Origin of the sequence: Microbacterium sp. MMO-113 (assembly GCF_037148555.1) — a bacterium.
Lineage (GTDB): Bacteria > Actinomycetota > Actinomycetes > Actinomycetales > Microbacteriaceae > Microbacterium.
In genome coordinates, this window is record NZ_JBBCTD010000002.1 from 337,009 (window position 1) to 393,457 (window position 56,449).

Here is a 56,449-nt window from a genome sequence, read left to right on the forward strand (position 1 = left end):
GTCTCCCGCTCCGAGGCGGGGGCCGTGCTGCATGACCCCACCGCGGTGGCCGAGCGGATGGTGCGCCTGGCCGCGGACGGCGTGATCCGGGCGATCGACGGCACCGATGTGGCCGTGTCCGCGCAGTCGATCTGCGTTCACGGTGACAGCCCGGGCTCGGTGGCGATGGCCGCGGAGACGAAGCGCCTGCTGCAGGCGGAGGGCATCACGATCGCCCCGTTCGCCGGAGCCTGACATGGCCGTGCTCGCGACTCCCGCCCAGCTCGTCGACGCCCGCGCCGCCCGTGCGGCGCACCGCGCCGGCCACTCCGCCCCGACCAGCGGCGTCGCCCCGGGGCTGACCCAGGCGAACCTCATCGCGGTGCCAGCGGACTGGGCCTTCGAGACCCTCCTCTACGCGCAGCGCAACCCGAAGCCCTGCCCCGTCCTCGAGGTGATCGAGCAGGGGGAGGTGGAGTCGCGGCTCGCGCCGGGCAGCGACATCCGCACCGACATCGGGCGGTACCGCATCTGGCGGGACGGCGAGCTCGTGGAGGAGGTGTCCGACGCGACGGCGGCGTGGGACGAGCATCCCGACCTCGTCGCCTTCCTCATCGGCTGCAGCTTCACGTTCGAGACGGGGCTCGTCGAGGCCGGGATCCCGATCCGTCATCAGGAGCTCGGACGCAACGTGCCGATGTACCGCACGGCGGTGGACTGCACCCCGGCCGGACGGCTGCGCGGCGAGATGGTGGTCTCGATGCGTCCGATCGCCGCGGACCGCGTGGCCGATGCCGTGCAGATCTCCGGGCGCACCCCGGCGGTGCACGGTGCGCCGGTGCACATCGGCGACCCGGCGTCGCTCGGCATCGCCGATGTGATGGCGCCGGACTTCGGCGACGCCCCCGAGATCCGCCCCGGCGAGGTCCCCGTGTTCTGGGCGTGCGGCGTGACCCCGCAGGCGGCGATCATGGCGTCGAAGCCGCCGTTCGCCGTCACCCACGCCCCGGGGTACATGTTCGTCACCGATGTGCCGGATGCGGAGTACCGGGTCTGATGCGCATCCTCACGGCCTCCGACAGCGCGCTGCTCGTCGAGGCGGACGACCTCGAGCAGGCCATGCGGCTGAACCTCGCATGGAGCGACGTGCCCGGTGTCCTGGAGCGCATCCCCGGTGCCCGCACCGTGCTCGTGCGCTTCGACCCGCACCGCACCTCCGCCGCCGCGCTGGCCGAGACGCTCGCCGCGACCGAGGTCGATGCCGCGGCGCTGCCCGATGCGGGCGAGGTCACCATCCCGGTCCGCTACGACGGGGAGGATCTGGATGAGGTGGCCGCGCTCCTCGACGTCTCGGCGGAGGAGCTGGTGGCCCGTCACCTCGCCGCCGACTGGCGGGTCGCCTTCTCCGGCTTCGCTCCCGGCTTCGGCTATGCCGTGAGCGGCGATCCCCTCTTCGACGTGCCGCGGCGGTCGTCGCCCCGCACCCGGGTGCCCGCCGGCTCCGTCGCGCTCGCCGGAGCGTTCAGCGGTGTGTATCCGCGGGAGAGTCCGGGCGGCTGGCAGCTCATCGGACGGACCGCCCTGGAGATGTGGGACATCGACCGCGACCCGCCGGCTCTGCTCGCCCCGGGTCGCCGCGTGCGCTTCGTGCGTGCGGAGCGGGAGTCGGTCGCAGCGTCGCCGGCAGCGGCCGACGCGACGCGGGTCGCCCGTCGCGGGGACGGTCCGGCGGTCGAGGTCGTGCGACCGTCGCTGCAGCTCCTCGTGCAGGACGCGGGACGCCCCGGTTTCGCGGCGCTGGGCGTCTCGGCCTCCGGCGTCGCCGACCGCGTCGCGATGCGCGCGGCGAACCGGGCCGTGGGCAACACGCCGGCCGCGGCTGTGCTGGAGAGCGTCGGTGGGGCCGTGCTGCGCTTCCACGGCGCAGGCGTCGCCGCCGTCACCGGGGCCACGGGCTCGCTCACGCTCACCGACATCGACGGCATCGAGCGCACGCTCCTCCCCGGGGTGCCGTTCGCGACCGTCGACGGCGACGAGCTCACGCTGGGCCATCCCGAGCGCGGTCTCCGGTCCGTGATCGCCGTCCGCGGCGGCTTCGCTCCGGCGGCGGCGCTCGACAGCCGCGCGACCGACACGCTCGCCGGGCTGGGTCCCGCGCCGCTGACCGCGGGTGATCTCATTCCGATCGGGGCTGCCGCCGTGTCGGCCGTCGAGCCGGACCCGGTGCCGCGCGCGCTTCCCGCATCCGGGGAGCTGGCCTCGCTGGAGATCACGCTCGGCCCGCGCGACGACTGGTTCACGGCCGCCGGCGTCGAGGCGCTCACCGCGCAGGAGTGGACGGTCACGCCGCGCTCGGATCGGGTGGGCATCCGCCTGCACGGCGACGTGCCCCTGGAACGCGCGGTCGGCGGCGAGCTGCCGAGCGAAGGTGCCGTGACCGGGGCCATCCAGGTGCCGCCGGACGGTCAGCCCGTGCTCTTCCTCCCCGATCATCCGCTCACCGGCGGCTATCCCATCATCGGTGCCCTCACCGATCGCAGCCTCGATCTCGCCGCCCAGCTTCCGCCAGGTGTGCGGGTGCGCTTCACCGTCAAGGAGACCTCATGACCTCTGTGCTGATCGCCAACCGCGGCGAGATCGCGGTCCGCGTGATCCGCGCGTGCGCGGAGGCCGGCTACACGTCGGTCGCCGTCTACGCCGATCAGGACGCGGATGCCCTGCACGTGCGGCTCGCGGACGAGGCGATCGGCCTCGGCGGCGACACCGCGGCGACGACGTATCTGTCGGTCGAGGCGCTGATCGACGCGGCCCGCCGCAGCGGCGCGGACGCCGTGCACCCGGGCTACGGCTTCCTCTCCGAGAGCGCCGCGTTCGCGCGAGCCGTCGAGGACGCCGGACTCGTCTGGATCGGACCCTCGCCGGAGAGCATCGACGCGCTGGGCGACAAGATGACCGCGCGCCGGATCGCGCAGCGCGTGGGGGCTCCGCTCGCCGCGGGCACGGATCAGCCGCTGTCCGGGCCGCAGGAGGCGGTGGCGTTCGCCGAGGAGCACGGCCTGCCCATCGCGATCAAGGCCGCGTTCGGCGGGGGAGGTCGCGGGCTCAAGGTCGTCCGCGAGCTGGCGGAGGTCGCCGACGCGTTCGACGCGGCCACCCGCGAGGCGACCGCCGCGTTCGGTCGCGGGGAGTGCTTCGTGGAGCGCTTCCTGGAGAGCCCGCGGCACATCGAGGTCCAGGTGCTCGGCGACGGGCGCGGCGGCGTGGTCGTCGTGGGCGACCGCGACTGCTCGATGCAGCGCCGCAACCAGAAGCTCATCGAGGAGGCTCCTGCGCCCGGTCTCACGGAGGCGCAGCGGACGGCGTTCCACGACGCGGCACGGGCGATCTGCGCCGAGGTGCAGTACCGCGGCGCCGGCACGGTCGAGTTCCTCCTCGCCGCGGACGGCACGATCTCGTTCCTCGAGGTGAACACCCGGCTGCAGGTCGAGCACCCCGTGACCGAGGAGGTCACCGGGACCGACCTCGTCCGCGAGCAGTTCCGCATCGCGTTCGGCGAGGGGCCGTCGTTCACCGAGACCCCGGCGCCGACCGGGCATGCGTTCGAGTTCCGCATCAACGCCGAAGACCCCGGCCGTGGATTCCTGCCCAGCCCCGGACGGGTGGACGGCCTGCGGATCCCCGGTGGACCCGGCGTGCGGTGGGACAGCGGCATCGAGGCCGGAGACACCGTGCAGCCCGCGTTCGACTCGATGATCGCGAAGCTCATCGTGCACGCGGACACCCGGGACGCGGCCCTCGTGCGGGCGCGTCGGGCGCTGCGTGAGCTCGCCGTCGAGGGTCCGGCGACCGTGATCCCGTTCGACCTCCGCGCCATCGACGACCCCGCGTTCGCGACCGCGACCTTCGCCGTGCACACCCAGTGGATCGAGACCGTGCTGCTCCCGGTACTGGAGGCGCAGCCCCGCCCCGCGGTCGCCCCGGTCTCCGGGCTGCAGCGGTTCCCGGTGGAGATCGACGGCCGCCGCGTGATGCTCGGTCTGCCCGCGGAGCTGCTGTCCGGCATCGGTCGTTCGGCGGGTGAGGTCGCGGCCCCCGTGCCGTCAGCGGATCCCTCCGAGCTGCGGGCTCCCGCGCCGGGCACGCTCGTCCGCTGGCTCGTCGATGACGGGGCCGTGGTGGCCGAGGGAGACCCGGTGGCCGTGCTCGACGCGATGAAGATGGAGACCACGGTCACCGCGCACCGCGCCGGCACGCTCACCCCGCGCGCGGACACCGGCGCGACCCTCTCCGCCGACGCCCTCCTCGCCACGATCGCCTGACCCCGCCCCCGGCCCACCCCGTCCCGTCCCGCCCCTCCGCGTGCGGAGTGCAAAAACACCCCTCCCACACCCCTCAGACGCCCCTTTCCGATCCCGCACCCGCTGACACCGGCGGCGCCTCCCGCGTGAGAGTGCGAATACGGTCCTCCCGCCCGCCGGGCACGCCCGTTCTCGATCCCGCCCCCTCCGACCCGGGAACATCCCGCGTGCGAGTGCGATGATGTTCCTGTCTGGAGAGTGCAAAACCGGCCCTCCCGCAGCCCGGGAGAGCCCCCTTGTGATCCCGCACGCGACTCGACCAACCAAGGCCGTGCGAGCGCGAAAACGCCCCCTCCTCGTGAGAGGAGGGGGCGTTTTCCATCCGGACCGTGAACGCCCCGGGTTCGCTCACGCCTCCGACACCTGGTGGGAGTGCGAAAACGGGCCTCCGCGGGGTGCGGAAGGGGCGAAAGCCGTCCCGCACGCTTCAGGGGACGGGACGCAACCTACGCGGGGTCGCCGCCGAGGGGGCCGACGGGCTCGAGGGGCTTCGGGTCGTCGGCGCCCGTCTTGCGCGCGCGGGCGATGAGGTTGCCCAGGTGGTAGATGAGCAGCGCCGCGACCGTCCCGAGCACGATCCCGCCGAAGGCGAAGTCGCCGAGCTGCATCGTGAACCCGGCGATGCCGATCACAAGGGACACCGCTGCGGTGTACTGGTTGACCGGACGCGAGAAGTCGACGCGGCTGTCCACCCAGATCTTGATGCCGATGATTCCGATGAGGCCGTAGAGCGCCGTCGTCGCCCCGCCGAGCACGCCCGCGGGGATCGAGTTGAACACCTCGCCGACCTTGGGCGAGAACGCCAGGAGGATCGCGAACAGACCCGCCACCCAGTACACGGCGGTGGAGTACACGCGGGTCGCGGCCATGACGCCGATGTTCTCGCCGTAGGTCGTGGTGCCCGAGCCGCCGAAGCCACCGGCGATGGTCGTGGCGACACCGTCGGCGATGAGGGCGCGACCGGTGTGACGGTTGATCGCGGGGTCTTCGGTCATGGTCGCGACCCCGCGCACGTGACCGACGTTCTCCGCGATGAGCACGAGCACGACGGGCAGGAACATCGCGATGGTCGACCAGGTGCCGGGCTCGACGAAGTCCGGGAACTGGAAGTGCGGGAGGCCGATCCAGGGGGCGTCTGCGATGAGCTCGGCGGGGGTCTTGTCGCCGCGGAGCGGGTTGGGCACCTCGAACGAGCCGTTGAACGCGGCCCAGATGAAGCCGACGGCGACGCCGAGGAAGATCGAGATCCGGCCGAGGAAGCCCCGGAAGAGCACGGCGAAGAGGATGATCGCGACGAGGGTGATCGTAGCCGTCACGGGGTCGAGCGCGAAGTTGCTCCAGGCGGTGGGGGCGAGGTTGAAGCCGATGAGCGCGACGATGGCACCGGCGACGACCGGGGGCATCAGGGCATCGACCCAGCGCAGGCCGACGAACTGCACGACGAGACCGACGACCGCCAGGAGCACGCCCACCGCGACCACGCCCGCGAGAGCCGAGCCGGTGCCGCCCGCCGCGACGGCCGCGGTGATGGGGGCGATGAAGGCGAACGAGGAGCCGAGGTAGCTCGGCAGCTGGTTCTTCGTGATGAGGAGGAAGAGCAGCGTGCCGATGCCGCTGAAGAGCAGCGTGGTCGACACGGGGAAGCCGGTGAGCGTCGGCACGAGGAACGTGGCGCCGAACATGGCGACCACGTGCTGGGCGCCGATGGCGATGGTCGCGGGCCAGGACAGACGTTCCGCGGGGGTGACGACGGCGCCGGGCTCGACGGTGCGGCCGTTTCCGTGCAGCTTCCACAAAGCCATGCGGGCTCCTCAGGGTTCGGGATCGGGGGCGGAGTGCTGGAGCAACACTACCGATTCCTGAGTGTTCCCTGTGCGTCCCGCGGCCGCGAGGAGCGCGGCGTCAGGCACCGAGGCAGTCGATGAGCTCGCGGTACCGGGCGGCCGTCCGCGCCACGACCTCCTCGGGCAGCACGGGGGGCTCGCCCTGCTTGTCCCAGTTCGCCGCGAGCCAGTCGCGCACGATCTGCTTGTCGAAGCTCGCCATCCGCTCGGCCGGGGTCGATCCCGTGCGCCAGGCCTCGGCGTCCCAGTACCGGGAGGAATCGCTCGTGAGCACCTCGTCGGCGAGGCGGAGGGTGCCGTCGGCGTCGGTCCCGAACTCGAACTTCGTGTCGGCGAGGATGAGGCCCTTCTCCTCGGCGATGGCCGCGGCCCGACGGTAGATCGCGAGCGAGGCGTCGCGGAGCTCGGCCGCCCGGTCCGCCCCGACGAGCTCGACGACGCGGTCGAACGTGATGTTCTCGTCGTGTTCGCCCATCGGTGCCTTGTAAGCCGGGGTGAACAGCGGCTCAGGGAGACGGTCGCCGTTCTGCAGGCCTGCCGGCAGGGCGATGCCGCACACGGTGCCGTGCTCCTGGTACTCGGCCCAGCCGGAGCCGGTGATGTACCCGCGCACGACGCACTCGATCGGCAGCATCTCGAGCGACTGGGCGAGCATGGCGCGATCGGCCACCTCCTCCGGCAGGTCGCCGTCCGTGAGATGGTTCGGAACGTCGAGCTGGGCGAACCACCAGCGGCTGAGGCGGGTCAGCAGAGCACCCTTGTCGGTGATGCCGGGGGAGAGCACGATGTCGAAAGCGCTCACCCGGTCGGACGCGACGACGAGGATGCGGGTGTCTGCCGGGTCCTCCGAGGCATAGAGGTCGCGGACCTTTCCGGAGTAGAGGTGTCGCCACCCGGGGATGGCCTGCGCGTTTCCTGCGGACGGTGTGCTCACCCGCCCATTATCCCGGTGATGCGTGCTCTTCCGCGCCGAGACCCCGCGTTCGCGTCGAGACCCCGGGGTGTGCGCGTCGCGACCCCGGGGTCTCGCCGGAAATACGGGGTCTCGGCGGAGGAAGGGCGGGTGTATAGTCCATGTGGACTATTTAGCGGGGGCGACAGCAGATCGGGGAGAGGCGTGGGGAAGAGCAGGGATGTGGTGGCGGGACTCACGCCCCTCGGGGTGATGGTGCTCGCGCTGCTTCGCGAGAGCGACATGCATCCGTACGAGATGGTGCGGCTGCTTCGCGCGCGTCACGACGACCGGCTCATCACCGTCACCAACGGCACGCTGTACCACACGGTCGCGCGGCTCCAGCGGGCGGGTCTGCTCGACGAGGTCGGCACGGATCGCGAGGGCAACCGACCGGAGCGGACGACCTACACCCTCACCGACGCCGGTCGGGAGGCGGTGGTCGCGTGGGTGCGTCGTGCCCTCCCCCGCATCGACCGCGAGACCGACGCCCGCGTCGCGCTCGCCGAGTCGCACAACCTCGACCGCGACGACGCCGTCGCGCTGCTGCAGGAGCGACGGGAGGCGCTCGTCGCCTCGTACGCGCTGCACCACGACGGCCTCGCCGCCGCCCGCACCAAGGGCGTCCCGCCGCAGGTCCTCGTCGAGATCGAACGGCAGGAGGCGCTGCTCGACGCCGAGCTCCGCTGGCTCGACACCCTCCTCACCCGCCTCGACGGCGACGAGCTCCGCTGGGGCCCCGACGCCTTCGACGACACCGACCGCTACCGCGCTCAGCGAAAGGCTGCACAGCAATGACCGATTCCCGCCAGACCTCGGGGCCCGAGACGGGGCCCTTCGCCGCCGGTCACGCGCCGAAGAGTCCGTGGCCGGCGCTCTGGGCCCTCGTCATCGGGTTCTTCATGATCCTCGTCGACACCACGATCGTGTCCGTCGCGAACCCGGCGATCAAGGCCGCCCTCGACCCCGACACGAACAACCTCGACAACGTCGTGTGGGTCACCAGCGCCTACCTGCTCGCCTACGCCGTGCCGCTGCTCATCACCGGACGACTCGGCGACCGCTTCGGCCCGAAGAACATCTACCTCATCGGGCTCGCGGTCTTCACCCTCGCCTCGCTCTGGTGCGGACTGTCGACGACGCTCGAGGGCCTGATCGCGGCCCGCGCGGTGCAGGGGCTCGGCGCCGCGTTCATGACCCCGCAGACCATGGCCGTCATCACCCGCACGTTCCCGCCGAACCGGCGCGGCGCGGCGATGGGCCTCTGGGGTGCCACGGCCGGCGTCGCCACGCTCGTCGGCCCCCTCGCGGGTGGCCTGCTCGTCGACGGCTTCGGGTGGGAGTGGATCTTCTTCGTCAACCTCCCCGTCGGCGTGGTCGCCTTCGTGCTCGCCTGGATCCTCGTGCCGAAGCTGAAGACGCACCCGCACCGGTTCGACCTCGTCGGCGTCGTCCTCAGCGCGCTCGCGCTGTTCCTCATCGTCTTCGGGCTGCAGGAGGGCGAGAAGTACGACTGGGGAACCATCGCGGGACCGATCTCGGTCTGGGGCCTCATCATCGCCGGCGTCGTGGTGCTCGCGCTCTTCATCGTGCAGCAGGCGCGCACCCGGAGCGAGCCCCTCGTGCCGCTCGCCCTCTTCCGCGACCGCAACTTCTCCGGCGCCAACGTGGCGATCGCGGCGGTCGGCTTCACGGTCACGAGCATGTCGCTGCCGATGATGTTCTTCCTGCAGACCGCGCGCGGCCTCACCCCCACCGAGGCCGCGATGCTGCTCATCCCGATGGCCGTGCTGTCGGGCGTGCTCGCGCCGGTCGCCGGGAAGATCCTGGATCGTGTCGACCCGCGCATCATCCTCGTCCCCGGTCTGCTCTGCGTCGCGGGTGCCTTGGTCTGGTACTCCGCACTGACCACGATGGACACCCCGATCCTGATGTTCCTGCTGCCGTCCGCGCTGATGGGCATCGGCAACGCGGGCATGTGGGGGCCGCTGGCGACCACGGCCACGCGCAAGCTGCCGCCGCGACAGGCCGGTGCCGGCGCGGGCATCTACAACACCACCCGCACCATCGGCTCGGTCATCGGCTCCGCCTCGATCGCCGCGTTCATGCAGTCGCGGCTGGAGGCGAACCTCCCCGGTCTGGCCGACGCTCCGGCCGGTACGGGCAGCGGCGCGCTGCCGCCGCAAGTCGCCGAGGGCTTCGCGGCCGGCATGTCCCAGACCCTGCTGCTGCCCGCCGGCGTCATCCTCATCGCGCTGGTCGCCTCGCTGTTCCTCCGCGGGCAGGATCGGACGGACGAGGCCGTCACCGCGACCCCTCCGGCGTGACCGCGATGACCCCGACACGCCGGTATCCACGCGGGTTCCGGCGGCGTTCGGGGTCGCGCCGAGATTCCGGCGCGCGAGAGGCGCGGGGTTAGGGTGGATGGTCGGCGGCCGCCGGGTCGCCCTTCCGAACCCCGAGGAGCACTCGACGTGAGCCGCCATCCATCCTCTCCGCCGAGCCGTCTGCGGCGGTTCGGCCGCACCGCCGGCGCGACCGCTCTCGCCGCGCTCGTCGCCGCCGGAGCACTACTCGCCGGAGCCGTGCCCGCCACCGCGGCCGACGACGGCGAGACCTACGTCATCGGCACCGACACGACCTTCGCGCCGTTCGAGTTCACGGACGAGTCCGGCGACCTCGTCGGCATCGACATGGACCTCCTGCGCGCGATCGCGGAGGACCAGGGCTTCGACGTGGAGATCCGCCAGCTCGGCTTCGACGCCGCGGTGCAGGCGCTGCAGTCGAACCAGGTCGACGCCGTCATGGCCGGGATGTCGATCACCGAGGAGCGCCAGCAGACCTTCGACTTCAGCGACCCGTACTTCACCAGCGGCGTGCAGCTCGGGGTGCTCGAGTCCAGCGACATCCAGTCCCTCGACGACCTGAACGGCAAGACCGTCGCGGTCAAGACCGGCACCCAGGGGCAGACCTTCGCCGAGGAGAACGCCGACGAGTACGGCTTCCGGATCACGCCCTACCAGGACACGACCGACATGGTCGATGCGGTCAAGGCAGGTCAGGCCGTCGGCTACTTCGAGGACTTCCCCGTGCTCGCCTACGGCATCCAGCAGGGGTCGGGCTTCCGCCTGGTCGGCGAGCCCGCGCTCGGCGGCGAGTACGGCTTCGCAGTCAACAAGGGCGAGAACGCCGAGCTCCTGGAGATGTTCAACGCCGGGCTCGCCAACCTGCAGGAATCCGGCGCGTACGACGAGATCGTGGACACCTACCTCGCGACGGGTGACGACGCGCAGGAGGCGCAGCCCACCGACATTATCTCGGTCGCGGTGAAGTACTGGCCGGCCCTGATGCAGGGTCTGTGGCTCACCATCCTCGCCACGATCGTCGCGGTGATCGCGGCGTTCATCCTCGGGATCATCTTCGGCTTCGGGCGCCTGTCGAAGTTCGCGCCGTTCCGCTGGATCGCGACGGCCTACGTCTACGTCTTCCGCGGGACCCCGATCCTGATCCAGGCGTTCTTCGTGTTCTTCGCCATCCCGCAGCTGATCCCCGACCTGAAGTTCGACCCGTTCGTGGCCGGTGCGATCACCCTGTCGCTGAACACCGGTGCGTACATGACGGAGATCATCCGCGGCGGCATCCAGGCCGTCGACCCCGGTCAGGCGGAGGCGTCGCGTTCGCTCGGCCTCAGCCACTGGAAGACGATGCGCAAGGTCGTGCTGCCGCAGGCGTTCCGGATCATGATCCCGTCGTTCGTGAACCAGGGCATCATCACGCTGAAGGACACCTCGCTCATCAGCGTCATCGGTCTCGCCGAGCTGACGTTCGTCTCGCGCCAGATCATCGCCTCGACGTATCTTTCGGCGCAGGTGCTGACGATCGTCGCCATCATCTACTTCGTCGTGATCACGCTGCTGACGCTGCTCGCGAACCGCCTGGAGAGGAAGGCCAACGCATGAGCAAGATCGAGGTCAGGGACCTGCACAAGTCCTTCGGCGACAACGAGGTGCTCAAGGGCATCGATCTCACGGTCGAGGACGGCGAGGTCATCGCCGTGATCGGCCCCTCCGGCTCGGGCAAGTCGACGCTGCTGCGCTGCCTCAACAAGCTCGAGGAGCCGACGTCGGGGCACGTGATCATCGACGGGGTCGACCTCACCGACAAGAGCGTGAAGCTGGATGAGGTGCGCCAGCGCATCGGCATGGTGTTCCAGCACTTCAACCTGTTCCCGCACATGACCGTGCTGGAGAACATCACGCTCGCCCCGGTCGAGCTCGGCCGCATGACGAAGGCCGAGGCCCGCGACCGCGCTCGGTCGCTGCTCGAGCGCGTCGGCCTGTCGGAGAAGGCGGACGCGAAGCCCGCGTCGCTCTCCGGCGGTCAGAAGCAGCGCGTGGCCATCGCCCGTGCGCTCGCGATGGACCCGGAGATCATGCTGTTCGACGAGGCCACCAGCGCCCTCGACCCGGAGATGGTCGGCGAGGTGCTGCAGGTCATCCGCGACCTCGCCGAGGGCGGCATGACCATGGTGCTCGTGACCCACGAGATGGGCTTCGCGCGCGAGGTGTCCGACCGCACGGTGTTCATGGACGGCGGCGTCGTGGTCGAGGAGGGCACTCCCGCCGACCTGTTCGGCGCCCCCAAGAACGAGCGCCTCCAGGACTTCCTGTCGAAGGTTCTCTGACCCCGTTCGAGTCGCTCAAATGGCTGCATTCCCGGCTGGGATGCAGCCATTTGCGCTACTTCAACGCGGTCAGCGAGCGACGCGGGCAGCGATGTCGGTGCGGTGGTGGGACCCCTCGAGGCGGATGCGGCCGAGGGCGTCGTAGGCGCGGTCGCGGGCGGTGCGGAAGTCCGCGGCCACGGCGACGACGTTCAGCACACGGCCACCCGTCGCGATGAGCGAACCCCCCGGTGCGTCGGGACTCGCGGTCGCGGCGTGCACCAGGCGGACCCCCTCTACGGCGGCCGCATCGTCCAGACCCTCGATCGGACGCCCGGTCTGCGGCGCCTCCGGATACCCCTCGCTCGCCAGGACCACGGTGATCGCGACCTCATCGCGGAACACCGGCTCCGGCTGGTCCTCGAGGGTGCCGGAGGCGGCGGCGAAGAGGAGCTGCGACAGCGGGGTCTCCAGTCGCGGCAGCACGACCTGGGTCTCCGGGTCGCCGAAGCGCGCGTTGAACTCGATCACCCGCACGCCCTGCGGGGTGAGGATGAGACCGGCGTAGAGGAGGCCGATGAACGGGGTGCCCTCGGCGTCGAGCTGGCGGACGACCGGAAGGGCGACGTCGCGGGTGACCTCTTCCACGAATGCCTGCTCGCTGCCGAACTGCTCCGCGAGCCAGGGCAGGGGGGAGTACGCCCCCATACCGCCGGTGTTGGGGCCGGCGTCGCCGTCGAGGGCCCGCTTGAAGTCCTGTGCTGGGCTGAGCGCGCGCACGGTGTCGCCGTCGCTGAGGAAGAACAGCGAGACCTCGGGGCCGGACAGGAACTCCTCGACGAGGACGGGGCCGGCCGGGAGGTACTGCTCCGCGTGAGCCAGGGCCTCGGCGCGGTCGGAGGTGACGATGACGCCCTTGCCCGCGGCGAGCCCATCGGCTTTGACGACGTAGGGGGCGCCGAGGTCGTCGAACGCGGCCTCGACCTCGCCGACCGTGGCGGCCCGGACCGCGCGGCCCGTCGGCACGCCGGCGGCGTCCATGACCCGCTTGGCGAAGGCCTTGGAGCCCTCGAGCTGCGCGGCGGCCTTGCCCGGCCCGAACACGGGGATACCCCGTCCGCGGAGCTCGTCCGCGACGCCCGCCACCAGAGGGGCCTCCGGGCCGATGACGACGAGGTCGATCGCGTGCTCGTTCGCGAAGGCCGTCACCGCGGCGCCGTCCAGCGGGTCGAGGGCGACGGGTGTCGCGTCCTGCGCGATGCCGGCGTTGCCGGGGGCGACGAGGATCTCGTGCGCGGGGGACTCGGCGCGCAGCGCCAGGATGATCGCGTGCTCACGGGCACCGGAACCGAGGACGAGGATCTTCACCCGTCCAGCCTATCGAGGCGCGTGCGCGGGGTTCCGGTGGGTCCCGGTCAGAGCTCGATGGGACGCTCGTCCGCCGTGTCCCAGGGCACGGTCCAGCCGGTGGCATCGAACAGGGCGTCGAGCACCATGGCGGTGAAACCCCACACGATCGTGCCGTCGACGTCGAACGCGGGTCCGCGGAACGTGCGCCCGGCGCGGGACAGGGTCGAGGTGAAACGGGTCGCGGGGTCGAGGAGCTGGGCGACGGGGACGCGGAACACCTCGACGGTCTCCGCGTGGTCGACCGCGACGACGCGGGACGGCGACTGCCACCAGGCGAGCACAGGGGTGACGAGGTGGTTGCTCGCGGCGAGGGGGATCACGGGAAGCGTGGCGAGCACCTCGACTCCCGCGGGATCGAGGCCGGTCTCCTCCTCGGCCTCCCGGAGCGCGGTGGCGACCGCGTCGGCATCGGCCGCTTCGGCGCGTCCGCCGGGGAAGGAGACCTGCCCCGGGTGCGAGGAGAGGGTGGGCGCGCGGCGTTGCAGCAGCACGTCGAGGTCGCGGGCGACGGCCGCATCGACGGTCGGTGCGGGGATGCGGTCGAGGACGCCGAAGAGGATGAGCACCGAGGCGTCATGGGCGCGGCCCGGATCCGCGAGCGGAGGGATCGGCACGCTCCAGGAGTGGTCGGCCGCGGCGGCGAGCAGCTCGGCGCGGGCGCCCTGGGGATGCATGCTCATGCCATCGAGCTTATGACCGGGGCCGCCGCGGCGGATCTAGGGTGGGGGGATGGCCAGGAAGATCGACATCGTCGACGGACGCGCGGCGCTCGGTGCCGTGCGCGACGCGGAGGCCGCCGGGACGAAGCCGACGCGGCCGGAGCTCGCCACCGCGGTGCGCTACCTGCTTCAGCTGCTCGATGAGAAGGCGCCGGGCAACAGCGTCGAGGTGCGCGTCCCGCCGTTCGGAGCCGTGCAGGTGATCCAGGGGCCGCGGCACACGCGGGGGACTCCGCCGAACGTCGTGGAGATGGACGCCGCCACCTGGATCGCGGTCGCGACCGGCGCGGAGGCGTGGACGGATGCCGCCACGGCCGGACGCATCCACGCCTCGGGCACGCGCGCGGATCTCACCGGAGTCCTCCCGCTGCGCCCCTAGCGCCGGGCGACGACGAGCGGCACTCCGGTGTGCGGGTGCGGGAAGACGTCGACGGGCTGCCCGTAGACCTCCTCGATCCGTGCGGCCGTGAGGACCTCGGCCGGCGTGCCGGTGGCGGCGACCCGACCGCCCGCCAGCAGAGTGACGCGGTCGGCATGCGCGAGAGCGGCGTTGAGGTCGTGCAACACGACCGCGACCGCGACCCCGGCCTCCGCCCGTCTGCGGATCACCCGCATGACGTCTTCGTGATGCTTGAGGTCCAGGGCTGCCGTCGGCTCGTCGAGCAGCAGGATCCCGGTGTCCTGGGCGAGTACACGGGCCAGCGCCACCCGCGCGCGCTCACCGCCGGAGAGCGAGGGGACGGAGCGCTCCCGCAGCGCCGTGACCTCGGTCGTCGCCATCGCCGTCGCCACGACGCTGTCATCCTCTTCGGCGACCGGGCTCCGCGCCCACGGCGTGCGTCCCATCCGCACGACCTGCTCGACCGTGAAGGGGAAGGTGACGGCGTTCTCCTGCAGCAGCACGGCGCGTCGCCGGGCGAGATCGCGGGCGCGCGTCCCCGCGACGGGGCTGCCGTCGAGGAGGACGGTGCCGGACACCGGAGCGACGTCCCCCGCGAGCACGCCGAACAGGGTCGACTTGCCCGCGCCGTTCGGCCCGACGAGGGCGTGCACCTCGCCGGCGTGGATGTCGATGGCCGTGTCGTCGAGGATGGCGCGTCCGTCGCCGACGCGCACCGTGAGCCCCTGGCCCCGCAGGCGCGGGCTCACGCCCATCCTCCCGACTGCCGCCGCGTCCGCACGAGAAGCCAGAGGAAGAACGGGCCGCCCACGAGGGACGTGATCATGCCGATGGGGAGGTCCGCGAGCGGTACGGCCGTGCGCGCCACGAGGTCGGCGGCCGCGATGAGGAGGGCGCCGCCGAGGGCGGAGGCGATCACGAGCGGGAGGTGTGCGGGGCCGATCAGCATGCGCATGAGGTGGGGCACCACGAGACCCGCGAACCCGATGATCCCTGCGAAGGCCACCGCGGCGCAGACGAGCAGCGCCACCGTGACGATGACGACCATCCGCAGCAGCTCGACCGGCACGCCCAGATGTCGGGCGGTGCGCTCGCCGAGGGCGAAGAGATCCAGACCCGGCGCCACGATCAGGGCGACGACGACCCCGATCGCCACGAGCGGCGCGACGAGCTGGATGTTCGACCAGAGGGCGCCGTTCAGCGAGCCGAGCTGCCAGAACACGATCTGCTCGCGCGTCGAGGTCGTGCCGAGGAACGTGAGGAAGGCCATACCGGCGCCGGCGATGGCGTTGATCGCGATGCCGGTGAGCAGCAGCGTGACCACTTCGGTGCGACCGCCGGAGCGGCTCAGGAGGTAGACGGAGAAGACAGCCGCGAGACCGCCGAGGAAGGCGAAGGCGGGCGTCGTCCACATGCCGAAGGTGGCCAGGCCGAACGTGATGCTGGCCGCCGCCCCGAGCGCCGCGCCGGAGGAGACGCCGACGACGCCGGCGTCCGCGAGGGGGTTGCCGAAGATGGCCTGCATGAGCACGCCGGAGACCGCGAGCGCGGCGCCGACGAGCAGGCCGAGGACCAGGCGGGGGAGGCGGAGGTTGTAGATCACGCCGTCGTCGGTCGCCGCGGCGGGAGTCCCGGCGGTGTCGATGCCGAGGCCGCGCAGGAGGACGTCCAGGAGCGCGGTCGGGGACAGGTCGTACTGCCCGCTGGTGATCGACGCGACGCTCGTGACGAGAAGGCCGATGACGAGGGCGACGACGACCGTCGCGAAGCGTAGTCCCCGATGCCGGGTCGGCGTCGGGGTGACGACCTCGCCGGTCACGAGGCGGGTTCCGGCGCGTACAGGGCCCGCGCGAGGGCGCTGATCACATCGGCCGATCGGGGGCCGAAGCTGAGGATCTCGGCGTCCGCCATGTCGATCACGCGGCGATGTGCTCCTGCGGGGGTCTCGGCGATGGCGGGGATGCGTTCGAGGAGCCCGTCGACGCCGCCCACCGATTCCAACCCGTCCGTCATCATCACGAGCACGTCGGGCTGCGCGGCGACGAGTGCTTCCGCGGTCATCGGCTTCATGCCCTCCCAGCCGATCTCCTCCGCGACGTCGACACCGCCGACCGCATCGATGAGGGAGTCCGCCCCGGAGTCCTCGCCGAAGATGTAGTACACGTTGGCGCTCCCGCGCACGTACAGGAAGAGCATGCGGGCGCGGTCTGACTCGGCGGGCGGGGTGACGTCGGCGATCTCCGCGATGGCGGCGTCGAGCTCGGCGTCGAGGCGGGCGATGAGCGCCGCGCCGCGCGTCGGGACGCCGAGGGCCGTGGCGATCTCCGTCACGAGCGCGGCGGTGGTGTCGATCCGTCGGTCGCTGGAGATGACGACGACCGCGATGCCCGCATCCCGCAGCTGCTGGCGGACCTCTTTCGGGCCGATCGTGGAGTCGGTGAGGACGACGGTCGGGGCCAGCTCGAGGATCGCCTCCGGGTTGAGCGTGTGCCCGGTCTTGGTGACGACCGGAAGGTCCTCGGTACCGGGGAACTGCGTGGACGCGTCGCGTCCGACGACCTGATCGCCGAGCCCGAGCGCGAACACCGTGGCGGCGATCGTGCCGGCGATGTCGATCGGGAGGATGCGATCGACATCCGTGATCTCGACCTCGCGGCCTTCGCTGTCGGTCACGGTGACCGGGAGCGCCGGGGCGGTGTCGTCATCGACGGGCGCGACCGCGTGACTCCCGAGGCACGCGGTCGAGGGGCCCGTCGCTGCGCGCACGTCGGCGACCAGGTCCAGATCGGCGAGAGGAGTCGAGGCCTGCGGGCAGGCGTCGTCGACGACAGGGGTCTGCGCGGGACCGGAGTCCGACCCGGCGCAGGAGGCCAGTCCGAGAGCCAGCGCGGCGGCGAGAAGCAGGGCAGGAGCGCGTCGCATTAGGCAAGGCTATCCTAAAACTTGACGCCCTCACCGGCGCGCCTCTACGCTCAGGATCGGCGGCTTGCTTAGCCAAGCCTAACCAAACTCCACCTTCGCCCGACTGCCGTGCGGCACCGCCGGGAGCGCACGATCGATCGCGCCCGGCGCGCCGCGGAGAACCGTGAACGCCACAGCACACACCCCATCAGCGAGCACACGCCTGCGTGTCCTGCTCGCCGCCCTCGTCTCCTTCGTCCTCGTCGCCGCCGGGGCGATGGTCAGCCCACCGGCCCACGCGGCTGCGGCGACCGTCACCGCGGCGGTGTCGTCCGCCGACACCAGCGGCCTCACCGTGCAGGTGCGGGCTGAGGGCCTGCCCGACGTGACGGGCGTCTATGCCGCACTGATCGTGTCGGGCACCGAGAGCGGCATCTCCGCCGGTGGTGGCTACGCCGCGTTCGCGCTGCCCTTCCCGAGCGTGCAGCAGGGGGCCGCTTCCTTCACGCTGCAGGCGCCAATCGCGTCCCTGGACCGGACGAAGACGTACGAGGTGCTCGTCTGGCAGCAGCACTCCGCGCCGTCAGCCGCCACGATCTACGGCCGCGGCGACGTCACGGTGACGCCGGAGCAGTGGGACACGATCTTCGGAACGACGCCCACCGCGCCGGGCGAGACGGAGCCGGGCGAGACCGCGCCCGGGGAGACGGAGCCGGGCGAGACCGAGCCGGGCGAGACCGAGCCCGGGGAGACGACTCCGGGTGAGACGGAGCCGGGGGAGACGGCCCCGGGTGAGACCGAGCCGGCGCCCGCCGAAGCCGCCATCGAGGTGTTCCTCGCCGACGGCACGACGCCCGCTGCGGGCGCTCGCCTCCAGGCCGGCGACGCGATCGTCGTCAAGGGCACCGGATACGACCCGACCGCGAACGTCGGCGGACGCGGCGTCCCGATCCCGTCGAACCTGCCCCAGGGCGCCTATGTGGTCTTCGGCAACTTCGCCGCGACGTGGCAGCCCTCGCAGGGGGCGCCGTCCTCGGCGCGTTCGGTCGGTGCTCAGGCCTGGGCGCTCGCCGAGGATGTGCTGACCCAGGTCCCGACGCAGTACCAGGGTGCGATCCGCGCACAGTGGGTGGACATCTCGCCCGAGGGCTCGTTCCAGGTCGCGCTGACGCTGAAGGACACCCCGGCGACGCCCGGCTCCTACGGCGTGTACACCTACCCGGCAGGTGGTGTCGTCAACGCCGACCAGGAGCGCAGCGTCGCTCTCGACTACCGCATCGCCTCGGGGCTGACGACCACCGTGAAGGCGGCGACGGCCGAGGACGGCCTCACGGTCACGGCCGCGGCGACGAAGCTCGGTGCCGTCACCGGTGCCTACGCCGCGCTGATCGAGAAGGGCACGGAGGCCGATGTCACCGCCGGAGGCGGCTTCCTCGCGATGCAGTACGTGCGCGGCATCACCGGCGGCGGCTTCAGCGCCGACCTGACCGCGGCCGCGAGTGCTCTCGACCGGTCGAAGGCCTACGAGGTGATCGTCTGGCAGCAGCACACGATGCCGAACGCGGACACCATCTACGCACGCTCCACTGTCACCGTCACCGACGCGCAGTGGCGCGCCCTGCTCGGTGAGAAGCCGACCGAACCGAAGCCCCCGGTCACGCCGAAGACCCCGGTGACGCCGACGAAGCCGGCCGCGACCGTCCCCGGCGGGTCGCTGCGCTGGGCCATCTCGTCCTCGTTCACGAACTACATCACCGGACCGATCGCCCAGGGCACGATCACCGTCTCCGGGGGCGCCACGCGGTCCGGCGGCCAGTTCCGGTTCGGGCAGACCGTGGGCGGCGACTTCGACGCGGCTTCCGGACGCGGCAGTGTCGTCTACCGCGGCGCTGTGCGCTTCACCGGCCACCACGGGGTGCTCGACGTCACGGTCGCCGATCCGATGATCCGGCTCACCTCGGCGTCCTTTGCCACGCTGTTCGTGACGAGCGGGGGTGCGCAGGTGCCGTTCGCGACCCTCGACCTCTCCCGCGCCGTCCGCACGGCGGCCGGTGGCGCCGTCACCTACACGGCGGCACCTGCCGCCCTCACGGACGCCGGACGCGACCGCGTGCTCTCGGGGTACGGCACCACGCTCGCCCCCGTCTCGTTCACGATCGGCTCCGTCGCCGCCGCTCCGTCGGGCACGACGGGAACGGTCGCGGCGGCCGCGGTCGTCCCGAAGGCCACGCTCCCGACGACCGCGCCGACGGCGGCCGGCATCGAGGTCGACGAGGAGAACCTCGCCGCGCTCGCCGCCGGGAAGACGGCCACGGTCTCCGCCTCCGGCTTCCGTGCGAACGAGGAGGGCATCAAGGTGGTCGTGTACTCGACCCCCGTGCTGCTCGGCACGGTGACGGCCGATGCGGCGGGGGTCGCGACGTGGTCGGGTGCCCTCCCGGCCACGCTCGCCGACGGCGCGCACACGCTCACCTTCCAGGGTTCGGTCGATCGCGGTCTCGCGTTCACGCTCACCAGAGCGACCGCGGAGATCGGCGTGTGCACGGTCGAGGGGGCGACCCTGCACTGGGGCTACAAGGAGTCGTTCCGCACGTACATCGAGGGCATCGCGCGGGGCGGCTGGACGCTCACCGGCGTCACCTACGAGTACCCCGCCTTCGTGTGGTCGAACGGCACCGGTTCGCTGGATGACGAGGCGCGCACGGGTCTGGTCGCCTACGGCGGCAGCATCACCTTCACGGGCCACGACGGGGCGCTGAACACGACGCTGGCGAACGCGCGGGTCGAGCTCGTGGGCGACACCGGCTACCTCGTGTTCGACGTGACCGGGACCACTCAGGCCGGGGAGGCCGTGGCGCAAGAGGGCGTGCGTCTCGCCGAGTTCGCCCTCGCGGACGCCGCCGTCGTCGACGGCGCGCTGACCCTCGATGCGGTTCCCACGACGCTGACCCCGGCCGGTGCCTCCGCGTTCGGCACGTATGAGGCGGGCGAGGAGCTCGACCCGGTCTCCGCCGTGATCCCGGTCGACGGCGCCTGCGGCACTCCCGCCGACGAGGAGCCCGAGCCGGAGGCCGAGGCGGACGCGGCGGTGACCGCGATCAGCGCGCCGGTCGCCACCGAGGAAGCTCCGGTGTGGCCCTGGATCGTGGGCGGTCTGGTGGTCGTGGCGCCGGCCGCGACGGGCGGGGTACTGATCGTGCGTCGCACTCGGAGGGGGGAGCCGGCCGAGACGACGACCGAGGTCTGAGTCCGGCGGCTATCGGAACCGCCCTCCCCGGTGATCGGGGAGGGCGGTTCCGTGTGCGGCTGCGTACGCCCGCAGAGGGTGGGACAATGGAGGCATGCCCTCCCACGACACCCACCAGACCGTCGAAGCGACCGTGCGCCGTGTGCCGCGGTACGGCGTGCTCATGGGCATCGGGGTCGTGCTGGGCGTCATCGCCGCCGGCATCCTCACGATGGTCGGCAGCTTCGAGCAGTCGCAGGCGCTCGACGTCGTCTACCCGCCTGGTCAGGTCTTCGGCTTCCTGCTGCTGTGGACCGTGCCGATCGGGCTGGCGCTGGGTGGCGTGGCAGGCCTCATCCTCGAGCGGATCGCCCGCCGCCATGACCGCGTCGTGAGGGTCGACCGGGAGACCGTGGTCGACGAGGACGACACGACGACCGACCCCTCCTAGGCGAGCTCGGCGATCACCGGCCGGATGGCGGAGTCGAAGGCCACGACGTCCCGGCGGAGCCCGTCGGTCACCGCGACCGTGAGGTCGCCGATCCACCAGATCCCGCGCTGGGACAGCGGCAGCACCTGCACGTTCAGCTCGAACGAGTGCGCGCGGCGTCCGATGTCACGCTCGAACTCCGCGATCGCGCTCGCGTACGCCCGGTAGGCGTCCCCGCCGGTGTGGCTCTTCATCGACCCGACGTACCGGTCGTGCGCGGCGGTGGCGTACCGGAGGGCGGTTCCGGCATGCGGCCGGATCGCGGCGGAGAGCGCCTCGGCGCCGCTCGCCGGGAGGGCCACCAGGGTGTCGAAGCCGTCGATCAGTTCCAGGGGCACACCGGAGTGATGAGCCCGGGGCTCCACGGTCATGTCCCAGTACCCCTGCCACTGCGCTTCGACCTCGGGCGGGGCATCCGCCGCATCGGGGGCACGCACCGAGAGGTCGCGGAGGGACGGAAGGTCCAGCGGCGCCCTGATGCCCAGCAGCTGGCGCAGCGCGAGCGCGACGAGCACCGGAACGCTCGCGTCTTCGCGGATGAGCCACTGCGGCTTGTCGGCCATGGCCCCCATCGTAGGCGGGTGCGGCAACCGTGCGGAGTCCTGGCACGGTAATGCCCTCCGTGAGCCGCGTCACCGTCCGGACCGCCGCGCACGAGGCCGCGGGTGTCGCCGACACAGAGCGCTCCGACGGCGGTGTGGCCGCCGACCTCGTTCGCCAGGCGTCGACGCGGATCCAGGGCATCGCCGGCTGGATCGGCGACCGCGACCCCGGGTCGCTGCTCAGAGCTCAAGCAGTCGGCCACGCGTGCCGGCGGCGGGGCGGGGATGCTCGGCGGGGCGGGATACGGCGCACTCATGATGAAGGGCGCCGTGCGCTCGAGGGTCGACCGGGTCATGGGCGCTGCCGACGACGCCGGGGATTGGCTCGGCGATGCCTCCTCCTCGGTCGCCGATGCGGGGCGGCACACCGTCGCCAAGGCCCAGGGGAATCGGCTGGCGGTGGGCCTGATGGCCTTCGCCGCCGTCAAGGAGGAGGCCGCCGGCGCTGCTGCGCATGTCCGCGACGACGCGACCCACGCCGTCGACGAGGTGAAGAGCAGCGCGCAGGACGCCCGCGACAACGTCGCGGGCCAGAGCTGACATCCTTCGCCGTGCCGGAGCCAGGGCCCGACTCGCAGCGCCGAGTCGGGCCCTGGCCACGTTTCAGAGGCTGTCGGTGGGGAACGACGGCGGGCGCTTCTCGAGGAACGCCGCGATCCCGTCCCTGCTGTCGGCGAGCGCGAACGCGTCGCCGTACAGCCAGGTCTCCTCGGTGAAAGCTGCGGCGCGGCTCTCCGCGACGGCTGCGCGCAAGGCGGAACGTGCCAGCGCGGTCGCGGCCCGCGAGCGGGGCCTGCCTGCTGTGAGGGCGGAGAGGGCCTCGTGCTGCAGCGCCGCCGGCGTGACCAGACGTGTCGCGAGCCCGTGGGTCAGCGCCTCACTGCCGTCGAGCGTCCGACCGATCATCACCATCTCACTCGCGAGGGCCGGGCCCACCCGTTCGAGGAGTCGGCGCACACCGCCGAACCCCGGAATGAGGCCGAGCGTCGGCTCCGGCAGGGCGAAACGCGAGTCGGCAGTGGTGAAGATCGTGTCACAGGCGAGCGCAAGCTCCAGGCCTCCGCCCATCGCCGCGCCGTGTACGCAGGCGATCGTCGGGAAGGGGACGCTCTCGATGAGCGTCATCAGACCCTTCGCCCGCTCCGCGACGGCTCGCCCCGCGGCGCCGGGGTCGAGCGATTCCCGCCCCGCGCGGAGCTCGCGGAGGTCGGCACCGGCGGAGAAAGCCGTCCCGGAACCGCTGAGCACGACGCCCGCGAGAGAGAGGCCGGCCAGGTGCTCGACCGCATGCACGAGCTCCGTGATCATGAGCTCGGACAGTGCGTTCCTCTGCTCCGGCCTGCACAGCCGGACCTGAGCCACGGCATTCGCGATGGTGATGTCGATGGTCTCGTACATGGTTTTCATGAGTCCCAGATCGCTCCGAAGGCGGGGACGCCCTCTCGTTCGAGTCCCTCGACGAGGGACCAGGTGGTGGTGGCGTTGGAGATGCAGATGACGGCTTCGGCACCGCTCGTCCGGACGGCCTGGCGTACCAGCGCGAGCAGATCCGGTTTGCCGTCGGCTCGCGTATCCCAGATCAGCGCGTCAGGCACCGCGTCGCGGATCTCCGTCACGAGGGACGGACCGTATGTCTCGACGGGTGATCGCGCCGACCACACGAGGTGCGCGGGCGCGGTGCGGGCGAGCAGATGAGGCAGGCACGGTCCGATGCCGCTGCCGGTGGCGACCCAGACCACCTTGGTGAAGAGGCGGTCGATGTTGCCCACTCCCGCGGTCGGGATTCCCTTGACCCACAGGTGTCGGGGCTTGTCATCGATGAGCCGACTGGTCCAGTCGCCCGCGCGCGAGATCGCCAGTCGGAAGCCGGACTGCCCCGGCGCGGGGATGTTGGCGAACGCATGCCATTCCCGGAGCGGGCTGCGGCTGATCGCGGTCGACGATCCCGCGAACGGCGTGACGCCGTAGTCGAAGCGGGCGATCGCGACATGCCCGGAGGGCGTCTCGATCTCGACCGGCACGCGACGCAGCCGCAGCCAGGGGAGGGCGATGCTCACGGTCGTCGCCGCGAGCAGCCAGAGCGGAGCGGAGCCGAGATACTGCTCCGGTGTCGCCTGGGTCTGCGCGAGCATGCCGATGGTCTGCACCCATACGAGCAGGAGGAGCATCCACCCGCCGAAGCGGTGAGTGAGCTCGAACGCGTCGTGGTGGCGCGCGCGGGCAGAGGGAAGAGAGGTGACGAGCATCGCCAGAAGGATGAGGGAGGCGACAGAACTGGTCGTCAGGAACAGCGCGGACGCGCTCGCGGCGAAGGAGCCGACGGTGAACACGACGTACCAGGCGGTCGCGCCGACCGCTGCTCCGACGTGCACCCCGCCGAAGCTGTAGATCTTGCCGAGCGCCCACCGGGTGCGCAGGGGGAGCGAGTGGGGTGCCCCGGTTGCCAGGCGGAAGAGCAGGTTGATGACGTACTGCTGCCGGACGAGTGCCGCGACGAACACGTTGATCCCGGCCGCAGTGAAGGCCTGCTCCGGTGTCGGCTGCGGAAGGAGCGCGAACGCGAGCGCGTTGCCCGCGACGACCAGAGCCGCGAGCCGGTTGTACGGCTTCAGATACCGGGAACGGCGCAGGCGTGCCCACCGGGAGGCGGGAGCTCGGCGGCGGTCGAGTCGTGTCGCGGTGGTCGATGCGGTCATGCGGCCGCCCTCGTCGTGGTCGCGGCGGCCGCATCGAGAAGGCGCAGCACGGCCTCACGATCGACCTTCCCCCGCGGCGTCAGAGGAAGCCGATCCACCGCCACGACCTCTGTCGGCACACAGTAGTAGGGAAGCAGCTCCGCGACGGCCGTCCGGGCCGCGTCGGGATCGACGGTGGCCGGGACGACCACCGCGGCGAGGTTGCGCGCGTCCCGGCGCACCGTCACCGCGGCGCTGCAACCGGGAGCGGATTCCAGAGCGCGGGAGACGGAGTCGAGTTCGACGCGGAATCCCCGCACCTTCACCTGGTCGTCGGTGCGGCTGAGGTGCTCGAGTTCACCCTGCGGGGTCCAGCGCCCCACATCCCGGGTGCGGAACATCCGGCTGCCGTCCGCCGCGAACGGATCGGGGACGTATCGCTCCTCGGTGAGGTGGGGGTTGCCGATGTATCCGGCGGTGACTCCGGCGCCGCCGACCCACATCTCGCCGCTCTCGCCCTCCCGCACCGGCCGAAGGTCCGGGTCGAGGACGTACACGCTGGTCCCCGGCACGGGAGCGCCGATCGTGAGCGGGCGGCCAGGGTGGTGCTCCACGAGCGTGTTGATGATCGTGATCTCGGTCGGACCGCACGAGTTGAGGAATCGATGCTCTCGAGCCCACTCGTCGGCCAGGGCCTGCGGGCAGCGTTCCCCGGCGACGACGACGGTGCGTGCCGTGCTGCGATGGGAGGAGAGCGTGGCGAGAATGCTGGGCGTGGCGACCAGCACGTCGACGCGCTCCGTGGTAGCGGCGATGTCCGTGCCGCGGATCACCAGCGTGCCGCCGTGCACGAGGGCGCCGAACATCTCCCACATGGCCATGTCGAAGGCGATGTTGAGCACCTGCCCCACGCGTGTGCCCGCGGTGATGCCGAGATCGCCGGGAGCCTGGGTGAGGAGGTTGACGAGGTTGCCGTGACTCACCTGCACGCCGTTGGGGACTCCGGTGGTGCCGGAGGTGAAGATGACAGCGCAGGTGTCGGACGGGGTGGACGCCACGGAGAAGGCAGGCGACGTGGCCTCCCGCGGCTCGTCGATACGGATCACCTCCAGTCCCTCCGGCATGGTGCCGACGAAGCGCTCGGTGGTGAGCACGACGCGCATCCTCGCCTGCTCCGCGATCCGGCCCAGTTGCGCGCGCGGCGAGATGCGCGCGTCCTGCGGTGCGTACGCGGCGCCGGTCTTGAGCACCGCGAGGATGCCGATGACCATGGCGATCGAGCGTTCGAGGAAGACGCCGACCACGTCTCCTCTGCCGACCCCGCGCTGCCGGAGGTGCTGCGCCAGCCGGGAGGAGGCATCGTCGAGCTCGCCGTAGGTGAGTGAGGCTGAGAGATGCTCCACCGCGCATCGATCCGGGGCTTCCGCGGCACGGGCCTGGATCAGCGCGGTGATCGAGGTCGACGGCGCGGCGCTCGGCGCGCCGAAGGAGGGCGAAGGCAGGCGCGGTTCGTCGGGGCGCTCGGTGGGAATCGGTTCGATCATCGCTGGTCCTCTCTGTCCGGGACCTCGCATCGGGACCGGGGTCGCGATGCGAGGAGGGACCGCCCACGCTAAGCAGCCGCGAAGGCGGGCGGCGGACTTCTTTCGGGACCGTAAGGAGTGGCGACTGCGCGCGCCCGCGAGCTGCTATCCACGGCGCGTCCCCGCACGACGACGGAGCACGGCCCCGGCCGCCAGCGCGAGCACCGCCCCCGCGGTGAGCCCGATGAGACCGCCGGTGTCACCGCCGGTCGCGGCCAGCCCTGCGGGCGGAGCGGGCGGCGTCGGCTCCGACGGGGAGGGCGGCTCCGCGGTGGTCGGGGGCGTGCTCGGGGAGGGCGGGGAGAGCGTGGTCGGGTTGGTCAGCTCGACCGCCGCGACCGATCCCGCGCCGATCGTGAGCCGTGCGCCTCCTTCGGTCGTCGTCACGCCGTCACCGCGGAACTGCGGGCGTCCCCACACGACACCGGGCACGGCCTCCGCGGTGTGCTCGGACAGCGTCACGACCGCGCCCGCTGGGATCTGCGCGACCTGGCGGGCGGTGCCGTCCGCGGGCAGCGTGAGCGTGCCGGTCACCAGGCCATCCGCGGTGGGGTAGGAGTAGTCGACGGCGAACGTCGTATCGACCGGGACGAGGCGTGCCCCGTCGCCGACGATCCGTTTCGCGACCGAGAACCCGCCGCGCCCGTCCCCTGCGCCGTCGCCGCCCGCCACGCTCGCCGTCACGGTGGCCGTGGTGGTCGTGACGCTCGACCCGGAGACGGTGTTGGCGAACACCTGGCCGTCGTGCGCATCCGCCGGCAGCTCGGTCCGATACGACAGCCGATACAGGCGGTCGGCCTGCGCCGGCGCCGTGAGCTCCACGGTGAACGCCGAGCTCGCGGGGCCCGGAGTGAGGATGAAGTCGGATCCCGCCGCGAGCGGGTGGAAGTCCGCCGGGTCGAACAGGCCGCCGGCCCACGCGTCGGTGGCGACCGAGCCGATGGCCACGGTGTCCGGTAGCAGAGTCAGCCCGGGCGTCGCGGTGTCGGTGAGGGTCGGCCGCTCTCCACTGAGGAGTCGTCCGGGCACCCAGATGTACCACTCGATCCTCCCGTCGGTGGTCTGCACGCCCGACTTGGTCGCGTCCGTCGGCACCGGCTCGGGACGCTGCGGGCCGACGCCGCCGCCGGGGATCTCCACGGTGATCGGATCCCCGTCCCCGGTGGTGAAGGTCACGGTGTCGACGTCGGTGGTCTCCTCCGCCTTCACCTGGAAGAACAGGGTGCCGCGGACGTTGTCATGGGTGAGGACGTAGTCGCTCAGCGTGCACGTGATCGCGCTCGCCGTGACGGTGCAGGTGCCGACGACGGCACCGTCCGGATCCCGCAGCGGGAATGTCGAGGAGACGCCGACGAGGCGGGGCGTCGTGGGAAAGGCGAGCGAGAAGGTGTCCCCCGGTTGCGCGCTGTCCGGAACCGCCCACGTGCCCTCGAGTCGGAGCGTGTCGTACAGGTGGATGTCGCCTGTCGGTTCCACCACCGTCACCGCTGTGATGGCATCCAACTCCGCCGCCTGCGCCGCCGGCGGCACCGCGAGCCCGACGAGGGCGAGGAGGGCGACGGCGCTGCTCGCCGCGCCCCGCCTTCTCCCGTGCCGTCGCTCCGTTCTCTTCGTCCGTATGCGCACAATCCACCTCTCCTGTTCTTTCCGGGACACCCGATCGTCGAGCCCGCCCGATTCGCCGACAGACTCTCACATGTGCGGATGATTACGCTACAGATGAGGACGTATTGATGGCGCTCGATCCGCCCTGCCCGCGAAGAGGGCCGCGAGCCGACGGGGCGCCCGCGGGCGGTAGGCTGTTCGAGTGGCTGCCTCCCCCACCAACCCCTATTCCGAAGCCGGCGTCGACACCGCGGCGGGTGATCTCGCCGTCGAACTGATGAAGTCGTCCGTGCGCGCGACGCACGGCCCCGAGGTGCTCGGCGGTGTCGGCGGTTTCGCCGGTCTGTTCGACGCCAGCGCGCTCCGCGACTTCCGGCGTCCGCTGCTCGCGACCAGCACCGACGGCGTCGGCACCAAGGTCGCCATCGCGCAGGCCATCGACAAGCACGACACGATCGGCCAGGACCTCGTCGGCATGGTCGTCGACGACATCGTCGTGGTGGGCGCCAAGCCCCTGTTCATGACCGACTACATCGCCTGCGGCAAGGTCGTCCCCGAGCGGATCGCGGACATCGTGCGCGGCATCGCCGAGGCGTGCGCCGCGACGGGCACCGCGCTCGTCGGCGGCGAGACGGCGGAGCACCCCGGTCTCCTGGGTCCTCGCGACTACGACGTCGCCGGCGCGGCGACGGGTGTGGTCGAGGCCGACGCCATCCTGGGCGCGGAGCGTGTGCAGGACGGCGATGCGGTCATCGCGGTCGCCTCCAGCGGCCTGCACTCCAACGGCTACTCGCTCGTGCGCCACATCATCACCCGTGCCGGGATCTCGTACGGCGACAACGCCGAGGACTTCGGTTCGACGTGGGGCGAGGCTCTGCTCGAGCCCACGCGCCTCTACACGCTGCCGCTGCTGCGCTTGATCGAGGCCTCCGGCGGGGTCCACGCCCTGAGCCATGTCACCGGCGGCGGCATCGCGGCGAACCTCGCGCGCGTGCTTCCGCAGGGGAGCTGGGTCGAGGTCGACCGCAGCACGTGGTCGCCGAGTCCGGTCTTCCGCGTGCTGAGCGACATCGCCGGTTCCACGCTGGAGTCCGCCGAGGGCACCTGGAACCTCGGCATCGGATTCCTGGCCGTGGTGGCGGCGGACAAGAAGGACGTCGCGATCGCGGCGCTGAACGCCGAGGGCATGCCCTCCTGGCAGGTCGGCACGGTGGGCTTCGGCTCGCGTCCGGACGGCGAGTTCGAACAGGGCGCCAAGGGCGTCGATGGTGGAGCAGTGCGCCTCGTCGGCGCCTACGCGGACGGAGCGAAGTAAGAGCCCATGTGCGGCATCGTCGGAATGGTGGGCTCTGCCCCGGTCAATCAGGACATCTACGACGCCCTCCTGCTGCTGCAGCATCGCGGGCAGGACGCGACGGGCATCGCCACCGCCGAGGCGAACGGCGTCATGCACAACGCCAAGGCCCAGGGGATGGTGCGCGAGGCGTTCCGCACCCGCGACATGCGCGGACTGCTCGGCAACGTCGGTCTCGGCCACGTCCGCTACGCCACCAAGGGCACCGCGTCCAGTGAAGAGGAGATGCAGCCGTTCTACGTGAACGCGCCCTACGGCATCATCCTCATCCACAACGGCAATCTGACGAACACCCGCGAGCTCGCCGCCGACATGGCGCAGCGCGACCGTCGGCACCTGAACTCGTCCAGCGACACCGAGCTGCTGCTCAACGTGCTCGCCGGCGAGCTGCAGGCCACGACCTCCACGGTCGACCTCGACCCGGACCGGATCTTCGAGGCCGTCGCCCGGACGCACGACCGCATCGAGGGCGCGTACGCGGTGATCGCCGTCATCGCCAACTACGGCCTGCTCGCGTTCCGCGACCCGTTCGGCATCCGTCCGCTGATCCTCGGGCGTCGTCCGTCGGTCGTCCCCGGGGCCGAGGGCAAGGACGAGTGGGTCGTGGCGAGCGAGTCCCTCGTGCTGGAGAACGGCGACTACGAGGTCGTGCGCGAGGTCGAGCCCGGCGAGGCCGTGTTCATCACGAACGATGGCGAGCTGTTCACGAAGCAGTGCGCCGCCGAGACGCACCTCGCCCCCTGCGCCTTCGAGTACGTCTACCTCGCCCGTCCGGACTCCGTCATGAACGGCATCTCGGTGTACGAGTCCCGCCTGCGGATGGGCGACAAGCTCGCCGACACGATCGCGAAGCACGTGCCGATGGACAAGATCGACGTGGTCATGCCGATCCCCGACTCGTCGCGCCCTGCCGCGATGGAGGTCGCCCGCAAGCTCGGCATCGAGTACCGCGAGGGCTTCTACAAGAACCGCTACGTCGGCCGCACCTTCATCATGCCAGGGCAGGCGGTGCGCAAGAAGAGCGTGCGTCAGAAGCTCAACGCCATGTCCACGGAGTTCCAGGGCAAGAACGTGCTGCTGATCGACGACTCCATCGTGCGCGGCACCACCTCGAAGGAGATCATCCAGATGGCGCGGGACGCCGGAGCCGCCTCGGTGACCTTCGCCTCCGCCGCCCCGCCGGTCCGGCACCCGCACGTGTACGGGATCAACATGCCCTCCCGGCACGAGCTCATCGCCCACGGCCGCACGATCCCCGAGATCGCGGAGGAGCTGGGCTGCGACCACCTCGTGTACCAGGAGGTCGACGACCTGAAGGCCGCGATCACCGAGGGCTCCGTACTGGAAGACCTCGACATGAGCTGCTTCGACGGCCGCTACGTCACCGGCACCGTCACCGACGAGTACCTCGCCTGGGTGGAGGGGTCGCAGACCTCTTGATGTCCGGGTCCCTGAGCTCGCCGCAGGGTCGACCCCTCTGGCAGGGGCGCGCCCTCGCGTTGATCGGGATCGTGCTGGTCGCGTTCTCGCTGCGGTCGGCGGTCGCCTCGCTCTCTCCGGTCCTCGATCACGTCGCCGAGGACTTCCCGGTGGCCCCCGTGATCGTGGGGCTGATCGGCGCCGCTCCGCCCGTCTGCTTCGCGCTGTTCGGGCTGCTGACCCCCCTGTTCGAGCGCCGGTTCGGGCTGGAGCGGATGGCGGTCGTGGCCATCGTGCTGATGGCGGCGGGTATGCTGCTGCGCGGCCTCGCCCCCGACTCCTGGAGTCTGCTCGCGGCGACCGCGGTCGTGTTCGCCGGCGTGGGGTCGGGCAACGTCCTGCTGCCGCCGCTGGTCAAGAAGTACTTTGCCGACCGGCTCGGCGTCATGATGACCGCGTACTCCACGACGCTCGCGGTCTCGACCTTCCTCCCGCCGCTGGTCGCCGTCCCCGTCGCCGACTCGCTCGGCTGGCGGATCTCACTCGGCATGTGGGGTGTGGTGGCCGCCCTCGCACTCGTGCCCTGGGTCACGCTGCTGGTGCGCTCGCGCGGCGACGACCGCCCGGTGCCGACGGAGCTCCTCGTCCCCGACCCCACCGACGGCGTGGACGATGTGCGCGACGCGGTCGCCGCCTCGACCGGGCCGATCACGACCCAGTCGGCGAGTCCCCGCGTCTTCGGCCGGCTCTGGCGACTGCCGCTGGCGTGGGCGCTCGCCCTCGTGTTCGGCACGTCGTCGACCATGGCCTACGTCGCCTTCGCCTGGCTGCCGACCATCCTCGTCGACCTCGGCGGGGTGACCCCGGCGACCGCCGGCTTCCTGCTCTCGCTGTTCGCTCTCGTCGGACTGCCCTGCTCCATGCTCGTGCCGGTGCTCGTCGTGCGGTTCAAGGCCACCCGCCCGCTGTTCTTCGTGGCCGTGGTCGCCGGCCTGGTCGGGCTCGGCGGACTGCTGCTCTTCCCGACCATCGCGCTGCCGCTGTGGGTGGCGATCTTCGGGCTCACCGCGATCATGTTCCCGCTGAGCCTCGTGCTCCTGAGCATCCGCGCCCGCACGCCGGAGAGCGCCGTCGCCCTCAGCGGCTTCGTGCAGAGCATCGGCTACGCGATCGCGGCGGTGTTCCCGCTCCTCGTCGGCCTCCTCCACGACACCAGCGGAGGGTGGCAGGTGCCGCTTCTCGTGGTGGCGGGGGTGCTGGTCGTCTCGGTGCCCGCGGGGATCATCGCCGGTCGGCGCCGCACGATCGAGGACGAGTGGGAGCGGCGTCACGGCCGCTGGTGACGATCGCCGTCAGCGCGTGACGCGCGGTGGCGCGGTCGAGGAGCGCACGATGAGCTGCGGGTCGGTGGAGGGCATCTCGCCGATCGGGTCGTGGCCCTCGATCTGGGTGATGAGCCGCAGCGCGGCGGCGCGGCCCATGGCCTCGAACGGCTGACGGACGGTGGTCAGGGCGGGGGAGGCGTAGGCGGCGAGGGCGATGTCGTCGACGCTCACGACGGAGATGTCCTCCGGCACGCTGCGCCCGGCCTCGTGCAGGGCGCGGATGAGGCCGAACGCCATCTCGTCGCTGCTGACGAAGACCGCGGTCGCCTCGGGGATCGCGGCGATGGTCCGCCCGGCACGGTACCCCGACTCCGGGGTCCAGTCCGCCGGGATCACGGGCGGCGGGACGATGCCGCGCTCGCGGAGCGTCTGCTCCCAGGCCTCGCTGCGCTGCTGCGTCTCCGTCCAGTAGTCGTCGCCAGAGACATGCCATACGGTCTCGTGGCCGAGGTCGAGGAGATGCTCCACGGCGAGGCGGGCGATCGCGCGCTGGTCGACCGCGAGCGGGGCGTCCTCCTCGAGGGAGGTGCGCTCGCTGCGGGTGGCGGGTGTCCGCTCGGTACGCGCCCGCATCGCTGGCGTGTCCAGGGCGATCGGCACGCCGAGGATGATGCCCTCCGCTCCCTGCCTCTCCAGACGATCGAAGGCCTCGAGGAATGCGTCGTCCGAGGCGTGGTCGGCCACCGCCGCCGTGGTCACGGTGTAGCCGTTCGCCGCCGCGGCCTGCTGGATGCCGACGCCGAGCGCGGCGGAGGAGTAGCGGTCGGTCGAGACGACGATCACGCCGAGCACGCGGGTGCGGCCCGAGGCGAGCGACGCCGCCGCGGCGTGCACCCGGTAGCCGAGCTCCTCGACCGCGGCGAGCACTCGTCGCGCGGTCTCCGGCCGCACGTTGTCCTGCCCGGACATCACGCGCGAGACGGTCTGCGTGGAGACGCCGGCGAGGCGGGCGACGTCGACCTGGCTGGGGGCGCGGTCGTCTTTCGGACGGCGAGGTGACATAGCCCAATGGTAGCGATCCATCGGCGGAAAACCAGGGAGCGCGGACCTCGGCGATGCGATAATGTGAACGCAAACAATTCAGCTGGGAGTGCAATGTCCGACCTTCTCGCCGCGGCTTCCGACGGCTCCTCCACCGCCGTCGCCGCGCCGACCGCCGCCGCTGTCTCCGGCGCTCCCGCCCTGTCCTGGCACGACGGGGAGATCCTCCGCGACGGTGTGCCGCATCGCATCCTGTCCGGCTCGATCCACTACTTCCGCGTGCACCCCGACCAGTGGGAGGACCGCCTGCGCCGGCTCGCCGCGATGGGCGCGAACACGGTCGACACCTACGTCGCCTGGAACTTCCACGAGCGGGTCGAGGGGGACATCCGCTTCGACGGCTGGCGGGACGTCGAGCGCTTCGTGCGGCTGGCGGGCGAGGTGGGCCTGGACGTGTTCCTCCGGCCGAGTCCCTACATCTGCGCGGAGTGGTCGAACGGTGGGCTGCCCTTCTGGCTCACCGGCAGGGTCTCGGCGCTGCGGACGAGCGATCCCGCGTTCCTCGCCGCCGTCGACGCCTGGTACGACGCGCTGCTCCCGCGGCTCGTGCCCCTGCAGGCGGCGTACGGCGGGCCGATCGTGGCGATCCAGGTCGAGAACGAGTACGGATCGTTCGGCAGCGACGCCGCCTACCTCGCCCACCTGCGTGACGGGCTCCGCCGACGGGGGATGGTGGAGATGCTGACGACCGCCGACGGGATCACCCCGGACATGATCGCGCACGGGAGCGTGCCGGGTGCGATGACGACGTTCACGTTCGGCACCGGGGTGCCGGTGGCGGCCTCCCTGCGTCGGCACGGGGAGGCGCTCATGTGCAGCGAGCTCTGGGGCGGCTGGTTCGACCACTGGGGCGAGCGGCACCACGTGCGCTCGGCGGACAGCATGGGCGGGACGATCCGAGAGCTCCTCGACGAGGGCGGCTCGGTCAGCCTCTACATGGCGCACGGGGGCACCAACTTCGGCCTGTGGAACGGCGCGAACCACGACCTCGTGCTGCAGCCCACGGTGACCAGCTACGACTCCGACGCCCCGATCGGCGAGGACGGCACGCTCGGGGAGAAGTTCCATGCGCTTCGCGCGCTCTTCGCGCCCTTCCACGCGGACGGCCTGCCACCGGTTCCCGACCAGCCGCGGCGGCAGTCCGCGGCCTCCGCCCCGCTGGAGCCACGGGCGGGCCTGCTCGACGTCGTGCGGGCGACCCCTGCGGTGGGCGCGCTCTCGCCCCGCCCGCTCACCTTCGAGCAGCTCGGGGCGGAGGACGGCCTTGTCGCCTACGAGGCTGACGTGTCGTTCCCCGACGACGCGACGCTGACTGTCGACGGCCTGCACGATCGCGCGATCGTCTTCCTCGATGACCGCCGGCTCGGTGTGCTCGAACGGGACGGTGAGACGTCCCTCGCTCTCCCCGTGGACGGCGGCTCCGGTCGGCTGACGCTCGTCGTCGAGAGCCTCGGACGCATCAACTACGGGCCGTACACCGGCGAGGGCAAGGGCATCATGCGCGGGGTGATGATCGGCCGCCGCCTCGTGAACGGCTGGACGCATCGCCTCCTGCCGCAGACGGCACCGGTTTCGGACACCGTCGGGTCGGGCGGAACGGACGGCCTCGCCGTCGCCGAGTTCGATATCGCTGAACCCCTCGACGCGTGGCTCGCCTTCCCCGGTGGCGGCAAGGGCCTGGTGTGGCTGAACGGATTCCTGCTCGGACGCTACTGGAGCGTGGGCCCGCAGGAGACGCTCTACGCCCCCGCGCCGCTGTGGCGTGCCGGCCGCAACGAGATCGTGGTGCTCGACACCGACGGCCTCGGGGCGATGGTGGAGATCCGGGAGGCGCCGTCCTTCGGGGAGACCGAGGAGTTCATCGGCTCCTGAGTGCCACACGGGCGCGGGTGGTGACCTTCGGCCAATGTTTGCGCATACTTAGCGCTCGACTCTTGTCTTAAGCCACAATGTCGCTCTACGGTGATAGCGCAAACATCGGTTCCGATCGATGATCCACCTGCGGCGCACCGGGGCGTCCTTTCCTCCGGCCGTCGCACCGTTCGAGAGGCAAGACGTGTCGACACCTTCCCGACCGCCGCGCACCGCCGTCGCCGTCAGCTCCCTGCTGGCGACGGCCCTCGCGCTCGGCGGAGCGCTCCTCCCCGCGACCGCGGCACAGGCCGCCGATCTCGTCCCCGTCCCGCACGCGGACTACCGGCTGCACGCGGTGTCCAGTGAAGCCGACCCGTATCCGGCACCGCCTTCGCTCGACGGCACCGCTCTCGGGGCCTTCGACGGCGACTACTCGACCCAGTGGACGTCGCGGTACTCGGCCAACGCCCCCTTCCCGCACTGGATCTCCCTCGATCTGCAGCGGTCCCTCTCGGTGAAGGCGCTGGACTACTCGGTCAAGCGCGGCCAGAGCGTCGCGGCGAAGACCGTCGAGGTGTACGTCACGGATGACGCCGACGCCGCGCGCACTTCGCCGGCCGATGGGGGATGGGGCGCCGCCGCCGCGGCCGCGACGCTGCACGCGCCCACCGCGAACGACGAGAAGCAGCGCATCACGCTGGACACCGCGAAGGACGGCCGGTACGTCGCCCTCCTCATCATCGACGCGCAGGGCACCACGGGCGGCGGCGCCGGCGAGATCCAGGTGCTCTCCGACGAGGAGCTCCCGCCGATCGTGACCGAGCCGGAGACGCCGGAGCAGCCGGAGCCCGGGGACACCGTCGAGATCGCCGCGGGCGGCACCACGGCCACCGTCTCCTCCGCGTTCCCGCAGATCCTCGGCTACCGCGTGGGCGATGACCGCCTCGGCGGGCAGAAGAGCTCCCCGCGCACCTGGGCGGTCAACGGCACCGCCTATGCGTCGACCACCACCTCCACGGCGACGGCGACCGGCGTCGACTACGTCTCGACCCTGACCGGCCTCGACGTCACGGTGCGCAGCAGCATCCGCGTCGCGGCGAACGGCACGGTCGAGTTCGCCGTCACCGGAGTCGACGGCTCCGCCGCGGTGAACACCCTGGCGCTGCCCGACAACGCGTTCCTCTCCGCGACGGCCGCAGACGGCGCCGTCCTTGACCGCACCGTGATCAGCCCGAACAGCACCACGAACGCCGATGAGCACATCGCGGTGGGTGCGGCGACGGCCACTGGCACGAAGGGCGCGGCCTTCGCGTTCCTCGGCGACGGGACCCTCGCCGGCAGCGTGATCACGAACGCGACGACGCAGGCGTCCGGCGGCACCGCCTCGTGGAACACTCGGCTCACGACGCGGGTGACCGCTGCCGACGGCCGGACCGCGGAGATCGGCTCGAACACCTGGCTCATCCATCCGACCACCGCCGTCGACAGCCGGGTGACGACCTACGCCCTGCCGAAGGTCACGGTGCTCCTCACCGCCGACCGCAACGGCGACGAGACCGTGGACTGGCAGGACGCCGCGATCCGCTACCGCGAGGTCGACGCCCCGCGCCTCGGTGCCGACCGGGTGGCCGACCGCGTGGTCAGCCGCATCCCGTTCAACTTCGCCTCCAGCGCCACGAACTACTTCGACCTCGTGCTCGACAACACCAAGCGCATCGCGAACCAGACCGACGGCCTCGGCCAGTGGGTGCTCAACAAGGGCTTCGGCAGCGAGGGACACGACTCCGCGAACACCGACTACGGCGGGAACTACAACGAGCGTGCCGGCGGCCTCGCCGACCTCAACCGCCTCGTCGACGAGGGGGCGAAGCTCAACGCCGACATGAGCGTGCACGTCAACGCCACGGAGATCTACCCGCAGGCGGACGCGTTCGACGCGGCGATCCTCGATGGCACCCCGCCGTACAAGCCCGGCTGGAACTGGCTCGACCAGTCGTACTACATCAATCAGCAGACCGATCTCGGCACCGGACGCGTGCTCGACCGCTTCCAGCAGCTGCGGGACGAGGTGCCGGGACTCAGCGGCGTCTACATCGACGTGTACTACTCCAACGGCTGGGTGGCCGAGGAGCTCGCGGACGAGCTGAACGCCATGGACCTCGAGGTCGCGACCGAGTGGGGCGACAAGTTCGTCGACAGCACGGTCTGGTCGCACTGGCCGAACGACCTCGCCTACGGCGGCAAGGACAACAAGGGCATCAACTCCACCATGGTGCGGTTCATCCAGAACGCGCAGGCGGACGTCTGGAACGACGACGTCCTGCTGGGCCAACAGCGTCTCGTCGATGCCGAGGGCTGGGTGGGCAACCGCAACTGGGACGGCTTCATCGGCAACATCTGGTCGCAGAGCCTGCCGACGAAGTTCCTGCAGCACTTCGACCTGCAGACGTACGAGTCGGGGGTCGAGGCGACGTTCACCGACGACGTGGTGGCGCGGCTCGACGGCGGCACGCGGGTCGTCACGATGGAGGGCGCGACCGTCCTGCGCGGCGACTCCTACCTGCTGCCGTGGCAGTCGCTGGAGTCGAGCGCCGAGTCCGGATCGCCCGTCGACGCGGACAAGATGTACTTCTTCACGGCCTCCGGCGGCGAGAAGACCTTCGGTCTCACGGACGCCTTCCGCGGCAACACGACCTTCGACGTGTTCGCACTCGGAGACCAGGGCCGCGAGAAGGTGCGCACCGTCACCGCGGTCGACGGCGAGCTCACCCTCTCGGGCGAGAAGGGGACGGCCTACGTCGTCGTGCCCCAGGGCGGGGCGCAGCGGGCGGCGATCGAGTACCGCGACGCCGGTCTGACCGATCCCGGGTTCAACGCGGGCGCGCTCGACGGCTGGAACCCCCGGGGAGAGGTGACCATCGAGCGCACGGACCTCGGTGCGGCGAAGAACGCCTCGCGGGGCGACAACATCGCGGTGTTCGGCTCGTCCGCCTCCTCGATCTCGCAGACCGCCACCGGCCTCACCCCCGGGGAGCGCTACGCGTTCTCCGCGCAGGTGCAGATCGATCCGACGGCCACGCGGGACGTGAGCGTCGCGGTCGACACCGGCGGCGGCGTCGTGAGCCGCACCTGGAACCTGTCCCCGACGTACAACTACATGCGCGCCGACTCCAAGGCCGGGCAGTACTACCAGCGCGGATCGGTGTCGTTCCTGGCGCCGGCCTCCGGCGAGGTGACCGTCTCGGTCTCGGCGGTCGCCGGCGACGCGGCGGTGCGCATCGACAACGCCAGGGTGATGGCGGACACGACGGCGCCGGCCGCGGCCGGCACGGTGTACTCGAACGACTTCGAGGGCAATCAGCCCGGGTGGGGCCCGTTCGTGAAGGGCGACGCCAACGGCATCGACGACCCGCGCACGAGCATCTCGCGGCGACACGACCCGTACACGACGAGCGACTGGCGCAACACGGCCAAGCCGTTCGACAGCGGAGCCCTCGCGGGGCTGGCGGTGGACAGCACCCTCACCGGTGAGCACTCGCTGATGTCCCACTCCGAGAACTCCGGCGTCGTCTACCGGACCGACCCCACGCTGGTGCCGCTGCAGGCCGGGCACACCTACCGCATCGGGTTCGACTACCAGGCCGGCGCGAGCGGGGCCTACCGCTGGCTGACCGGCACCGACGCCGTGCTCGACGGGGAGATCTCCTCGACGACCCTGCGTCGCACCCCCGTCGTGCAGGCCCTGGAGACCACCGCGTTCCAGGAGGACGTCATCGTGGGCTGCGGCGACTACACGTGGGTCGGCCTGGAGCGCGTGGGCGGCCCGGACGTCGACTTCGTCCTCGACGACTTCACCGTCACCGACCTGGGTCCGACCGAGGGCGGCACCCCGTGCGCCACGGTGTCCGGCGAGGCCGTGACCCTGAGTCCCGGGGCGCAGACACCCTTCACCACGACCTTCACCAACAGCGAGGACATCCTGGCGGAGAACGTCGGTGTGCAGCTCGACCTCCCGGAGGGCTACACCGTCGAGGTCGCAGACGGGTCGTCGAACCTGTTCGCGAAGGTCGCCCCCGGCGAGAGCGTGACGACGGACTGGCTGCTCACGGCACCGGCGTCGGCCGCGGGTTCCGCCGTCAGCATCGGGATCGCGGCCACCTATCTCGTCGACTGCGACGTGCGGACCGTGCAGACGGCGCAGGAGGCGGCGGTCGCCTCCCGTGCCCGCATCCCGAACGCGCAGATCACCGCGACCGCGAGCTCCGAGGAGACCGCGGGTGAGGACGGCACGGCGGCGAACGTGCTCGACGGTAACGCCGGGACGTTCTGGCACAGCCGCTGGAGCAGCGACGCCCCCGGGTATCCGCACGTGCTCACGTTCGACCTCGGTTCCGCGGAGACGGTCGACGGCATCTCCTACCTCCGGCGCGGCGCGAACCAGAACGGTCCCATCAAGGGGTTCCAGGTCGCGGTCTCCACCGACGGGCAGACCTTCACCGACGTCGCGGCGGGAGAGTGGAAGAACGTCGCGGAGTGGCAGGATGTCGACTTCGCCGCGACGACCGCGCGATACGTGCGGGTGACGGCGACCTCGTCCATCTCGGGCACGCCGTTCGCGGCCGTGGCGGAGATGGCGGTGTACGGCGTCACGTCCCCGCAGGCGGGGCACGCCCCGGAGAAGCGACCAGCAGAGGACCTCGGGGCGTGCGCCCCGGAGACCGATCCGGTGCTCACGCTCGGCGCGGATTCCGTACGGGCAGGGGAGACGGTCGAGGTCGTGCTCTCGGGCTTTGCGCCCGGCGCCGCCGTCTCGTTCTGGCTGGACGGCGTGCGGCTCGCGGACGCGACGGTCGATGCGCGCGGCGCGCTGACCACCCGCGTGCTCATCCCCGCGGATGCGACGGTCGGGAAGCATCGGTTCCTCGTCAAGGACGCCTCCGGCGCGGAGGTGGCCGGCGCGGACCTCAAGGTCAAGAAGGCGAAGCCGGCGAAGAAAGCCGTCCTCATCCCGTCGGTCGGCACCGCCGCGGCCGGAGACTCCCTCCGCGTGCAGCTCCGCGGCTTCGACCCCGAGTCCGTCGTGCAGCTCTGGCTCCACTCGGAGCCGGTCAGGGTGGGCGAGGTGACGATCGCCGCCGACGGCAGCGCGGTCGCGACCGTCCTCATCCCGGCGGCCACGCCCGCGGGTGCCCATGCGCTCGTCGCGACGGACGCCGCGGGCGCCGAGCTCGCTCGTGCGGATCTCGCGGTCACCGGCGCCGCGACGGGTGCCGGCGGGGTTCTGGCCACGACCGGCGCCGACGGGATGACCTGGCTGGCGGTGGCTGCCGGGGCCCTCGCGCTGAGCGCCCTCGGCGCAGGGCTCTGGCGGCGGCGACGTAGCTGAGTCCCTCTGCTGCACACGAGAGGCCCGGGGTTCGCCCCGGGCCTCTTCTGCACGCGGCGGGGCGTTTCGCGGTTCTCCACGGGTCGCGGGTCCGGGGCCGAAGAGCGTGCCTGCGGTCCCCGATACTCGAGGGGTAGCCACGAAAGGAGCCGCACATGCATACTGTAAGCATGCCGAACGTCCTCATCCGCGACCTCGATCCGGGCGTGCATTCCGTGCTCGCCGCACGCGCGCGCGAGCGAGGACAGTCGCTTCAGCAGTACCTGTCGACGGAACTCGCCCGCCTCGCCTCGCGCCCGACACTTTCGGAGTTCCTGAGCCGACGAGCGCGGCAGCCGGAGATGACCGCGCTCACGCCGGAGAGCATTGTCGCCGCCGTGCACGAGGGGCGCGCCGGGCTGTGATCGTCGTCGACGCCTCGATCGTCGTCGACCTTGTCTGCACCGGAACGTCGGCCGGTGTCCTGGGGTCGCGACTGGAGGACGAGTTTCTGCTGGCCCCGGAGCTGTTGCCGGTGGAGGTGGCCAGCGCTCTGAGGGGGCTCGAACGCGGCGGTGTCCTCGACGCCGCGGCGCTCGAATCCGCGGCCGGCGACCTCGCCCGCCTCCCGGTCGACCTGCACCCGACGCTCCCGCTGGTGCCGCGGATCCTCGCGCTGCGGACGAACCTCACCGCCTACGACGCCGCGTATGTCGCGCTCGCCGCGGTGTTCGACTGCCCCCTCCTCACACACGACCGGAGGCTCGCGCGGGCGGCCTCCGGTCTGTGCGCCGTCGAGGTGCCTAGCCCTTGACGGCGCCGGCGGCGAGACCGGAGCGCCAGTACTTCTGCAGCGTGAAGAACAGGGCGATGAGCGGGATCACGCCGAGCAGTGCTCCGAGCATGACGGCGCCCTTGTCGGGGGAGAAGTAGCTCATCATGCCGTAGAGGCCGAGCGTGACGGGCTTGAGGTCGGGGCTGGAGATCATCATGAGCGGGAGGAGGAAGTTGTTCCACGTGGCCACGAAGATGAACAGGAAGATCGTCACCATCGCGGGGCCGAGCAGCCGCAGCACGATCGTGAAGAAGATCCGGGCCTCACCGGCACCGTCGATGCGGGCGGCCTCCAGCAGCTCCGTCGGCACCGACGACTGCGCGTAGACCATGCCGAGGAAGACGCCGAACGGCGAGACCGCCGAGGGGATGATGATCGCCCACACCGTGTTCGTGAGGCCGAGCGCCTGGAACTCGATGTACAGCGGCACCGTGAGCAGGGCGACGGGCAGCAGGAGCCCTGCCATGATGATGCCGACCGCGAGCTTCTTCCCGGGGAAGGCGAACTTGGCGATCGCGTAGCCGGCCATCACGGCGAACAGCGTGCCGATGATCCCGGCGCTGAGCGAGTAGAACAGGGAGTTGCCGACCCAACGCCAGAACAGCCCCTGGGTCCAGCCCATGAGGCTGTCGTAGTTGGCGGCGAGGTTCGGCTCGGCGAACCAGAAGCCGAACGTCGACGTGAGGTCGGCGTTGTTCTTCGTCGAGGCGACCACGAGCCAGAACACCGGCACGAGGAAGTACACGGTGGCGACGACGAGGGCGATGATGCCGAACGTGCGCGCGGCGGGGCCGGGAGCGATCGACGGGGGAGGGGCGTCCGCCGCCTGCGGTCTGCGAGAGCGCCGCTTCGTCGGCGGAGCCACGGTGACGAGTCGTGTGGTGGTCATGCGTCGCCCTTCCGCCGCTGGAGCAGTGCGTACACGATCGCGAGCACGCCCGCGATGCCGGCCATGAGCAGCGAGTACGCCGACGCCGGACCGCTGCCCGACGGCGACAGCTCGCCCATCATCGTGTTGTAGGTGAGCATCATCGGCGTGAAGTCCTTGCCCATCCAGGAGTTCGCGGCTTCCAGGATGACCGGCTCGTTGAACAGCTGGATCGTGCCGATGATCGACAGCAGCACGGCCAGCAGGGCGGCACCGCGCACGAGCGGCACCTTGATGCGGGTCGCGATCTGGAATCCGCTCGCGCCGTCCAGGCGAGCGGCCTCGTAGAGGTCGCGGGGGATGGCCTGCAGGGCGCTGAGGAAGATGAGCATGTTGTAGCCCGTGTAGGTCCACGTCGTCATGTTGGCCATCGAGAAGAGGATCGTCTGCGGCGACATGAGGTCGGTCCCCTCTGGCAGATACGGCAGGAAGGGCGACACCTCGGGCGTGTAGAGGTAGAGCCACATCATCGCCGCGATGATGCCGGGGACCGCGTACGGGAGGAAGAAGGCGAGGCGGAACAGGGCGGGGCGGCGCACGATGAACGAGTCCAGCAGCAGGGCCAGGGCGAGGGCCGCGATGATCATCACCGGGATCTGGAACGCCGCGTAGAGCACGACCCGTCCCATGCCGGCCCAGAACGCGCCGTCCGTCGCCGCCGCGGCGAAGTTGTCGAGGCCGACGAAGGTGTCGACGAGCTCGCCGCCGCCGTACAGGCCGCCGCCGGCGGGTACCTGGGCGAAGAACGACGAGCGGACCGACACGATGATCGGGATGAGGAAGACAACGGCGAACAGCAGCGCGAACGGCGCCATGAACAGCCACCCGGTCAGCCCCTCCCGCCGGATCCGCGATCGCCTGGTCGACGGGGCGACGGGACGGCGCGCGGGAGGGAGCGTCGCCGCTGCCCTCGTCTCGGTGACTGTGGCCATGATGTGCCTCTCGCTCTCACGACGACGGCGGAGTGCACGATCGCCCGTGCACTCCGCCGTCGTTCATCCGATGATGCCGTCCGGTCCGGTCATTCCGCGACCGGGAGGCCGAGGTCCTTGAGCGACGCGACGGCCGTGTCCTGCGCCGTCGTGAAGATGTCGGCGACCGTGGCGGTGCCGGCGGCGGCCGCGGCGGCCGTCTCGTTCATGTTGGCCAGGGTCGAGAAGCCGGGGGCGTAGGGGAAGTCGGGGTTGAGGTTCTCCGTGGCGGTGCCGAGCTCGGCCAGCACATCCTGACCGCCGAACTGACGCAGCATCTTCTCGGGCGTCTCCACCTCGCCCTTCGCGGCGACGACGAGGCCCTGGGAGGCGAGGTCGTCGACCTGCGTGTTGAACCAGTCGTTGAACTCCATGGCGGCCTCGGGGTTCTCGCAGCCCTTCATGACCGAGACGCCGGAGCCGCCGTCGGGGCCGGTCATCGCCCCGGCGCCGAAGTCGGGGAGCTGGGCGACGCGCCACTGCCCCTCGGCCGGGGTGCCGTCCAGGGAGTCGAGGAGGAAGCCGGCCTCCCACGCCGCGCCGACGTGGCCGATCAGGCTGCCGTCGTTCAGTGCCGCCGTGAAGCCCTCGCCCCAGCGCTCGGTCGCGAGCGTCTGCTTGCCGTCGAGCAGACCCTGCCAGAAGGCGGCGACCCGCTCGGAGCCGGCGCCCTCGGCGTCCACCTTCCATTCCTCGCCCTCGGTGGAGAACCAGGTGTCTCCGGCGGCAGCCGCCTGTCCGGAGAGCCAGTTCTGCGCCTCGTCCGGAGTGAAGGCGGTGACGAACTTGCCGGCGGCGGCGGCCGTGGCGGAGGCGGCGGTCAGCTCGTCGAGCGTGGTCGGGGCGTCGAGGCCGAGCGCCTCGAACTCCGCGGTGTTGTAGAAGTAGACGAGGGGTCCGGTGTCCTGGGGGAGGCCCACGATGGCGTCGCCGACCCGCATGCCGCTGAACGCTCCGGCCGAGTAGTGGTCCTCGTACTTCTCGGCTTCCGCGGCCACGTCCTCCAGCAGACCCTTCACGTAGAGCTGCGGCACCTCGGAGTATCCGGTCTGCGCGAGGCATGGGCCGTTCCCGGCCTTGATGTCGGTCTCGAGCTTGAGGATCATGTCGCTGGCCTTGCCGTCGAACTTCGTGGCCTTGACCTGGATGCCGGGGTGCTCCTCGTTCCAGCGGTCGACGATCTCCGCGACCGTGGTCATGCCCTCGCCGTCGGGGAGGCGGTGCATGTACTCGATGGTGACGGGCTCTCCGCCGGCGTCGCCGCCTCCGGATGCGGCCGGAGCGCAGGCCGCGAGTCCGAACGCCGACACCGCGCCGAGGGCGACGACCGCGGCGACGCGGGGGGTGCGTGAGGTGGGTGCCATGCTGTTCTCCTCTTTGAGGTCATGTTCCTGCGGATCGCCCGAAGCGGGGACGCGGCGAGGGTGCGCCGTCGATCACATGCACATCAAATCAGAAAATGTTTGCGCTCACAAGACGCGGATCAGCGGTCTGGCGACGCATTCGCTTCGCCTGGCGGGAGCGCTGACATCGCCGCAGAGCCGAGCGCGGGTGGCAGTCGCACGCTCGACGGCCGGCGATCTCGTTCCCCGATCGCCGCCCGGGAACGACGAAACACCCGCACGAGCCGTGCGGGTGTTTCGAACCGAGGGGCTACGCCTTCTCTAGTTCGTCTTCGTCTTCGTCCGCGTACTCGTCGGCCCACTTGTCGACGTAGGCGTCTTCGTCGGAGTCGCTCGAATGCGCGAGCTCGCGCTCCAGCGCCGAGTAGTTCACCGACGGACTGTACGCCTTGAGTTCGCGGGCGATCTTGGTGTGCTTCGCCTTCTGACGGCCACGGCCCATGCCTGAGACCCCCTCACGAGTTAAGCTGCGGGCAGACGGGCGCCCGAGTCATTCACGACACCGGCTCGAGGCCGGTAAGAGTAGCATTCAGGATAGCACGCGGGGAACAGACCCTGGCCGCGGCCAGGCCGGCGAAGGGAGCGATCTCCATGACCGACAGCACCTCCACTCCGTCCGACGAGGCCACGCAGAACGCCGCTCTGCAGAAGGCCGTGATCGTCGGGATGCAGCTCGACCAGGACCCGCACGTCCTCGATGAAGCCGTCCGTTTCGCCCGGCTGCTGAACGCCCCGCTCGTGGTGGCCCACGTCGACATCACCCGCTTCGTCACCTATGAGGATCCGGACGGCTACGTGCACTCCGCTCCCATCGACATCAACTTCGACGCGGGGGCTGCCGAGTTCGAGGCCGTCGAGGCGACTGCGGCCACCATGCTCGACGGGAAGGGCGTCACCTGGACGGCGCGGCAGCTCGTCGGCGACCCGGCACTGGCCATCAAGCAGCTCGCCAACAAGCTCGACGCGCAGCTCATCGTGGTCGGCACCCGCAAACGCGGCATCGGGGAGTCGATCCGGGAGTTCTTCACCGGCTCCGTCGCGGCGCGGCTGGCGCATCGCCAGCATCGCTCCGTGCTCGTCGTCCCCCTCGGGGAGTCCGTGCCGGACGAGCAGAAGGAGATCTGGCCGGAGTGATCCGTACGCGACGAGGCCCCGCCGACGGATGTCGACGGGGCCTCGTGCGGTCATGCCGGGGGCTCAGGAGCCCGGTCGGCTCAGCGCCACCGTCACGCTGCGGGCGGCCTGATCCAGTGCGTTCTCGAGGTCGGTGACCACCGACGCCGGGAGGACGCCGCCCTGGGCGACGTGGGTGCGCAGGTCGGTGCGGATGCGGGCGCGAAAGGCGTTCACCACGGCGTCGGCGCGGTGCAGCTCCTCGCGGCTGGTCAGTCGTGCCTCCTCGCTCGGGGTGCGCGGCTTGTTCTTCGCCGCCGCCCTGTCGTCCTTCGTCGCCGTCGCCAGGTCGGCGCGAAGGCTCTTCATCGCCTCCTGCACGCTTTGGCGCACCTCGTTCGCGATGAGGCGGACCGTGTCCGTGATGCCCGCCTCGATGTCGGCGAGGTCGCTCTCGCGGGAGGCGAGTTCGGCGCGTCCGGCTTCGGTGATCGCGTAGATCGTCGTGCGTCCGTCGACGGTCTTGGTGACCAGCCCCTCCTCCTCCAGCTTCGCGAGGCGCGGGTAGATCGTGCCGGCGCTCGGCGTGTACGTCCCGCCGGTGCGATCCGTGAGGGACTGGATGATGCCGTAGCCGTGCTGCGGGGACTCCGCGAGCAGCGACAGCAGGTACAGCCGCAGGTCGCCGTGGGAGAAGACCGCGGGACTCATGCTTCCCACTCCGGGTCGTTCTCGATCGTCTGCGGAGCGCGGCGGAGGACCGTCACCCCTCCGGAGACGGAGTTGGCGCGGAGATCGACGAACCGTCCCGCGAGCTCCCCGGTGGTGCCGTTGTAGGTGCTCGGGCCGGAGGAGCTGCGCTCGACGCCGTCGATGAGCAGGCGGCCGCTGAGCGAACGGATGACGTAGTTCGCCGCGAGGGACTCGTCGAGCCGCACCGTGGTGCCGCCGGAGACCGAGTTCACGGTGATGGTGTTGACGTCGCCCGCCGCGTCCACGAGTGTCGCGCCGGAGACGATGTCGACCGTGGCCTTGCGGATGGCTCCCGTGACGGCCACGTCACCGGAGACGCTGTTGGCGTTGAGCGAGCCGGTGAGGTTGCGGATCTGCACGTCGCCGGAGACCGAGTTCACGCTGAGGTCGCCGATGAGGGTGTCGACGATGATGTCGCCGGACACCGTGTTGAGACGGGTGTCGTTGCGGATGCCGGACACGAGGGCGCCGGCGCTCACGACGCCGAGGGTCAGGGCGATGCTGCGCGGGACGGCCACACTCACCTCGGCGCGCGGGCCGCCGGAGCCGAAGTTCCGGAACACCTCCAGGAAGTTGTCCCAGCCGAGCTGCGGGTGGTCGATCTCGACCTCGCCGTCGCGGGACTCGATCCGGAGGTCTTTGGTGGTGACGCCGTGCACCTCGATCCGGATGCCGGGTTCGTCGTGGGCGATGACGTCGACCTGTCCGCCGACGAGGCCCACCTTGAGCCGGGTCGCGGAGGCGATGTCGATGACGCGTTCCTCGCCGGGGGCGATGAGCCACTTCTCGGTCATGTCTGCTTCTCCTGTGTCGAGGGATTCACGATATATCGTGTTGCCGTCACCATAACACGATATATCTCGATCCCGTCACCCCCCCTTCCTTCGAATCGCCTGATTGGTCCCACTTCGGCCGGAAATCGAGCCAATCAAGCGATTCGAAGGGGGTTGACCTTGACGTAACGACAACTTCTACGGTGGAGGGGAACGACACGGAAGGGTGGGGGATGAGCGAGCGGGACTGGTCGATCCAGGAGATCGCGCGATTGGCGGGAACGACGAGCCGGACACTGCGGCACTACGACGACATCGGGTTGCTGCCGCCGTCGCGCATCGCGGCCAATGGCTACCGGCACTACGACGCGGCGGCGCTCGTGCGGTTGCAACGGATCCTCCTGCTGCGGGAACTCGGGCTCGGACTGCCGCAGATCGCGGAGGTGCTGGGCCCTTCGACAGGCCCAGGGGCCCAGGGTGCGGGCTCAGAGACCCGGACGGCGACGGAAGCGGCTGCACTGGAGACGCATCTCGCGGTGCTGCGCGAGGAGCAGACCAGGCTGGCGCGGCAGATCGCGTCGGTCGAATCCACCATCACGGCATTGAGAGGAGGTGAGAACCTCATGGCAGAGAACATGTTCGACGGCTTCGACCACACGCAGTACAAGCAGGAGGTCGAGGACCGCTGGGGGACGAAGGCTTACGCCGACGGCGACCGCTGGTGGCGCGGGATGAGCGACACCGAGCGTGCCGAGTGGCAACAGCGCGTGGCCGACCTCGGACGCGACTGGATCGCCGCGGCGGAGAGCGGTATCGATCCCGCGTCCGCCGAGGCGCAGGAGCTGGCGCGCCGTCACGTGGCGTGGCTCACGGGCATCCCCGGCACTCCGGCCGCCGCGCTTCGGCAGGGACCGGACGCGGGCGCCAAGGCCTACGTCCTCGGTCTCGGCGAGATGTACGTCGCAGATCCGCGCTTCGGCGCGAACTATGCGACGTCCGCGGGCGGCACCCACGGTGCGGAGTTCGTCCGCGACGCGCTCCGCATCTACGCGGAAGCCTCCCTCTGATCTGTCGAGCCACCCCCTTGCGTGTGACCCACCCCGCTGCGGTCGTACTCAAGGGGGTGGCTCGCACGCAAGGGGGTGGATCGGGGGAGGAGGGGAGGGCGTAGGGTCGTGCCATGACGGGGCGACGGAAGCGGGGGCGCGACGACCGCCCCGCGTCCGGAGCCTTCGCGGCGGCGGCGACGGCCTATGGGGCGAACTGCGCCCTCGGGCTCGCGGTGGCGGCGCGGCTCATCGACACGCGCCGCTTCCGCTGGGTGCACCACGCCCTCTACATCCTCACCTGCGCGACGACGGGACTCGCCGTCGTCGTGGGCCTCGCCACCCGCACCCCACGCACCCGTCGCGCCGCCCTCGCGCTCCTCCCCGCCGCCGTCCCCCTGGCCGCGATCCCCTACGCCGGGACGCACACCCGGCGGCACCCGCTCGTCGCCCTCATGGCAGCCCCCTTCGTCCTCGCGGGCCTCGTGGTCTCGCGCCTCCCCTCCGACCGGAAGTGACCGCATGGAACTCCTCGACGCCATCCGCCGCCGCAAGACCACCAACGGAGCGTTCCTGCCCGACCCGGTCTCCGAGGAACACCAGCGCATCCTCCTGGAAGCCGCCGGCCGCGCGCCCTCGCAGCTCAACAGCCAGCCGTGGCGCTTCGTCGTGATCGAGAACCGCGACACGATCGACGAGATCGCGCGCATCTCCGGCGAGAGCATGACGGAGGCGATGTCGAACGGCACGTTCTTCGAGCGGTACAAGCCGTACTTCCGCTTCAGCCAGGAGGAGATGGAGGAGAAGCGCAGCGGCATGCTGTTCGACAAGCTCCCCGCGCCGCTGCGGCCCTTCACGTCGCAGGTGTTCACCAAGCGCGGCCAGACTCTGATGAACACGTTCGGGGTGCCGAAGACCCTGGGCTCGGAGAACCGCAAGCTCGTCGCCGGATCGCCGCTGCTCCTGGGCGTCATGCTCGACCGCAGCGAGTACCGGCCAGGGCAGCTGTCGTCGTTCTACTCGGTGTTCAGCATGGGGGCGGCCATGGAGAACGTCTGGCTGACCACGGTCGAGCTGGGCATGGGCATCCAGTTCATCTCGTTCCCGATGGAAGTGCCGGGGCGCTGGGACGAGATCGTGCGGCTGCTGCGGGTGCCCGACGACCTGGAGCTCATGGCCGTCTACCGGCTGGGCTACCTGCCGCCGGAGCAGCGACGCCCGGCGATCGACTGGTCCAGCAGTCAGCGCAAGCTCGTATCGCAGTACGTGTTCCGCGAGGACTGCGACACCCCGCAGCAGGGCTGGGACGCGCCGCCGACCCGGTCCTGAGTCAGGAGCCGCCGGCCGCCCGCCGGACCTCGGGGAGATCGTTCAGCGCCGGTCCCTCGATGCGCGTGCCGTCCGCGGCGAACCGCGACGCGTGCAGCGGGCAGTCCCACGTGCACTCAGCGTCGTTCCAGTCGAGGATACCGCCGAGGTGCGGGCACACCGCGCTGACCGCTCGGGTCACGCCGTCGACCGTGGAGATGGCGACCGGGCGACCGCCGCGGTTCGCCACGACGCCCTCGCCCTCCGCGGGCTGCGGCACGGGGACCGGCGTGGTCTCGGCCTCGACCCAGCCTCTCGTGGCGGCGGCCGCCACCTTCGCGCCCTCGACGGCGCCGCGCGCGAGATCGGCGGGGACGGTGAGCCGGGTGCCGAGGCGCAGCATCCAGGACGGACGCTCGCGGCGCTTCGTCCCGATGATCTCCTCGGTGAGCCGCAGGGCCGCGGCGGGTGCGTTCGACAGCCCCCACTTCGCGTAGCCGGTGGCGATGCGGATGCGTCCGAGGCCGCGGGGCAGGGCGCCGACGAAGGGGATGAGGTTGTGCGACTGGTAGTCCTGCGCGGACCAGCGGTGCGTCTCCTCGGCATCCGGGAAGTGCAGACGGGTCCAGTCCACGAGGTCGTCGATCGCCGCGGTCTCGCCGTCCGAGCGGCCGACCGGATGCCCGTTGCCGCCGACGACCAGCTGCGCGGTATCGGCCGGGCCGTCGGCGGCGGACACCGGTCGGATGGACCGCGTCGGGCCGTCGGCCGAGATGAACGTCCCCTCCGGCACTCCGCCGGAGACCCGGAACGAGACGCAGTACGACCGCATCCCGGCGACCTTGGAGAAGTACAGGCCGCGGTCGAGGATCGGGGTCCCGGTCGCGAGGACGATGTGCTCGGCGAACATCGGCCCCGCCGTGGTCTCCACCCGGGGCTCCGGGAGGGCGTGGGCGCCGATCACGCGGACGCCGGTGTGCAGCGTGCCGCCCCCGGCGAGGAACTCCCTTGCGAGCGCGTCGGCGACGGCGACCGGGTCGATCGTCACCTGGGAATCGAGCGCCACCGCGCCCGCGACGGGGAACGGCGTCGACAGCTCGCTCGCGGTGAGCAGCCGCGTCGGCAGTCCCGCCTCCTGCGCGGCGGCATGCTGGGCTCTGACCGCCTCGAGCCCGTCCGGACTTTGGGCGTAGGTGTGGTCGGTCCGCTCGGTGTAGCTCAGGCCGGCGGTGTCGGCGAAACCGGTGAGCCACTCCATGCCCGCCCGGTTGGCATCGACGTACGCCTGGACGAGTGCCGCCGGATGGTGCTTTCGGATGGTGGCGAGCTGCTGTCCCTGGAGGAGGGAGAGCTTGCCGGTGTTGCCACCCGTCGACAGCTCCGCCACGTCCCCCGCATCCACGACAACGACGTCGAGTCCGGCGCGGGTCAGGAGCACCGCGGTGGAGAGGCCGGTGAGCCCCGCCCCCACGATCAGCACGTCGTGCGTCGCGCCGGGATCGAAGGCAGTGCCGTGGGGTGCGTCCTGATCGACCTTCCAGAGGGGCTTCATGCCGACAGTCAACGCCTCTCCCTGCCCCCACCCCAACGCCTTGACATCCGACGATCACGCTGTCATGCGGCGACTACAGTGGCGAGCGTGAGTCTCCGTCGTGTCCTGCTCGTCGCTCTCGGCGGCACGCTCGGGACGGCGGCGCGTCTGGGACTCGGGCTCGTCGCGGACGAGCCCGGTGGGTTCCCCCTCGCGGTGCTGCTCGCGAACGTGCTGGGTGCCCTGCTCATCGGTGTCGTGGCGGCGCGGCTCCCGGCCTCGGCGGAGCTGCGACTGCTGCTGGGCACCGGCGTCCTCGGCGGCTTCACGACCTACAGCGCCTTCATGACCGGGACGCTGGCCCTGTGGGGGTCGGCACCGCTCCTCGCTGCGGCGTATGCCGCGGGCAGCCTCCTCCTCGGTCTCCTCGCGGCAGCCGTGGGGCTCCGGCTGGGTCGGCCGCGCCGGGGAGGGGCGTCGTGAGTCCGCTGCTGTTCCTCGCGGCCGCGCTCGCCGGGGGCGTCGGCGCCGTCCTGCGCTATCTCGTCGATGTCGGCGTCGCCCGGCTCGTCGGCCGACGGTTCCCGTGGGGGATCCTCATCGTCAACCTCACCGGGTCCTTCGCGCTGGGACTCGTGACGACGGCGCTGCCCGACGCGGCGTTCGTGCTCGGCGCCGGTCTCCTCGGGGGGTACACGACCTTCAGCACCGCGATGCTGGATGCGGTCGCGCTGTGGCGCGACGGCGAGCGCGGCGCCGCGGTGTTCGACGCGGTCGGCATGCTCGTCCTCGGTCTCCTCGCCGCGGGACTGGGGCTGGCGCTGGGGGCTGCGCTCTAGATCGACGCTTGCGAAGAGCCGACGTGCCGCGCTACTCTCGCTGCTAATCGTTTAACGCTAAACGGTTAACATCGCGCACCGCCTTCTCGTGCACCCGTCAAAGGAGACCTCGATGCCCCGCACCTCTCACCGCGCCCTGGGCGCCCTCGCCGCCTCCGCGGCCGCCGTCCTGGCGCTTTCCGCCTGCTCCTCCTCCGCGACCGGTGAGTCGTCGGGCGGCGACGTCACCCTCAGCTACGCGATCTGGGACGAGAACCAGAAGCCCGCGATGGAGGACATCGCCGCCGCGTACACCGAGGAGCACCCGAACGTCACGATCGAGATCCAGGTCACGCCGTACAAGGAGTACTTCACCAAGCTCCAGACCGCGGTGACGGGCGGCTCGGCCGCGGACGTGTTCTGGATGAACGGCCCAAACTTCCAGCTCTACGCCGCCAACGGCCAGCTCGCCCCGCTCGACGACGTGGACGCGGCCGACTACCCCCAGGGGCTCGTCGACCTCTACACCTACGACGACGCGCTCTACGGCGCCCCCAAGGACTTCGACACCGTCGCGCTCTGGTACAACAAGGCGCTGTTCGACGCCGCGGGGGTGGAGTATCCGAGCGCGGGCTGGACCTGGGACGACTTCCGCTCCGCGGCCGCGAAGCTGACCGACCCGGCGAAGGGGCAGTTCGGCGTCGCCGCGAGCCAGTACGGCCAGGAGAACTTCTACAACTCCATCGCGCAGGCAGGTGGAGAGGTCATCTCCGCGGACGGCACCCAGAGCGGATACGGCTCCCCCGAGGCTCTCGAGGGCATCGAGCTGTGGACCGACCTCATCGCCGACGGCTCCTCGCCCACGGCGCAGCAGATGACGGACACGAACCCGGAGGACTTCTTCCTGTCGGGCAAGGTCGCCATGTTCCAGAACGGCTCCTGGGCCGCCATCGCCTACGCGGACAACGCGGACATCGGCGGCAGTGTCGACGTGGCCCCGCTGCCGGCGGGTCCGGAGGGCAATCAGAGCGTGATCCACGGCGTCGGGAACGTCGCGAACGCCAAGAGCGCGCACGTGGAGGAGGCCAAGGACTTCGCCGCCTTCGCGAGCGGAGAGCAGGCCGCGAAGATCCAGGCCGAGACCGGCACCGTGATCCCCGCGTACAACGGTACGCAGCAGGCCTGGGTCGACGCACTCCCGCAGTACGACCTGCAGGTCTACATCGACGCGCTGGAGACGGCTGTCCCGTACCCCGTGTCGAAGAACACCTCCGCGTGGACGAGCATCGAGAGCGAGGTGCTGTCCCAGGTGTGGTCCGGAGCGGTCTCCCCGAAGGACGGCCTGCAGGATCTCGCCGCGCAGATGCAGACCGCCCTGGACGCCGAGCAGGAGTGACCGCATGACCGTCCTCGCGCCTCGCGCGGTCGCCCCCGCCGCCGGGCGGACCCCGGAGGCCCCGCCCTCCGGGGTCCGCCGGCGCCGCACGCCCGGTGCCTCGCCGTGGTGGGCCCTGGTGTTCCTGGGGCCCACCGCCCTGGGCCTGGCCGTGTTCTACCTGTGGCCGACCGTACGCACGCTCATCATCTCCTTCACGAAGTCGGGGCCGTTCGGCGGTGCGGAGTGGATCGGGTTCGAGAACTACGTGCGGCTGTTCCAGGACCCGGAGCTCCTCGGCGCTCTCCGCAACACCGCGGTCTACACGGTGATCGCGCTCATCGGCATCCCCCTCGCGGTCGGGATCGCCGCGCTGCTGAACACCACCGGCCTCAAAGGCCGCAGCGCCTACCGCACGCTCTACTTCATCCCCGTCGTCACCATGCCCGCGGCGATCGCGTTGGTCTGGCGCATGATCTACAACGGCGACTACGGCGTGCTGAACGCGGCCCTCGGCGCGGTCGGCATCGAAGGGCGGAGCTGGCTGACCGATCCGAACACCGCGCTGGTCGCGATCGCCGTCGTCGGCATCTGGGCCGGCCTCGGGACCAACATCGTCATCTTCCTCGCCGGACTCCAGGGCATCCCCGACACGATCATGGAGGCGGCCGACCTCGACGGGGCGGGCCCCGTGCGCAAGTTCTTCTCCATCACGATCCCGCTGCTGTCGCCCTCGATCTTCTTCGTCAGCGTCATCAGCGTGATCGGGGCGCTGCAGGTGTTCGATCTCATCTACATGATGCTCGGGCGCAGCAACCCCGCGATGCCGAACACCCGCACCGTCGTCTACCTGTTCTACGAAGCGGGCTTCCTCGACAACGACCGCGGCTACGCCGCAGCCGTCGCCTTCCTCCTGCTGCTGATCATCCTCGTGCTGACGATCGTGCAGTTCCGGCTGCAGAAGAAGTGGGTGCACTATGAGTGACGTCTCCCTCGACACCCGCGCGGTCGTCGGGGCCGCCCCCGCACGATCGCGGAGCGCGGGCGCCCCCCGGAACCGCGGGCTGTGGATCGTGCACGTCGTGCTCATCGTCGGCGCCGCGCTCATGGTGTTCCCGTTCGTCTGGCAGCTGCTGACCTCGTTCAAGACACTGTCCGACTCGGTGCAGGTGCCGCCGTCGTTCCTCCCCCGCGAGTGGGTGTTCACGAACTTCGCCGAGGTCTTCGACTCGATGCCGTTCGGGCAGATGTTCCTGAACTCGGTGCTCCTCACGGTCGGCCGCACGGTCGGGCAGGTCGCCCTGTGCACCATGGCCGGCTACGCGTTCGCGCGCATCGCCTTCCCCGGCCGGAACGCCCTGTTCGTCGTGTTCCTCTCGGTGCTCATGGTGCCCTCGCAGCTCTACCTGCTGCCGCAGTACGAGATCATCCAGGCGCTCGGCTGGCTGAACACGCTGCAGGCGCTCATCGTGCCCGGGATCTTCAGCGCCTTCGGGACCTTCCTGATGCGGCAGTTCTTCCTCTCGATGCCGGCCGAGCTGGAGGAGGCGGCGCGCATCGACGGGGCGAATCCGTGGCAGACCTTCTGGCGGATCATGGTTCCGCTCGCGAAGCCTGGCATCATCGCACTTGTGGTGTTCACCGTGCTGTGGTCCTGGAACGATCTGCTGTGGCCGCTGATCGTGACGACCGATCCGGCGAAGATGCCCCTGTCGGTCGGACTCTCGCAGCTCGTCGGCATCCACGGCACCGACTACCCGGTGCTCATGGCGGGTGCCCTGCTGGCGACCCTGCCCATGCTGGTGACGTTCATGATCCTGCAGCGGCAGTTCATCCAGGGCATCGCGTTCAGCGGGACGAAGGGCTGAGACATGGCACAGCGTGAGCACGCCCCGAGCCGCCGACCGACCCTGCGGATGGTGGCCGAACGTGCCGGGGTGTCGACGGCGACGGTCTCGTACGTCTTCTCCGGGCGCGCAGGGGCGAGCGGCGCGGGCGTGGCCGAGGCCACCGCGGCGCGGGTGCTCGCGGCGGCGGACGAGCTGAACTACCGGCCGAACACGGCGGCCAGGGCCATCCGCACCGGTCGCAGCGGCATGGTGCAGCTCTCCCTGCACATGCTGAGCGATCCGTGGTCGCTGGCGGTGGCCGACGCCGTGAACGCCGAGGCGAACCGGCACGGGCTGACGACGCTGATCCTCGCCGACGGCGACTGGCACGCGGCGCTCGACCGCGTCGAGAGCGACGTGGCGTATCTCGACGGCGTCGGGCTGGACGAGGAGGACGCCCGACGGCTGGGCGACCTCGTCAAGCGCGGTCAGCGCCTCGTGGTGTTCTCGGAGCATCTGGAACCGGACGGCTTCGACGTCATCCGCTCGGACGCGATCCCGGGGTGCGAGCTCGCGATGGACCACCTGCTGGAGCGGCATACGGCGATCGGCTGCATCGCCGCCGAGGGGGCCGTCCGCCTCGCGGGAACCCAGGTCACGCGCTACACGCCGTACGTCGAGAAGCTCGCGGCGGCCGGCATCTCCCCGGATCCGGCGTGGACCGTGACCTATGCGGAGACCCAGGCCAGCGCCTTCACCGCCGCGATCGAGCTGCTGTCGCAGGAGAACCGCCCGGACGCCGTGTACGCGACGACCGACTTCGCCGCGATCGCCGCGATCAACGCCGCGCACATGCTCGGGCTCCGCGTGCCGCACGACGTCGCGGTGATCGGTGTCGGGAACACGCCGGACGCACGGCTCATCGCGCCCACCCTCACCACCGTCGGCCCCACGGACTTCTACGAGCGTCAGGCGCGGATCATCGTCGAGAAGGCGCTCGAGAGCGACCCCTCGCCCGGGGCGCTGCACGAGTTCCCCTGGGCCCTCGTCCCCGGCGGCTCGACCGACCTCGACGCCCCGGCAGCCCGCGGCCGCTGAGCCGCCCCCTTTTCTCCCCCTCTGTCACGAAGGACTTCTGTTGGACCTCCACATCGGCATCATCGGCTTCGGCGCGCGCTCCACCCTCCAGGAGGAGGTGCACCGGCCGGGGCACGGCTCCCGCATCACCGCCGTCTGCGACCTCGCCCCGCGCGCCCGGGAGGACGCCAGAGCGCTCGTCCCCGACGCGCTCATCACCGACTCCCTCGACGAGCTGCTCGCATCCGGCGTCGACGCCGTCATGGTGCTGACCCCGGACGACACGCACGCCGCCCTGACCATCCGGGCGCTGGAGGCCGGGGTGCCCGTCTTCTGCGAGAAGCCCCTCGCGATCGATCTCGCCGACGCCGACCGCATGCTGGAGACCGCGCGACGCACCGGCACCCGGCTCTACATCGGCCACAACATGCGGCACATGCCCGTGATCACCCTCATGCGCGGGCTCATCCAGGACGGGCGCATCGGGCAGGTGAAGGCCGTGTGGGTGCGGCACTTCGTGGGGCACGGCGGCGACTTCTACTTCAAGGACTGGCACGCCGACCGGAGCCGCACCACCGGACTCCTCCTGCAGAAGGGGGCGCACGACCTCGACATCATCCATTGGCTGGCGGGCGCGTACACCGAGCAGGTGGCGGCGATGGGCGGCCTGAGCGTCTACGGCGACATCGCCGACCGGCGGGACCGCACGGGGGAGCGGATGCCCGACTGGTTCAGCATGGACAACTGGCCGCCGACCGCGCTCACCGGACTCCACCCCGTCGTCGACGTCGAGGACATCTCGATGGTGAACCTGAGGCTCGAGGGCGGGATCTTCGCGTCGTACCAGCAGTGCCACTTCACCCC

Annotated in this window: 50 protein-coding genes (2 of these 50 running past the window's edge); 30 read left to right on the forward strand and 20 right to left on the reverse strand. The window is 71.0% G+C overall.

What is annotated here, in order from left to right; all coding sequences use genetic code 11:
• The 4 genes in view from WFJ36_RS08490 to WFJ36_RS08505 are tightly spaced (at most 1 nt apart) and all read left to right on the forward strand, a layout consistent with a single transcriptional unit that may run on beyond the window.
• A protein-coding gene (locus WFJ36_RS08490) for a LamB/YcsF family protein (protein WP_071327807.1) crosses the window boundary here: on the forward strand, nt 1-234 show its 3' end. The gene continues 531 nt to the left of window position 1, outside the view; 234 of the gene's 765 nt are visible here — the last part of the coding sequence; its start codon lies off the left edge, out of view; it ends in the stop codon at nt 232-234.
• A gap of 1 nt (nt 235) precedes the next feature.
• Complete coding sequence (locus WFJ36_RS08495; protein ID WP_071327806.1) at nt 236-1,036, forward strand: putative hydro-lyase; 801 nt, start codon at nt 236-238, stop codon at nt 1,034-1,036.
• On the forward strand, nt 1,036-2,586 hold the full coding sequence (locus WFJ36_RS08500; protein WP_071327805.1) for an urea amidolyase family protein: 1,551 nt from the start codon (nt 1,036-1,038) through the stop codon (nt 2,584-2,586). The genes WFJ36_RS08495 and WFJ36_RS08500 overlap by 1 nt, the downstream gene beginning before the upstream one ends.
• A complete protein-coding gene (locus tag WFJ36_RS08505; protein WP_336643116.1) occupies nt 2,583-4,298 on the forward strand; it encodes an acetyl/propionyl/methylcrotonyl-CoA carboxylase subunit alpha in 1,716 nt (571 codons plus the stop codon). The genes WFJ36_RS08500 and WFJ36_RS08505 overlap by 4 nt, the downstream gene beginning before the upstream one ends.
• 485 nt (nt 4,299-4,783) lie before the next feature.
• Here WFJ36_RS08505 and WFJ36_RS08510 read toward each other — a convergent pair whose 3' ends face one another.
• A complete protein-coding gene (locus WFJ36_RS08510) occupies nt 4,784-6,139 on the reverse strand; it encodes a uracil-xanthine permease family protein (RefSeq protein WP_071327803.1) in 1,356 nt (451 codons plus the stop codon).
• A gap of 100 nt (nt 6,140-6,239) precedes the next feature.
• Nucleotides 6,240-7,115, reverse strand: a complete 876-nt coding sequence (locus WFJ36_RS08515; protein ID WP_071327802.1) for a phosphoribosylaminoimidazolesuccinocarboxamide synthase — start codon at nt 7,113-7,115, stop codon at nt 6,240-6,242.
• 183 nt (nt 7,116-7,298) lie between these two features.
• Between WFJ36_RS08515 and WFJ36_RS08520 the strand changes: the two genes are divergently transcribed.
• From WFJ36_RS08520 to WFJ36_RS08535, 4 genes are all read left to right on the forward strand, one after another.
• Nucleotides 7,299-7,931 (forward strand): PadR family transcriptional regulator, encoded by a 633-nt coding sequence (locus tag WFJ36_RS08520; protein ID WP_308195654.1) that lies wholly within the window; start codon nt 7,299-7,301, stop codon nt 7,929-7,931.
• Complete coding sequence (locus WFJ36_RS08525) at nt 7,928-9,460, forward strand: DHA2 family efflux MFS transporter permease subunit (RefSeq protein ID WP_336643117.1); 1,533 nt, start codon at nt 7,928-7,930, stop codon at nt 9,458-9,460. Before WFJ36_RS08520 ends, WFJ36_RS08525 begins: the two co-directional genes overlap by 4 nt.
• Nucleotides 9,461-9,607: 147 nt before the next feature.
• A complete protein-coding gene (locus WFJ36_RS08530; RefSeq protein ID WP_143049236.1) occupies nt 9,608-11,092 on the forward strand; it encodes an amino acid ABC transporter substrate-binding protein/permease in 1,485 nt (494 codons plus the stop codon).
• Nucleotides 11,089-11,817, forward strand: a complete 729-nt coding sequence (locus tag WFJ36_RS08535) for an amino acid ABC transporter ATP-binding protein (protein WP_060922441.1) — start codon at nt 11,089-11,091, stop codon at nt 11,815-11,817. The genes WFJ36_RS08530 and WFJ36_RS08535 overlap by 4 nt, the downstream gene beginning before the upstream one ends.
• A 69-nt stretch (nt 11,818-11,886) precedes the next feature.
• On the opposite strand, the gene purD is transcribed toward WFJ36_RS08535, so the two are convergent.
• Entirely contained in the window at nt 11,887-13,164 is a 1,278-nt protein-coding gene (purD, locus tag WFJ36_RS08540; RefSeq protein WP_071327800.1) for a phosphoribosylamine--glycine ligase, read from the reverse strand.
• Between the two features lie 47 nt (nt 13,165-13,211).
• Nucleotides 13,212-13,886: an NUDIX hydrolase gene (locus tag WFJ36_RS08545; RefSeq protein ID WP_062766139.1), complete on the reverse strand. Its 675-nt coding sequence runs from the start codon at nt 13,884-13,886 to the stop codon at nt 13,212-13,214.
• A 49-nt stretch (nt 13,887-13,935) separates the two neighbouring features.
• Here WFJ36_RS08545 and WFJ36_RS08550 point away from each other — a divergent pair, with 49 nt between their 5' ends.
• Nucleotides 13,936-14,304: a sterol carrier family protein gene (locus tag WFJ36_RS08550; protein WP_292787904.1), complete on the forward strand. Its 369-nt coding sequence runs from the start codon at nt 13,936-13,938 to the stop codon at nt 14,302-14,304.
• On the opposite strand, the gene WFJ36_RS08555 is transcribed toward WFJ36_RS08550, so the two are convergent.
• Genes WFJ36_RS08555 through WFJ36_RS08565 form a run of 3 tightly spaced genes read right to left on the reverse strand, consistent with a single transcriptional unit; the run spans nt 14,301 to nt 17,247 of the window.
• The gene (locus WFJ36_RS08555) at nt 14,301-15,074 is read right to left on the reverse strand and encodes a heme ABC transporter ATP-binding protein (protein WP_071327798.1); all 774 of its coding nucleotides are present in this window, start codon (nt 15,072-15,074) and stop codon (nt 14,301-14,303) included. The genes WFJ36_RS08550 and WFJ36_RS08555 overlap by 4 nt on opposite strands.
• Nucleotides 15,071-16,144, reverse strand: a complete 1,074-nt coding sequence (locus WFJ36_RS08560) for a FecCD family ABC transporter permease (protein WP_336643118.1) — start codon at nt 16,142-16,144, stop codon at nt 15,071-15,073. Before WFJ36_RS08560 ends, WFJ36_RS08555 begins: the two co-directional genes overlap by 4 nt.
• On the reverse strand, nt 16,141-17,247 hold the full coding sequence (locus WFJ36_RS08565; protein WP_336643119.1) for a heme/hemin ABC transporter substrate-binding protein: 1,107 nt from the start codon (nt 17,245-17,247) through the stop codon (nt 16,141-16,143). The genes WFJ36_RS08560 and WFJ36_RS08565 overlap by 4 nt, the downstream gene beginning before the upstream one ends.
• A gap of 163 nt (nt 17,248-17,410) precedes the next feature.
• Between WFJ36_RS08565 and WFJ36_RS08570 the strand changes: the two genes are divergently transcribed.
• Together WFJ36_RS08570 and WFJ36_RS08575 are read left to right on the forward strand one after the other, a co-directional pair.
• A complete protein-coding gene (locus WFJ36_RS08570; RefSeq protein ID WP_336643120.1) occupies nt 17,411-20,473 on the forward strand; it encodes an HtaA domain-containing protein in 3,063 nt (1,020 codons plus the stop codon).
• A 94-nt stretch (nt 20,474-20,567) separates the two neighbouring features.
• The gene (locus tag WFJ36_RS08575; protein WP_071327795.1) at nt 20,568-20,903 is read left to right on the forward strand and encodes a hypothetical protein; all 336 of its coding nucleotides are present in this window, start codon (nt 20,568-20,570) and stop codon (nt 20,901-20,903) included.
• Here the strand turns inward: WFJ36_RS08575 and WFJ36_RS08580 are convergent.
• Nucleotides 20,900-21,505 (reverse strand): zinc-binding alcohol dehydrogenase, encoded by a 606-nt coding sequence (locus WFJ36_RS08580; RefSeq protein WP_083391632.1) that lies wholly within the window; start codon nt 21,503-21,505, stop codon nt 20,900-20,902. The two genes, WFJ36_RS08575 and WFJ36_RS08580, sit on opposite strands and share 4 nt — an antisense overlap.
• A 294-nt stretch (nt 21,506-21,799) precedes the next feature.
• Between WFJ36_RS08580 and WFJ36_RS08585 the strand changes: the two genes are divergently transcribed.
• Nucleotides 21,800-22,084 carry a hypothetical protein gene (locus tag WFJ36_RS08585; protein WP_336643121.1) on the forward strand — a complete coding sequence of 95 codons (285 nt, stop codon included), beginning with the start codon at nt 21,800-21,802 and terminating at the stop codon, nt 22,082-22,084.
• A gap of 63 nt (nt 22,085-22,147) precedes the next feature.
• Here the strand turns inward: WFJ36_RS08585 and WFJ36_RS08590 are convergent, their stop codons facing one another.
• The 4 genes from WFJ36_RS08590 to WFJ36_RS08605 all read right to left on the reverse strand — a co-directional run bounded on the left by WFJ36_RS08590 (nt 22,148) and on the right by WFJ36_RS08605 (nt 27,305).
• Nucleotides 22,148-22,942, reverse strand: a complete 795-nt coding sequence (locus WFJ36_RS08590) for an enoyl-CoA hydratase/isomerase family protein (protein WP_336643122.1) — start codon at nt 22,940-22,942, stop codon at nt 22,148-22,150.
• 5 nt (nt 22,943-22,947) lie between these two features.
• Nucleotides 22,948-24,240: a hypothetical protein gene (locus tag WFJ36_RS08595; RefSeq protein ID WP_336643123.1), complete on the reverse strand. Its 1,293-nt coding sequence runs from the start codon at nt 24,238-24,240 to the stop codon at nt 22,948-22,950.
• Nucleotides 24,237-25,763, reverse strand: coding sequence for an amino acid adenylation domain-containing protein (locus WFJ36_RS08600; protein ID WP_336643124.1), 1,527 nt, complete (start codon nt 25,761-25,763; stop codon nt 24,237-24,239). The genes WFJ36_RS08595 and WFJ36_RS08600 overlap by 4 nt, the downstream gene beginning before the upstream one ends.
• A gap of 144 nt (nt 25,764-25,907) precedes the next feature.
• Complete coding sequence (locus tag WFJ36_RS08605; protein WP_292787887.1) at nt 25,908-27,305, reverse strand: DUF5979 domain-containing protein; 1,398 nt, start codon at nt 27,303-27,305, stop codon at nt 25,908-25,910.
• A gap of 304 nt (nt 27,306-27,609) precedes the next feature.
• Here WFJ36_RS08605 and purM point away from each other — a divergent pair, with 304 nt between their 5' ends.
• Genes purM through WFJ36_RS08620 form a run of 3 tightly spaced genes read left to right on the forward strand, consistent with a single transcriptional unit; the run spans nt 27,610 to nt 31,523 of the window.
• Nucleotides 27,610-28,722 carry a phosphoribosylformylglycinamidine cyclo-ligase gene (purM, locus tag WFJ36_RS08610; protein ID WP_292787885.1) on the forward strand — a complete coding sequence of 371 codons (1,113 nt, stop codon included), beginning with the start codon at nt 27,610-27,612 and terminating at the stop codon, nt 28,720-28,722.
• 6 nt (nt 28,723-28,728) lie between these two features.
• Nucleotides 28,729-30,201, forward strand: a complete 1,473-nt coding sequence (gene purF, locus WFJ36_RS08615; protein ID WP_336643125.1) for an amidophosphoribosyltransferase — start codon at nt 28,729-28,731, stop codon at nt 30,199-30,201.
• Nucleotides 30,201-31,523: an MFS transporter gene (locus tag WFJ36_RS08620; RefSeq protein ID WP_336643126.1), complete on the forward strand. Its 1,323-nt coding sequence runs from the start codon at nt 30,201-30,203 to the stop codon at nt 31,521-31,523. The genes purF and WFJ36_RS08620 overlap by 1 nt, the downstream gene beginning before the upstream one ends.
• Before the next feature lie 9 nt (nt 31,524-31,532).
• Here WFJ36_RS08620 and WFJ36_RS08625 read toward each other — a convergent pair whose 3' ends face one another.
• Nucleotides 31,533-32,567: a LacI family DNA-binding transcriptional regulator gene (locus WFJ36_RS08625; RefSeq protein ID WP_071327785.1), complete on the reverse strand. Its 1,035-nt coding sequence runs from the start codon at nt 32,565-32,567 to the stop codon at nt 31,533-31,535.
• 93 nt (nt 32,568-32,660) lie between these two features.
• Between WFJ36_RS08625 and WFJ36_RS08630 the strand changes: the two genes are divergently transcribed.
• The 4 genes from WFJ36_RS08630 to WFJ36_RS08645 all read left to right on the forward strand — a co-directional run bounded on the left by WFJ36_RS08630 (nt 32,661) and on the right by WFJ36_RS08645 (nt 40,639).
• Nucleotides 32,661-34,478: a glycoside hydrolase family 35 protein gene (locus WFJ36_RS08630; RefSeq protein WP_292787880.1), complete on the forward strand. Its 1,818-nt coding sequence runs from the start codon at nt 32,661-32,663 to the stop codon at nt 34,476-34,478.
• A gap of 184 nt (nt 34,479-34,662) precedes the next feature.
• Nucleotides 34,663-39,846: an endo-alpha-N-acetylgalactosaminidase family protein gene (locus WFJ36_RS08635; RefSeq protein ID WP_336643127.1), complete on the forward strand. Its 5,184-nt coding sequence runs from the start codon at nt 34,663-34,665 to the stop codon at nt 39,844-39,846.
• 170 nt (nt 39,847-40,016) lie between these two features.
• Nucleotides 40,017-40,250 carry a FitA-like ribbon-helix-helix domain-containing protein gene (locus WFJ36_RS08640; protein ID WP_336643128.1) on the forward strand — a complete coding sequence of 78 codons (234 nt, stop codon included), beginning with the start codon at nt 40,017-40,019 and terminating at the stop codon, nt 40,248-40,250.
• Nucleotides 40,247-40,639: a type II toxin-antitoxin system VapC family toxin gene (locus WFJ36_RS08645; protein ID WP_336643129.1), complete on the forward strand. Its 393-nt coding sequence runs from the start codon at nt 40,247-40,249 to the stop codon at nt 40,637-40,639. Before WFJ36_RS08640 ends, WFJ36_RS08645 begins: the two co-directional genes overlap by 4 nt.
• Here WFJ36_RS08645 and WFJ36_RS08650 read toward each other — a convergent pair.
• From WFJ36_RS08650 to WFJ36_RS08665, 4 genes are all read right to left on the reverse strand, one after another.
• Entirely contained in the window at nt 40,629-41,549 is a 921-nt protein-coding gene (locus WFJ36_RS08650; RefSeq protein WP_071327783.1) for a carbohydrate ABC transporter permease, read from the reverse strand. The two genes, WFJ36_RS08645 and WFJ36_RS08650, sit on opposite strands and share 11 nt — an antisense overlap.
• The gene (locus tag WFJ36_RS08655) at nt 41,546-42,520 is read right to left on the reverse strand and encodes a carbohydrate ABC transporter permease (protein ID WP_083391629.1); all 975 of its coding nucleotides are present in this window, start codon (nt 42,518-42,520) and stop codon (nt 41,546-41,548) included. The genes WFJ36_RS08650 and WFJ36_RS08655 overlap by 4 nt, the downstream gene beginning before the upstream one ends.
• Before the next feature lie 89 nt (nt 42,521-42,609).
• The gene (locus tag WFJ36_RS08660; protein ID WP_336643130.1) at nt 42,610-43,923 is read right to left on the reverse strand and encodes an ABC transporter substrate-binding protein; all 1,314 of its coding nucleotides are present in this window, start codon (nt 43,921-43,923) and stop codon (nt 42,610-42,612) included.
• 289 nt (nt 43,924-44,212) lie between these two features.
• Nucleotides 44,213-44,404, reverse strand: a complete 192-nt coding sequence (locus WFJ36_RS08665) for a DUF3073 domain-containing protein (protein WP_025104705.1) — start codon at nt 44,402-44,404, stop codon at nt 44,213-44,215.
• Between the two features lie 149 nt (nt 44,405-44,553).
• Here WFJ36_RS08665 and WFJ36_RS08670 point away from each other — a divergent pair, with 149 nt between their 5' ends.
• Entirely contained in the window at nt 44,554-45,096 is a 543-nt protein-coding gene (locus WFJ36_RS08670) for a universal stress protein (RefSeq protein WP_336643131.1), read from the forward strand.
• 63 nt (nt 45,097-45,159) lie between these two features.
• Here the strand turns inward: WFJ36_RS08670 and WFJ36_RS08675 are convergent, their stop codons facing one another.
• Together WFJ36_RS08675 and WFJ36_RS08680 are read right to left on the reverse strand one after the other, a co-directional pair.
• Nucleotides 45,160-45,786, reverse strand: coding sequence for a PadR family transcriptional regulator (locus tag WFJ36_RS08675; protein WP_292787870.1), 627 nt, complete (start codon nt 45,784-45,786; stop codon nt 45,160-45,162).
• Nucleotides 45,783-46,622 (reverse strand): DUF4097 family beta strand repeat-containing protein, encoded by an 840-nt coding sequence (locus WFJ36_RS08680; protein ID WP_292787868.1) that lies wholly within the window; start codon nt 46,620-46,622, stop codon nt 45,783-45,785. Before WFJ36_RS08680 ends, WFJ36_RS08675 begins: the two co-directional genes overlap by 4 nt.
• Before the next feature lie 212 nt (nt 46,623-46,834).
• Here WFJ36_RS08680 and WFJ36_RS08685 point away from each other — a divergent pair, with 212 nt between their 5' ends.
• The 3 genes from WFJ36_RS08685 to WFJ36_RS08695 all read left to right on the forward strand — a co-directional run bounded on the left by WFJ36_RS08685 (nt 46,835) and on the right by WFJ36_RS08695 (nt 48,976).
• Nucleotides 46,835-47,668, forward strand: a complete 834-nt coding sequence (locus WFJ36_RS08685) for a MerR family transcriptional regulator (protein WP_336643132.1) — start codon at nt 46,835-46,837, stop codon at nt 47,666-47,668.
• A gap of 113 nt (nt 47,669-47,781) precedes the next feature.
• Nucleotides 47,782-48,165: a hypothetical protein gene (locus WFJ36_RS08690; protein WP_336643133.1), complete on the forward strand. Its 384-nt coding sequence runs from the start codon at nt 47,782-47,784 to the stop codon at nt 48,163-48,165.
• A gap of 4 nt (nt 48,166-48,169) precedes the next feature.
• Entirely contained in the window at nt 48,170-48,976 is an 807-nt protein-coding gene (locus WFJ36_RS08695; RefSeq protein ID WP_071327775.1) for a nitroreductase family protein, read from the forward strand.
• A 1-nt stretch (nt 48,977) separates the two neighbouring features.
• Here the strand turns inward: WFJ36_RS08695 and WFJ36_RS08700 are convergent, their stop codons facing one another.
• Entirely contained in the window at nt 48,978-50,507 is a 1,530-nt protein-coding gene (locus tag WFJ36_RS08700) for an FAD-dependent oxidoreductase (protein ID WP_071327774.1), read from the reverse strand.
• Between the two features lie 87 nt (nt 50,508-50,594).
• On the opposite strand from WFJ36_RS08700, the gene WFJ36_RS08705 reads away from it, so the two are divergent.
• The 7 genes from WFJ36_RS08705 to WFJ36_RS08735 form a co-directional block, all read left to right on the forward strand.
• Nucleotides 50,595-50,969 (forward strand): FluC/FEX family fluoride channel, encoded by a 375-nt coding sequence (locus tag WFJ36_RS08705; RefSeq protein WP_256209351.1) that lies wholly within the window; start codon nt 50,595-50,597, stop codon nt 50,967-50,969.
• A complete protein-coding gene (locus WFJ36_RS08710; RefSeq protein WP_071327772.1) occupies nt 50,966-51,325 on the forward strand; it encodes a fluoride efflux transporter FluC in 360 nt (119 codons plus the stop codon). Before WFJ36_RS08705 ends, WFJ36_RS08710 begins: the two co-directional genes overlap by 4 nt.
• A 112-nt stretch (nt 51,326-51,437) precedes the next feature.
• On the forward strand, nt 51,438-52,700 hold the full coding sequence (locus WFJ36_RS08715; RefSeq protein WP_336643134.1) for an ABC transporter substrate-binding protein: 1,263 nt from the start codon (nt 51,438-51,440) through the stop codon (nt 52,698-52,700).
• A gap of 4 nt (nt 52,701-52,704) precedes the next feature.
• Nucleotides 52,705-53,664: a carbohydrate ABC transporter permease gene (locus tag WFJ36_RS08720; protein WP_336643135.1), complete on the forward strand. Its 960-nt coding sequence runs from the start codon at nt 52,705-52,707 to the stop codon at nt 53,662-53,664.
• Nucleotides 53,657-54,547 (forward strand): carbohydrate ABC transporter permease, encoded by an 891-nt coding sequence (locus tag WFJ36_RS08725; protein WP_071327769.1) that lies wholly within the window; start codon nt 53,657-53,659, stop codon nt 54,545-54,547. The genes WFJ36_RS08720 and WFJ36_RS08725 overlap by 8 nt, the downstream gene beginning before the upstream one ends.
• Before the next feature lie 3 nt (nt 54,548-54,550).
• The gene (locus WFJ36_RS08730; RefSeq protein WP_071327768.1) at nt 54,551-55,606 is read left to right on the forward strand and encodes a LacI family DNA-binding transcriptional regulator; all 1,056 of its coding nucleotides are present in this window, start codon (nt 54,551-54,553) and stop codon (nt 55,604-55,606) included.
• Nucleotides 55,607-55,646: 40 nt separating this feature from the next.
• Nucleotides 55,647-56,449 carry the 5' portion of a Gfo/Idh/MocA family protein gene (locus WFJ36_RS08735; protein WP_336643136.1) on the forward strand. It continues 385 nt past the right edge of the window, so the window shows 803 of its 1,188 coding nt (coding positions 1-803); its start codon is at nt 55,647-55,649; its stop codon lies beyond the right edge, outside the window.

Excerpts from the sequence above, each read along its gene's own strand:
- WFJ36_RS08685 (WP_336643132.1), top strand. The coding sequence starts at position 46,835 with ATGAGCGAGCGGGACTGGTCGATCCAGGAGATCGCGCGATTGGCGGGA.
- WFJ36_RS08595 (WP_336643123.1), bottom strand. The coding sequence starts at position 24,240 with ATGACCGCATCGACCACCGCGACACGACTCGACCGCCGCCGAGCTCCC.
- WFJ36_RS08550 (WP_292787904.1), top strand. The coding sequence starts at position 13,936 with ATGGCCAGGAAGATCGACATCGTCGACGGACGCGCGGCGCTCGGTGCC.
- WFJ36_RS08620 (WP_336643126.1), top strand. The coding sequence starts at position 30,201 with ATGTCCGGGTCCCTGAGCTCGCCGCAGGGTCGACCCCTCTGGCAGGGG.
- WFJ36_RS08565 (WP_336643119.1), bottom strand. The coding sequence starts at position 17,247 with ATGCGACGCGCTCCTGCCCTGCTTCTCGCCGCCGCGCTGGCTCTCGGA.
- WFJ36_RS08630 (WP_292787880.1), top strand. The coding sequence starts at position 32,661 with ATGTCCGACCTTCTCGCCGCGGCTTCCGACGGCTCCTCCACCGCCGTC.
- WFJ36_RS08720 (WP_336643135.1), top strand. The coding sequence starts at position 52,705 with ATGACCGTCCTCGCGCCTCGCGCGGTCGCCCCCGCCGCCGGGCGGACC.
- WFJ36_RS08655 (WP_083391629.1), bottom strand. The coding sequence starts at position 42,520 with ATGGCCACAGTCACCGAGACGAGGGCAGCGGCGACGCTCCCTCCCGCG.
- WFJ36_RS08535 (WP_060922441.1), top strand. The coding sequence starts at position 11,089 with ATGAGCAAGATCGAGGTCAGGGACCTGCACAAGTCCTTCGGCGACAAC.
- WFJ36_RS08510 (WP_071327803.1), bottom strand. The coding sequence starts at position 6,139 with ATGGCTTTGTGGAAGCTGCACGGAAACGGCCGCACCGTCGAGCCCGGC.
- WFJ36_RS08585 (WP_336643121.1), top strand. The coding sequence starts at position 21,800 with ATGATGAAGGGCGCCGTGCGCTCGAGGGTCGACCGGGTCATGGGCGCT.
- WFJ36_RS08675 (WP_292787870.1), bottom strand. The coding sequence starts at position 45,786 with ATGAGTCCCGCGGTCTTCTCCCACGGCGACCTGCGGCTGTACCTGCTG.
- WFJ36_RS08625 (WP_071327785.1), bottom strand. The coding sequence starts at position 32,567 with ATGTCACCTCGCCGTCCGAAAGACGACCGCGCCCCCAGCCAGGTCGAC.
- WFJ36_RS08660 (WP_336643130.1), bottom strand. The coding sequence starts at position 43,923 with ATGGCACCCACCTCACGCACCCCCCGCGTCGCCGCGGTCGTCGCCCTC.
- purF (WP_336643125.1), top strand. The coding sequence starts at position 28,729 with ATGTGCGGCATCGTCGGAATGGTGGGCTCTGCCCCGGTCAATCAGGAC.
- WFJ36_RS08590 (WP_336643122.1), bottom strand. The coding sequence starts at position 22,942 with ATGTACGAGACCATCGACATCACCATCGCGAATGCCGTGGCTCAGGTC.
- WFJ36_RS08640 (WP_336643128.1), top strand. The coding sequence starts at position 40,017 with ATGCCGAACGTCCTCATCCGCGACCTCGATCCGGGCGTGCATTCCGTG.
- WFJ36_RS08670 (WP_336643131.1), top strand. The coding sequence starts at position 44,554 with ATGACCGACAGCACCTCCACTCCGTCCGACGAGGCCACGCAGAACGCC.
- WFJ36_RS08545 (WP_062766139.1), bottom strand. The coding sequence starts at position 13,886 with ATGAGCATGCATCCCCAGGGCGCCCGCGCCGAGCTGCTCGCCGCCGCG.
- WFJ36_RS08680 (WP_292787868.1), bottom strand. The coding sequence starts at position 46,622 with ATGACCGAGAAGTGGCTCATCGCCCCCGGCGAGGAACGCGTCATCGAC.
- WFJ36_RS08725 (WP_071327769.1), top strand. The coding sequence starts at position 53,657 with ATGAGTGACGTCTCCCTCGACACCCGCGCGGTCGTCGGGGCCGCCCCC.
- WFJ36_RS08505 (WP_336643116.1), top strand. The coding sequence starts at position 2,583 with ATGACCTCTGTGCTGATCGCCAACCGCGGCGAGATCGCGGTCCGCGTG.
- WFJ36_RS08730 (WP_071327768.1), top strand. The coding sequence starts at position 54,551 with ATGGCACAGCGTGAGCACGCCCCGAGCCGCCGACCGACCCTGCGGATG.
- WFJ36_RS08700 (WP_071327774.1), bottom strand. The coding sequence starts at position 50,507 with ATGAAGCCCCTCTGGAAGGTCGATCAGGACGCACCCCACGGCACTGCC.
- WFJ36_RS08695 (WP_071327775.1), top strand. The coding sequence starts at position 48,170 with ATGGAACTCCTCGACGCCATCCGCCGCCGCAAGACCACCAACGGAGCG.
- WFJ36_RS08580 (WP_083391632.1), bottom strand. The coding sequence starts at position 21,505 with ATGGCCGACAAGCCGCAGTGGCTCATCCGCGAAGACGCGAGCGTTCCG.
- WFJ36_RS08575 (WP_071327795.1), top strand. The coding sequence starts at position 20,568 with ATGCCCTCCCACGACACCCACCAGACCGTCGAAGCGACCGTGCGCCGT.
- WFJ36_RS08495 (WP_071327806.1), top strand. The coding sequence starts at position 236 with ATGGCCGTGCTCGCGACTCCCGCCCAGCTCGTCGACGCCCGCGCCGCC.
- WFJ36_RS08600 (WP_336643124.1), bottom strand. The coding sequence starts at position 25,763 with ATGATCGAACCGATTCCCACCGAGCGCCCCGACGAACCGCGCCTGCCT.
- WFJ36_RS08650 (WP_071327783.1), bottom strand. The coding sequence starts at position 41,549 with ATGACCACCACACGACTCGTCACCGTGGCTCCGCCGACGAAGCGGCGC.
- WFJ36_RS08500 (WP_071327805.1), top strand. The coding sequence starts at position 1,036 with ATGCGCATCCTCACGGCCTCCGACAGCGCGCTGCTCGTCGAGGCGGAC.
- WFJ36_RS08690 (WP_336643133.1), top strand. The coding sequence starts at position 47,782 with ATGACGGGGCGACGGAAGCGGGGGCGCGACGACCGCCCCGCGTCCGGA.
- WFJ36_RS08715 (WP_336643134.1), top strand. The coding sequence starts at position 51,438 with ATGCCCCGCACCTCTCACCGCGCCCTGGGCGCCCTCGCCGCCTCCGCG.
- WFJ36_RS08665 (WP_025104705.1), bottom strand. The coding sequence starts at position 44,404 with ATGGGCCGTGGCCGTCAGAAGGCGAAGCACACCAAGATCGCCCGCGAA.
- WFJ36_RS08525 (WP_336643117.1), top strand. The coding sequence starts at position 7,928 with ATGACCGATTCCCGCCAGACCTCGGGGCCCGAGACGGGGCCCTTCGCC.